At 68.3% G+C, this 55,113-nt stretch carries 60 protein-coding genes (2 of these 60 only partly in view); 42 read left to right on the top strand and 18 right to left on the bottom strand.

All coding sequences use genetic code 11. The features are described 5' to 3' along the window. From J0J01_RS19045 to J0J01_RS19035, 3 genes are all read right to left on the bottom strand, one after another. Positions 1-940, bottom strand: the 5' portion of a protein-coding gene (locus tag J0J01_RS19045) for an NADP-dependent isocitrate dehydrogenase (protein ID WP_296383423.1). The gene continues 278 nt to the left of window position 1, outside the view; only the first 940 of its 1,218 coding nucleotides appear in the window; the start codon lies at positions 938-940; its stop codon lies off the left edge, out of view. A 20-nt stretch (positions 941-960) separates the two neighbouring features. After that, a complete protein-coding gene (locus tag J0J01_RS19040) occupies positions 961-3,183 on the bottom strand; it encodes an NADP-dependent isocitrate dehydrogenase (RefSeq protein WP_296383421.1) in 2,223 nt (740 codons plus the stop codon). Positions 3,184-3,306: 123 nt separating this feature from the next. Continuing rightward, complete coding sequence (locus J0J01_RS19035) at positions 3,307-3,924, bottom strand: TIGR00730 family Rossman fold protein (RefSeq protein WP_296383419.1); 618 nt, start codon at positions 3,922-3,924, stop codon at positions 3,307-3,309. 132 nt (positions 3,925-4,056) lie between these two features. Between J0J01_RS19035 and J0J01_RS19030 the strand changes: the two genes are divergently transcribed. The 16 genes from J0J01_RS19030 (at position 4,057) to J0J01_RS18955 (ending at position 19,822) form a co-directional block, all read left to right on the top strand. Further along, entirely contained in the window at positions 4,057-5,088 is a 1,032-nt protein-coding gene (locus J0J01_RS19030) for a LysM peptidoglycan-binding domain-containing protein (protein WP_296383417.1), read from the top strand. 4 nt (positions 5,089-5,092) lie between these two features. Beyond that, a complete protein-coding gene (locus J0J01_RS19025) occupies positions 5,093-5,785 on the top strand; it encodes a phosphatidylserine decarboxylase (protein ID WP_296383415.1) in 693 nt (230 codons plus the stop codon). A gap of 7 nt (positions 5,786-5,792) precedes the next feature. Next, positions 5,793-6,626, top strand: coding sequence for a CDP-diacylglycerol--serine O-phosphatidyltransferase (gene pssA, locus J0J01_RS19020; RefSeq protein WP_296383414.1), 834 nt, complete (start codon positions 5,793-5,795; stop codon positions 6,624-6,626). A gap of 68 nt (positions 6,627-6,694) precedes the next feature. Beyond that, the gene (locus tag J0J01_RS19015) at positions 6,695-6,850 is read left to right on the top strand and encodes a Flp family type IVb pilin (protein WP_296383412.1); all 156 of its coding nucleotides are present in this window, start codon (positions 6,695-6,697) and stop codon (positions 6,848-6,850) included. Between the two features lie 284 nt (positions 6,851-7,134). Next, positions 7,135-7,644 (top strand): prepilin peptidase, encoded by a 510-nt coding sequence (locus J0J01_RS19010; RefSeq protein ID WP_296383409.1) that lies wholly within the window; start codon positions 7,135-7,137, stop codon positions 7,642-7,644. A 12-nt stretch (positions 7,645-7,656) separates the two neighbouring features. Then, positions 7,657-8,640, top strand: coding sequence for a Flp pilus assembly protein CpaB (cpaB, locus tag J0J01_RS19005; RefSeq protein WP_296383407.1), 984 nt, complete (start codon positions 7,657-7,659; stop codon positions 8,638-8,640). Further along, positions 8,637-10,595, top strand: a complete 1,959-nt coding sequence (locus J0J01_RS19000) for a pilus assembly protein N-terminal domain-containing protein (protein ID WP_296383405.1) — start codon at positions 8,637-8,639, stop codon at positions 10,593-10,595. Before cpaB ends, J0J01_RS19000 begins: the two co-directional genes overlap by 4 nt. A gap of 11 nt (positions 10,596-10,606) precedes the next feature. Continuing rightward, on the top strand, positions 10,607-11,320 hold the full coding sequence (locus J0J01_RS18995) for a CpaD family pilus assembly lipoprotein (protein WP_296383403.1): 714 nt from the start codon (positions 10,607-10,609) through the stop codon (positions 11,318-11,320). Positions 11,321-11,329: 9 nt separating this feature from the next. Further along, positions 11,330-12,598: a cellulose synthase operon protein YhjQ/BcsQ gene (locus J0J01_RS18990; protein ID WP_296383402.1), complete on the top strand. Its 1,269-nt coding sequence runs from the start codon at positions 11,330-11,332 to the stop codon at positions 12,596-12,598. Positions 12,599-12,604: 6 nt separating this feature from the next. Next, on the top strand, positions 12,605-14,401 hold the full coding sequence (locus J0J01_RS18985; RefSeq protein WP_296383400.1) for a CpaF family protein: 1,797 nt from the start codon (positions 12,605-12,607) through the stop codon (positions 14,399-14,401). Beyond that, positions 14,401-15,408, top strand: a complete 1,008-nt coding sequence (locus tag J0J01_RS18980) for a type II secretion system F family protein (RefSeq protein WP_296383398.1) — start codon at positions 14,401-14,403, stop codon at positions 15,406-15,408. Before J0J01_RS18985 ends, J0J01_RS18980 begins: the two co-directional genes overlap by 1 nt. Before the next feature lie 18 nt (positions 15,409-15,426). After that, positions 15,427-16,383 (top strand): type II secretion system F family protein, encoded by a 957-nt coding sequence (locus tag J0J01_RS18975; protein ID WP_296383395.1) that lies wholly within the window; start codon positions 15,427-15,429, stop codon positions 16,381-16,383. A 110-nt stretch (positions 16,384-16,493) separates the two neighbouring features. After that, complete coding sequence (locus tag J0J01_RS18970) at positions 16,494-17,957, top strand: pilus assembly protein TadG-related protein (RefSeq protein WP_296383393.1); 1,464 nt, start codon at positions 16,494-16,496, stop codon at positions 17,955-17,957. Positions 17,958-17,965: 8 nt separating this feature from the next. Beyond that, positions 17,966-18,460 carry a TadE/TadG family type IV pilus assembly protein gene (locus J0J01_RS18965; RefSeq protein WP_296383391.1) on the top strand — a complete coding sequence of 165 codons (495 nt, stop codon included), beginning with the start codon at positions 17,966-17,968 and terminating at the stop codon, positions 18,458-18,460. A 1-nt stretch (position 18,461) separates the two neighbouring features. Next, on the top strand, positions 18,462-18,869 hold the full coding sequence (locus J0J01_RS18960) for a TadE/TadG family type IV pilus assembly protein (protein WP_296383389.1): 408 nt from the start codon (positions 18,462-18,464) through the stop codon (positions 18,867-18,869). Between the two features lie 149 nt (positions 18,870-19,018). Beyond that, entirely contained in the window at positions 19,019-19,822 is an 804-nt protein-coding gene (locus tag J0J01_RS18955; protein WP_296383388.1) for a tetratricopeptide repeat protein, read from the top strand. Positions 19,823-19,826: 4 nt separating this feature from the next. Here J0J01_RS18955 and J0J01_RS18950 read toward each other — a convergent pair whose 3' ends face one another. Further along, entirely contained in the window at positions 19,827-20,588 is a 762-nt protein-coding gene (locus J0J01_RS18950) for a glucose 1-dehydrogenase (RefSeq protein WP_296383386.1), read from the bottom strand. 116 nt (positions 20,589-20,704) lie between these two features. On the opposite strand from J0J01_RS18950, the gene J0J01_RS18945 reads away from it, so the two are divergent. Next, positions 20,705-20,905 (top strand): hypothetical protein, encoded by a 201-nt coding sequence (locus tag J0J01_RS18945; RefSeq protein ID WP_296383384.1) that lies wholly within the window; start codon positions 20,705-20,707, stop codon positions 20,903-20,905. Between the two features lie 61 nt (positions 20,906-20,966). Here J0J01_RS18945 and J0J01_RS18940 read toward each other — a convergent pair whose 3' ends face one another. The 3 genes from J0J01_RS18940 to J0J01_RS18930 all read right to left on the bottom strand — a co-directional run bounded on the left by J0J01_RS18940 (position 20,967) and on the right by J0J01_RS18930 (position 22,513). After that, complete coding sequence (locus tag J0J01_RS18940) at positions 20,967-21,179, bottom strand: hypothetical protein (protein ID WP_296383383.1); 213 nt, start codon at positions 21,177-21,179, stop codon at positions 20,967-20,969. 117 nt (positions 21,180-21,296) lie between these two features. Then, positions 21,297-21,902 (bottom strand): sigma-70 family RNA polymerase sigma factor, encoded by a 606-nt coding sequence (locus tag J0J01_RS18935; protein WP_296383382.1) that lies wholly within the window; start codon positions 21,900-21,902, stop codon positions 21,297-21,299. 116 nt (positions 21,903-22,018) lie between these two features. Continuing rightward, positions 22,019-22,513 carry a sigma-70 family RNA polymerase sigma factor gene (locus J0J01_RS18930; RefSeq protein ID WP_296383381.1) on the bottom strand — a complete coding sequence of 165 codons (495 nt, stop codon included), beginning with the start codon at positions 22,511-22,513 and terminating at the stop codon, positions 22,019-22,021. Between the two features lie 140 nt (positions 22,514-22,653). On the opposite strand from J0J01_RS18930, the gene J0J01_RS18925 reads away from it, so the two are divergent. From J0J01_RS18925 to J0J01_RS18875, 11 genes are all read left to right on the top strand, one after another. Further along, positions 22,654-22,851: a CsbD family protein gene (locus tag J0J01_RS18925; protein WP_296383378.1), complete on the top strand. Its 198-nt coding sequence runs from the start codon at positions 22,654-22,656 to the stop codon at positions 22,849-22,851. Positions 22,852-23,023: 172 nt separating this feature from the next. Then, on the top strand, positions 23,024-23,266 hold the full coding sequence (locus J0J01_RS18920; protein WP_296383376.1) for a bacteriocin: 243 nt from the start codon (positions 23,024-23,026) through the stop codon (positions 23,264-23,266). Between the two features lie 147 nt (positions 23,267-23,413). Next, positions 23,414-24,211 carry a response regulator gene (locus J0J01_RS18915; protein WP_296383374.1) on the top strand — a complete coding sequence of 266 codons (798 nt, stop codon included), beginning with the start codon at positions 23,414-23,416 and terminating at the stop codon, positions 24,209-24,211. A gap of 18 nt (positions 24,212-24,229) precedes the next feature. Continuing rightward, positions 24,230-25,975, top strand: a complete 1,746-nt coding sequence (locus J0J01_RS18910; RefSeq protein WP_296383372.1) for a sensor histidine kinase — start codon at positions 24,230-24,232, stop codon at positions 25,973-25,975. After that, positions 25,968-28,529, top strand: a complete 2,562-nt coding sequence (locus J0J01_RS18905) for a response regulator (RefSeq protein WP_296383370.1) — start codon at positions 25,968-25,970, stop codon at positions 28,527-28,529. The genes J0J01_RS18910 and J0J01_RS18905 overlap by 8 nt, the downstream gene beginning before the upstream one ends. Positions 28,530-28,601: 72 nt before the next feature. Then, on the top strand, positions 28,602-28,778 hold the full coding sequence (locus tag J0J01_RS18900; protein ID WP_296383368.1) for a hypothetical protein: 177 nt from the start codon (positions 28,602-28,604) through the stop codon (positions 28,776-28,778). Between the two features lie 198 nt (positions 28,779-28,976). Continuing rightward, on the top strand, positions 28,977-29,180 hold the full coding sequence (locus J0J01_RS18895) for a CsbD family protein (protein ID WP_296383459.1): 204 nt from the start codon (positions 28,977-28,979) through the stop codon (positions 29,178-29,180). 14 nt (positions 29,181-29,194) lie between these two features. Continuing rightward, positions 29,195-29,764 (top strand): hypothetical protein, encoded by a 570-nt coding sequence (locus J0J01_RS18890; protein WP_296383367.1) that lies wholly within the window; start codon positions 29,195-29,197, stop codon positions 29,762-29,764. Between the two features lie 104 nt (positions 29,765-29,868). Beyond that, entirely contained in the window at positions 29,869-31,440 is a 1,572-nt protein-coding gene (locus J0J01_RS18885) for an ABC transporter substrate-binding protein (RefSeq protein WP_296383364.1), read from the top strand. 45 nt (positions 31,441-31,485) lie between these two features. Continuing rightward, positions 31,486-31,692 carry a hypothetical protein gene (locus tag J0J01_RS18880; RefSeq protein WP_296383362.1) on the top strand — a complete coding sequence of 69 codons (207 nt, stop codon included), beginning with the start codon at positions 31,486-31,488 and terminating at the stop codon, positions 31,690-31,692. Between the two features lie 13 nt (positions 31,693-31,705). Then, entirely contained in the window at positions 31,706-31,966 is a 261-nt protein-coding gene (locus tag J0J01_RS18875) for a GNAT family N-acetyltransferase (protein ID WP_296383361.1), read from the top strand. A gap of 15 nt (positions 31,967-31,981) precedes the next feature. Here the strand turns inward: J0J01_RS18875 and J0J01_RS18870 are convergent, their stop codons facing one another. Both J0J01_RS18870 and J0J01_RS18865 read right to left on the bottom strand, forming a co-directional pair. Continuing rightward, positions 31,982-32,230 (bottom strand): hypothetical protein, encoded by a 249-nt coding sequence (locus J0J01_RS18870; RefSeq protein WP_296383359.1) that lies wholly within the window; start codon positions 32,228-32,230, stop codon positions 31,982-31,984. 39 nt (positions 32,231-32,269) lie between these two features. Beyond that, on the bottom strand, positions 32,270-32,407 hold the full coding sequence (locus tag J0J01_RS18865; RefSeq protein WP_296383357.1) for a hypothetical protein: 138 nt from the start codon (positions 32,405-32,407) through the stop codon (positions 32,270-32,272). Between the two features lie 216 nt (positions 32,408-32,623). Between J0J01_RS18865 and J0J01_RS18860 the strand changes: the two genes are divergently transcribed. Further along, on the top strand, positions 32,624-32,791 hold the full coding sequence (locus J0J01_RS18860) for a DUF1328 domain-containing protein (RefSeq protein WP_296383355.1): 168 nt from the start codon (positions 32,624-32,626) through the stop codon (positions 32,789-32,791). 14 nt (positions 32,792-32,805) lie between these two features. Next, positions 32,806-33,126 (top strand): hypothetical protein, encoded by a 321-nt coding sequence (locus J0J01_RS18855; protein WP_296383353.1) that lies wholly within the window; start codon positions 32,806-32,808, stop codon positions 33,124-33,126. A 47-nt stretch (positions 33,127-33,173) separates the two neighbouring features. On the opposite strand, the gene J0J01_RS18850 is transcribed toward J0J01_RS18855, so the two are convergent. Further along, positions 33,174-34,052, bottom strand: coding sequence for a hypothetical protein (locus J0J01_RS18850; RefSeq protein WP_296383350.1), 879 nt, complete (start codon positions 34,050-34,052; stop codon positions 33,174-33,176). Positions 34,053-34,174: 122 nt separating this feature from the next. Between J0J01_RS18850 and egtB the strand changes: the two genes are divergently transcribed. Continuing rightward, entirely contained in the window at positions 34,175-35,419 is a 1,245-nt protein-coding gene (egtB, locus tag J0J01_RS18845; RefSeq protein WP_365737527.1) for an ergothioneine biosynthesis protein EgtB, read from the top strand. Further along, positions 35,416-36,375, top strand: a complete 960-nt coding sequence (egtD, locus tag J0J01_RS18840) for an L-histidine N(alpha)-methyltransferase (protein ID WP_296383348.1) — start codon at positions 35,416-35,418, stop codon at positions 36,373-36,375. Before egtB ends, egtD begins: the two co-directional genes overlap by 4 nt. Before the next feature lie 286 nt (positions 36,376-36,661). Here egtD and J0J01_RS18835 read toward each other — a convergent pair whose 3' ends face one another. From J0J01_RS18835 to J0J01_RS18820, 4 genes are all read right to left on the bottom strand, one after another. Continuing rightward, positions 36,662-37,795 carry an amidohydrolase/deacetylase family metallohydrolase gene (locus J0J01_RS18835; RefSeq protein ID WP_296383455.1) on the bottom strand — a complete coding sequence of 378 codons (1,134 nt, stop codon included), beginning with the start codon at positions 37,793-37,795 and terminating at the stop codon, positions 36,662-36,664. A gap of 30 nt (positions 37,796-37,825) precedes the next feature. Further along, positions 37,826-39,250, bottom strand: a complete 1,425-nt coding sequence (locus J0J01_RS18830) for a hypothetical protein (RefSeq protein WP_296383346.1) — start codon at positions 39,248-39,250, stop codon at positions 37,826-37,828. A gap of 76 nt (positions 39,251-39,326) precedes the next feature. Further along, on the bottom strand, positions 39,327-40,544 hold the full coding sequence (locus J0J01_RS18825; RefSeq protein ID WP_296383344.1) for a crosslink repair DNA glycosylase YcaQ family protein: 1,218 nt from the start codon (positions 40,542-40,544) through the stop codon (positions 39,327-39,329). Next, complete coding sequence (locus tag J0J01_RS18820; RefSeq protein ID WP_296383342.1) at positions 40,541-40,813, bottom strand: hypothetical protein; 273 nt, start codon at positions 40,811-40,813, stop codon at positions 40,541-40,543. The genes J0J01_RS18825 and J0J01_RS18820 overlap by 4 nt, the downstream gene beginning before the upstream one ends. A gap of 115 nt (positions 40,814-40,928) precedes the next feature. Between J0J01_RS18820 and J0J01_RS18815 the strand changes: the two genes are divergently transcribed. From J0J01_RS18815 to J0J01_RS18800, 4 genes are all read left to right on the top strand, one after another. Continuing rightward, positions 40,929-41,585 (top strand): DUF2161 family putative PD-(D/E)XK-type phosphodiesterase, encoded by a 657-nt coding sequence (locus J0J01_RS18815; protein ID WP_296383340.1) that lies wholly within the window; start codon positions 40,929-40,931, stop codon positions 41,583-41,585. Further along, positions 41,586-42,380: a phosphodiesterase gene (locus J0J01_RS18810; RefSeq protein ID WP_296383338.1), complete on the top strand. Its 795-nt coding sequence runs from the start codon at positions 41,586-41,588 to the stop codon at positions 42,378-42,380. 16 nt (positions 42,381-42,396) lie between these two features. Further along, a complete protein-coding gene (locus J0J01_RS18805) occupies positions 42,397-43,185 on the top strand; it encodes a hypothetical protein (protein WP_296383337.1) in 789 nt (262 codons plus the stop codon). Between the two features lie 121 nt (positions 43,186-43,306). Then, the gene (locus tag J0J01_RS18800) at positions 43,307-43,933 is read left to right on the top strand and encodes a DUF6338 family protein (protein WP_296383335.1); all 627 of its coding nucleotides are present in this window, start codon (positions 43,307-43,309) and stop codon (positions 43,931-43,933) included. Between the two features lie 245 nt (positions 43,934-44,178). On the opposite strand, the gene J0J01_RS18795 is transcribed toward J0J01_RS18800, so the two are convergent. The 4 genes from J0J01_RS18795 to J0J01_RS18780 all read right to left on the bottom strand — a co-directional run bounded on the left by J0J01_RS18795 (position 44,179) and on the right by J0J01_RS18780 (position 47,397). Next, the gene (locus tag J0J01_RS18795) at positions 44,179-45,687 is read right to left on the bottom strand and encodes a DUF3987 domain-containing protein (protein WP_296383333.1); all 1,509 of its coding nucleotides are present in this window, start codon (positions 45,685-45,687) and stop codon (positions 44,179-44,181) included. Next, on the bottom strand, positions 45,617-46,222 hold the full coding sequence (locus J0J01_RS18790; RefSeq protein WP_296383331.1) for a hypothetical protein: 606 nt from the start codon (positions 46,220-46,222) through the stop codon (positions 45,617-45,619). Before J0J01_RS18790 ends, J0J01_RS18795 begins: the two co-directional genes overlap by 71 nt. Before the next feature lie 594 nt (positions 46,223-46,816). Next, entirely contained in the window at positions 46,817-46,996 is a 180-nt protein-coding gene (locus J0J01_RS18785; RefSeq protein ID WP_296383330.1) for a hypothetical protein, read from the bottom strand. Between the two features lie 80 nt (positions 46,997-47,076). Continuing rightward, positions 47,077-47,397 (bottom strand): SMR family transporter, encoded by a 321-nt coding sequence (locus tag J0J01_RS18780; RefSeq protein ID WP_296383328.1) that lies wholly within the window; start codon positions 47,395-47,397, stop codon positions 47,077-47,079. A gap of 164 nt (positions 47,398-47,561) precedes the next feature. Here J0J01_RS18780 and J0J01_RS18775 point away from each other — a divergent pair, with 164 nt between their 5' ends. The 6 genes from J0J01_RS18775 to J0J01_RS18750 all read left to right on the top strand — a co-directional run. Further along, positions 47,562-48,509 (top strand): transglutaminase family protein, encoded by a 948-nt coding sequence (locus J0J01_RS18775; protein ID WP_296383326.1) that lies wholly within the window; start codon positions 47,562-47,564, stop codon positions 48,507-48,509. 55 nt (positions 48,510-48,564) lie between these two features. Next, positions 48,565-49,290, top strand: coding sequence for a hypothetical protein (locus J0J01_RS18770; RefSeq protein WP_296383324.1), 726 nt, complete (start codon positions 48,565-48,567; stop codon positions 49,288-49,290). Then, a complete protein-coding gene (locus tag J0J01_RS18765) occupies positions 49,287-50,825 on the top strand; it encodes an O-antigen ligase family protein (protein ID WP_296383323.1) in 1,539 nt (512 codons plus the stop codon). The genes J0J01_RS18770 and J0J01_RS18765 overlap by 4 nt, the downstream gene beginning before the upstream one ends. Positions 50,826-50,975: 150 nt before the next feature. Next, positions 50,976-52,301, top strand: a complete 1,326-nt coding sequence (locus J0J01_RS18760; protein WP_296383321.1) for a sugar transferase — start codon at positions 50,976-50,978, stop codon at positions 52,299-52,301. Between the two features lie 24 nt (positions 52,302-52,325). Further along, on the top strand, positions 52,326-54,158 hold the full coding sequence (gene asnB, locus J0J01_RS18755) for an asparagine synthase (glutamine-hydrolyzing) (RefSeq protein WP_296383319.1): 1,833 nt from the start codon (positions 52,326-52,328) through the stop codon (positions 54,156-54,158). Between the two features lie 19 nt (positions 54,159-54,177). Then, positions 54,178-55,113, top strand: the 5' portion of a protein-coding gene (locus tag J0J01_RS18750) for a glycosyltransferase family 4 protein (RefSeq protein ID WP_296383317.1). The gene runs 135 nt beyond the window's last position; only the first 936 of its 1,071 coding nucleotides appear in the window; it begins with the start codon at positions 54,178-54,180; its stop codon lies off the right edge, out of view.

Genomic DNA, 55,113 nt, shown 5'->3' with positions numbered 1-55,113 from the left:
AGTGGCGGGTCACCGTGCCGTGCGCCGCCTCGGCCTCGACGGTCTTGCCGTCCGGCGTCATCAGCACCGAGGTCATCAGGCCGAGCGAGCCGAAGCCCTGGGCGACGGTGTCGGACTGCACGTCGCCGTCGTAGTTCTTGCACGCCCAGATGAAGGCGCCTTCCCACTTCAGCGCCGAGGCGACCATGTCGTCGATCAGGCGGTGCTCGTAGGTGATGCCCTTGGCCTTGAACTTGCCGGCGAACTCCTCGTCGAACACCTTCTGGAACAGATCCATGAAGCGGCCGTCGTAGCGCTTCAGGATGGTGTTCTTGGTCGACAGGTACACCGGCCAGCCGCGGTTGAGGCCGTAGTTGAACGAGCTGCGGGCGAAGCCGATGATCGACTCGTCGTTGTTGTACATCGCGAGCGCGACGCCGCCGCCCGGGAAGTCATAGACGTTGTGCTCGATGGTCTTGCCGTCGGCGCCCTCGAACTTGATGGTCAGCTTGCCCTTGCCCGGCACGACGAAGTCGGTGGCGCGATACTGGTCGCCGAAGGCGTGACGGCCGATCACGATCGGCTTGGTCCAGCCCGGCACCAGCCGCGGCACGTTCTTGCAGACGATCGGCTCGCGGAAGATCGTGCCGCCGATGATGTTGCGGATGGTGCCGTTGGGCGAGCGCCACATCTCCTTGAGGTTGAACTCCTTAACGCGCGCCTCGTCCGGCGTGATCGTCGCGCACTTCACGGCGACGCCGTACTTCCTGGTGGCCTCCGCCGAGTCGACCGTGACCTGGTCGCTGGTCTTGTCGCGATGTTCGATGCCGAGGTCGTAATACTTCAGGTCGATGTCGAGGTAGGGAAGGATCAGCTTGTCCTTGATGAACTTCCAGATGATGCGGGTCATCTCGTCGCCGTCCATCTCGACGACCGGATTCTTCACCTTGATCTTCGGCATCGTACTTTCTTTCGAGCGTGTCAGAGAGCGGCGAGCGCCTCATTCAACGTCTTGCTCGGCCGCATTCCTGCCGATGTCTTGGACTGATCGGGCAGATAGTAGCCGCCCGTATCCACCGGCTTGCCCTGCGCGGCGATCAGCTCGGCATCGATCTTGGCCTCGTTTTCCTCCAGCGTCTTCGCCAGCGGCTTGAAGCGGGCCGACAGGGTCGTGCTGTTGTCGCGCCGGGCCAGCGCCTGCGCCCAGTACAGGGCCAGGTAGAAATGGCTGCCGCGATTATCCAGCTCGCCGACCTTGCGTGCAGGCGAACGGTTGTCCTCGAGGATCTTGCCGTTGGCCTCGTCGAGCGTCTCGGCCAGGACCTTCACGTCCTCGTTTCCGGTCGTCTGTGCCAGATGCTCCAGCGACGCGCCCAGCGCCAGGAATTCGCCCAGCGAATCCCAGCGCAGATAGCCTTCGTGCTGGAACTGCTCGACATGCTTGGGCGCCGAGCCGCCGGCGCCGGTCTCGAACAGACCGCCGCCCTGCAGCAACGGAACGATCGAGAGCATCTTGGCCGACGTGCCGAGCTCCATGATCGGGAAAAGATCGGTCAGGTAATCGCGCAGCACGTTGCCCGTGACGGAGATCGTGTCGAGCCCCTGGCGGATTCGTTCGAGCGAGAACTTGATCGCCTCGACCGGCGCCAGGATGCGGATGTCGAGCCCCTTCGTGTCCTCGTTCTTGAGGTACTTCTCGACCTTGGCGATCAGCTGCGCGTCGTGCGCGCGCTTGGCGTCGAGCCAGAACACCGCCGGGGTGTTGGTGAGGCGCGCGCGGCGCACGCCGAGCTTGACCCAGTCCTGGATCGGCTCGTCCTTGACCTGGCACATGCGGAAGACGTCGCCGGTCTCGACCTTCTGCGACATCAGCACCGCGCCGTCATCGGCGACCACGCGCACTGTTCCGTCCGCGGCGATCCTGAACGTCTTGTCGTGCGAGCCGTACTCCTCGGCCTGCTGCGCCATCAGGCCGACGTTCGGCACGGAGCCCATCGTCTTCGGGTCGAAGGCGCCATGCGCCTTGCAGTCCTCGATGACGGCCTGGAACAGCGTCGAGTAGCAACGATCGGGGATCGAGGCGATGACGTCGTGCAGCTTGCCGTCGGGGCCCCACATCTTGCCCGACTCGCGGATCATCGCCGGCATCGAGGCATCGATGATGACGTCGCTCGGCACGTGCAGGTTGGTGATGCCGCGGTCGGAATTGACCATGGCCAGGCCCGGCCGCTTGGCGTACTCGGCCTGGATATCGGCCTTGATGGCGGCCTTTTCGGCCTCGGGCAGCGTCTCGATCCGGGTCAGCATGTCGCCCAAACCGTTGTCGGGATCGACGCCGAGCTTCTTCAGCGTGGCGCCATGCTTCTCGAACACATCGGCGAAGAACACCGAAACGCAGTGGCCGAACAGGATGGGATCGGAGATCTTCATCATGGTCGTCTTGACGTGCAGCGAGAACAGGATGCCGTCCTGCTTCGCGGCGTCGATCTGCGCGGCGAAGAAGGCGCGCAATGCCTTGCGGTTCATCACCGAGCAGTCGATGATCTCGCCGGCCTTGAGCGGAATCTTCGGCTTCAGCACCGTCGTCGCGCCATCGCTGCCGACCAGCTCGATACGGGCATTGGTCGGCGCCGCAACCGTCGTCGCGACCTCCGAGCCGTAGAAATCGCTGCCCGACATGTGCGCCACGCGGGTTTTCGAATCCTTGGACCAGGCGCCCATCTTGTGCGGATGGCTGCGCGCGTACTGCTTCACGGCGCCGGCGGCGCGGCGGTCGGAATTGCCCTCGCGCAGCACCGGGTTGACGGCGCTGCCGAGCACCTTGCCGTAGCGGGCGCGGATTTCCTTGTCTGCCGGCGTCGCGTCGCTGTCCGGATAGTTCGGCACGTCGTAACCCTTGCCCTGCAACTCCTTGATCGCGGCCTTGAGCTGCGGGATCGAGGCGGAGATGTTGGGCAGCTTGATGATGTTAGCCTCGGGGCGCATCGCAAGCTTGCCGAGTTCGGCGAGCTCGTCGTTGATCTTCTGCTCGGGCTTCAGCTTGTCGGGGAAGTTGGCGATGATGCGGCCGGTCAGCGAAATGTCCTTCAGCTTCATCTTCACGCCGGCCGTCCCGACAAAGGCCTCGACGATCGGCAGCAGGGAAAACGTCGCAAGCCCGGGCGCTTCATCGACCTTCGTCCAGACGATTTCGAGATCTGACATACCTGCGCCTCCGTGCGCCGCTTTGGTTTCGGCCGAGTGGATCTATTGCTGATTATGGCCCGTCTTGTTGCACCGCTGTACGGTGACGATCAAGAGCCACCGATGCGCGCTTCGGCGCCCCAACTACAGCCGGTCGAGGGCCTTTTCAGCGGGTTTCGCCCGCGGCATGGCAGCCAGCGTCGGCAGGAGCTGGTCGAGATCGTCGATGAAGGCAACCAGGTCGAGGTGCGCGCGATCTGCGAAACCGCCCTCGACGCAGGAGCGCAGCAGCGCCGCCAGCGGCTTCCAGTAGCCGCCCTGGTCGACGATCACGATCGGCTTGATATGCAGACCGAGCGTGCGCCACGACAGGATCTCGAAGAATTCCTCGAGCGTGCCGATGCCGCCCGGCAGGACAATGATCGCCTCGGAGCGCTCGAACATCTCGAGCTTGCGCTCGTGCATGTTCTCGACCACCCGGGTCTCGGTCAGCGCCGGATGGCCGGCCTCGCGCTTCAGCAAAAAGCGCGGGATCACGCCGGTGACCTTGCCGCCGGCCGCCAGGGCGGCGTTGGCCATCACCCCCATCAGCCCAACCCCGCCGCCGCCATAGACCAGGGTGATGCCCTGGCGCGCCAGCAATTCCCCCAAATCGCCGGCCCATTGGCGATAGGCGGGGTCGGCGCCGAAGCGGGCGCCGCAGAAAACGCAGACGGACGAGGGCAGGGGGACGGTTTCGGGGAGAGGCAAGGCTTCGGACACGGGACACGCGACTTTGTTGCTTGGAGTTTGGTTGGTTCCGAGCCTTTCCGGACCGGGGCGTCATGGTATCATTTCACCGCGTCGGGGGGCGACGCCAATCGCGGTGGGTCGTCGCACCAATCTGGGAGTTTCATGTCACGAACGGTTCTTGCGCTGGTGGCAGTGGGCGCGGTGATCATCGCCGCAGCCCTGGGATATGCCTGGCGCGTGAAGATGGCCGACCAGGCGGCGATCCAGGCCGTCCAGCCGGGGGCGCCTGCCGCCGCGGCGGCGACCGCGCCGTCACCGCCATCCGCGGTCGCGCCGGCCGCCAGCACGGCGCCCGCGCCGCAGGCCTCGGTCATGGTGCCGAGCTTCGACGTCGCCCGCATCGACCGCGACGGCCGCGCCGTGATCGCCGGCCGTGCGGCACCTGGCGCCAAGATCGTGCTGCTTGACGGTGGCAAGGAGATCGCGCGCGGCGAGGCCGATGCGCGCGGCGAATGGGTGATCCTGGCGCAGGACACGCCGCTCGCGCCCGGTCCGCACGAATTGCGCGCCGTGCAGCACATCGAGGGCCGCGCGCCGGTGACCTCGGAGCAGGTGGTGGTGGCGGTGGTGCCGCAGCCGCCAGGCACCGACAAGACCGCTCAGCCGGAAGAGACGCTGGTCATGATCTCGCCGTCCTCGGGCGCGGCGACCCTGGTGCAGCCGCCATCGCCGGCCGGCGTGCCCAAGGTCGGCGACCTGCAGGTTTCGACCCTCGACTACGACGATCGCGGCCAGGCCACGATCACCGGCCAGGCGACGCCCGGCGCGACGGTGCGTGCCTATCTCGACGACAAGCCGGTGGCGGAAGGCAAGGCCGGCAGCGACGGTCGCTGGCGGCTCGCGCCGAGCGATCCGCTTCACGCCGGCGAGCATCGTCTGCGCGTCGATCGGCTGGCGCAGGACGGCATGCCGGTGGCGCGGCTGGAGATGAAGTTCCAGCGCCAGGAAGCCTTGCCGGCCGAGAACACCCGCCGCCTCCACATCGTGCGCGGCGACAACCTGTGGAACATCGCCCGCGCGCACTATGGCGAGGGCTTCCGCTACACCACGATCTTCGAGGCCAACAAGGATCTGATCCGCGACCCGAACCTGATCTATCCAGGCCAGATCTTCACCCTGCCCAAGGTCAACTGAAAGCATGCTGGCGAATTTCTTCGTGCCCATCCTGAAGGATGGCTGGCGGTTCATCGCCGTCTTCGCAGCCATCGCCTTCCTCGCCGCGCTGACCGGCGCGGCGTGGCTGTTCTGGCCGTTGTTCGGGCTGACCCTGTGGTCGATCTACTTCTTCCGCGATCCGCCGCGCGGCGTGCCGCAGGAAGACCGCCTGCTGATCGCGCCGGCCGACGGGCTGGTGCAGATGGTGGTCGACGCCGTGCCGCCGGCCGAGCTCGGGCTCGGCGAGCAGCCGCTCCCCCGCGTCTCGATCTTCCTCAGCGTGTTCGACGTCCACATCAACCGCTCGCCCTGCGCCGGCACCGTCGACATCGTGGCCTACCGGCCGGGCAAGTTCGTCAATGCCGCCGCCGACAAGGCGAGTGAGGACAACGAGCGCATGGCGATCGCGCTGCGCCGGCCCGACGGCGTCGTCATCGGCTTCGTGCAGATCGCCGGCTGGGTGGCGCGGCGCATCGTCTGCTACGTCAAGCCGGGACAGGCGCTTGTCGCGGGCGAGCGCTTCGGCCATATCCGCTTCGGCAGCCGCACCGACCTTTACCTACCGGCGGGCGCGCGGCTGCTGGTGGCGCCGGGCCAGCGCATGATCGGCGGCGAGACGGTGGTGGCCGAGTTGAATGCGGCCGACGCAACCCCACGTAAGGCGATCGAGTTCTAGGACGACGATGCAGAACGACTTCCGCATGCGCCGCGGCCTGCGCGGCTTCTCGATCAATCGCCTGATCCCCAACGTGATCACCCTGGCGGCGCTGAGCTCGGGCCTGACGGCGATCCGCTTCGGGCTGCAGGGCCAGTTCCGGCTGGCCGTGATCGCGGTGATCGTGGCGGCGATCTTCGACGCCCTGGACGGCCGGGTGGCGCGGCGGCTGGGCGTCACCAGCCGGTTCGGCGCCGAGCTCGATTCGCTGTCGGACTTCCTGTGCTTCGGCGTGACGCCGGCGCTGGTGCTCTATATGGCGGCGCTCAAGGATGGCGGCCCGCTGGGCTGGGTCGTGACCCTGATGTTCCCGATCTGCTCGGCGCTGCGGCTGGCGCGCTTCAACACCGCGCTATTGGCCGACACGCCGCCGCCGGCCTGGACCAGCCAGTATTTCACCGGCGTGCCGGCCCCGGCGGGCGCCTTGCTGGCGCTGGTGCCGCTGGTCGTCAGCTTCGAGGCCGAGGCGGCCTGGCCGCGCCATCCGATCGTGGTCGGCGTGGTGCTGGTGCTGGTCGGCGGCCTGATGGTGAGTCGCCTGCCGACCTTCTCCTTCAAGAAGGGCCGCATTCCGCGTCACCTCTACCTGCCGACGCTGCTGGTGGCCGCCCTCACCATGGGCGTGATCGCAAGCTCGCCGTGGATCGGATTGTCCCTGCTGGGGCTGATCTATCTCGGCCTGATCCCCTACAGTTGGCTGACCTACCGCCGCCAAGCCAGCCGCGACCGCGAGCAGGCGGCCGAGGTCGTGCCGCTGCGTTCGGTTCCGACTGACCCTCGCTCGTCACCGGGTACCCATTGACCTGAGAGTCGACATTAAGTACGTTTCTTAAGTATAAGATAAGAAACGACTTACTGGAGATACCCCTCATGCTTTCCCTGTTTCGCCGATTGGCGCGCTGCATCGAGGGCGCCTCGGCGGTCGAATACACTTTGATTGCGTCGCTGATCGCGGTGGCGGCGCTGGCCTCCATGCGTAGCGTCAGCGGCAAGGTCAGCAACGTGCTGAGCAGTGCCGGAACCTGACGCCGTAAAGTACGGCCGTGGGAGAATTTTGAGGGGCGGCCCAGAAATGGGCCGCCCTTTGTATTAGAACCCCTATTAGGAGTGTATCAGAGGTAAAATAGTCTTTAAAATTAATGAATTAGACGCTTGATTTGATGTTGTATCGAAGATAATGTCTGTAACGTTCATATCTGTTGTCATAAGCCATTTTGCTATTCGTTCATTTGTTAAGACTGTTCTTCAGCGAAATCACTTAACTTCCTGAATAGAAGCAAACTGGCGCATCAAGGGTCCTGGCGGTTCGGATGTCGCTGCTTGCGCTTCTTCACGTTGGCTGCCTCGCGCTTCTCGCCACCCTGTTGATCGGGGCCGGCATTCAGGACCTGCGCAGCATGACGATCTCCAACGGCATTTCGCTCGCTGTCGCCGGCCTGTTCGTCGTCTGGGCGGGCGGGGGGCTCGTGGCCGGGCAGCTCACACCCACCGATCTCGCTTACGCGGTCGGCTGTTCCGTCGTCGTGTTCGCGGTGGGCGCCACGGCCTTCGCCGCCGGCGGGCTGGGCGGCGGCGACGTCAAGCTGCTGGCCGCGGTCAGCCTGTTCGCCGGACCGGCCCGCATGGTCGATTTCCTCGCCGTCACCGCGATCGCGGGCGGCGTCATGGGCCTCGCCGTCCTGGCCGGCGCACCGATCGGAAAGCCGGCGCCCTTGCCAGCCAACGGGCCGCTGCGGGCGCGGCTGCGCCGCAACCTGCCGTACGGGCCCGCGATCGCCGCCGGTGGGCTGTGGATCGCGGCAGCCCAGGCCGTGAGCTGAAAAGGGGGCGTCATGAGCAGCAAGCGCATGGTTTTTCTCCTGCTCGCGGTGATCGTCGCGGGCGCCACCGCCTTCATGGCGCGGGCCTGGCTGCAGAGCGAGCGCGCAGCGCTGCTCGCCCAGGCCGGCGTGCAGCGCGAAGTGGCGCCGATCGTGGCGCCGACGCTGCAGGTGCTGGTGGCGCGCAACGCCGTCCACACCGGCCAGATCGTCAAGCCCGACGACCTGCGCTGGCAGTCGTGGCCGGAGGGCAGCATGGCGCCGACCTACATCATCGAAGGCAAGCGGCCGATGTCGGACTTCGTCGGCGCCGTGGCGCGCGGCTCGATCGCGCCGGGCGAGCCGATCACCGAGGGCAAGCTGGTGCTGGCCGGCACGCGCGGCTTCATGGCGGCGGTGCTGCAGCCCGGCACGCGCGCGGTGTCGGTGCCGATCACGGCGACCTCGGCGGTGTCGGGTTTCATCTATGCCGGCGACCGCGTCGACGTGCTGCTGACCCACGTGCTGCAGTCGGTGAAGGGCAACGAGCAGCACACCGCGACCGAGACCGTGCTGCGCAACGCCCGTGTGATCGCGATGGACCAGCGCCTCGACTTCTCGCCGGGTGACAAGCCCGACGTCGGCAAGACGGCGACGCTCGAGCTGACGCCCAAGCAGAGCGAGATCGTCACCCTGGCGGTCAAGATGGGCGACCTGTCGCTGGTCCTGCGCAGCCTGCAGGATCCCGATGAGAAGCCCGACGAGGCGGCGGAGAACGCGCCGGCCGAGCCGGGCGACAGCTTCACCCACGACTCCCAGGTGAGCCGCCTGATCAAGCCGCTGCCGACGGCCGTGCCGCCGGAAGAGCCGCGGGGAGTCTTCGTGCTGCGCGGCAGCACGCGCGTCAAACAGGACCTCGACGGTACGACCGCCAGCGAATCCGGACCCAAGGAAGAAAAGCCGGAACGCCCCAAAGGCACCCCCTTCACCCGAACGATCCCAGGCGAAAAACAATGAAATCGTTCCCCCTCTCGACCGTCCGACCGCCCGCGTGGCGTCGCCTCGGCGCCGCGCTGGCGCTCGCGGCGTCCATGGGCTTTGCAATGCAGACCACGCTGGTGATGGCGCAGGTCGGCAGCGAGCCCGACGTGCCTGCTGCCGCCCCGGCCAAACCCAAGGCCAAGCCGGCGGCGAAGAAGCACCAATCCCGGACGACGCCGACCGACAACGTCGCCGACGAGCTCAACCGTCGCGAGGCCGAGCGCATCGCGAAGATGACCGCGGGCACCGCCGCGGCGTCCACCGACGCCAAGTCCGCCGAGACCAAGCCGGCCGACGCCAAGGCTGCCGACGCCAAGCCCCAGGCGCAGCCCCAACCCCAGCCCCAGGCCCAACCGGCGCCGACCGCCTTGCCGGCGCGCGCGCCGGTCGTGACGGCAGCCTTCACGCCGACGGTTGCGGTGCCGTCGCCGGCGCAGTCGGCGTCCACGCCGCCGGCGCAGCTCGCGACGCCGACGCCCGAGACGGTCGTGCCGCCGGCGCAGATCCGCGAGGCGCAGGCCCGCCCGGTGCCGGTCCAGCCGACGCCGCCGGGCGCCGCGCCGGCGCCCTCGACGGTGACCGGCGCAGCCGGCCGGCCGTTCGCGCAGAGCCAGGTCGTGCCGCCGCAGCAGCCGACGCTGACGCTCGAGATGAACAAGGGCACCGCGATCAAGCTGCCGGGGGCGGCCTCGACGGTGTTCGTCGCCGCGCCCGACATCGCCGACGTGCAGGTGAAGTCGCCGAGCATGATCTACGTCTTCGCCAAGCGGCCGGGCGACACCGTGCTCTACGCGGTCGACGACCAGGACCGCGTGCTGCTCAACACCATCGTCAGCGTGACCTCGCCGTTCAGCCGCGTGAAGGCGACGCTCGACGCCATGCATCCCGGCAACGGCGTGCAGTTCGACAACCAGGGCGAGTCGATCATCCTGAGCGGCACCGTGCGCTCGACGGTGATCGCCGACGATGCGCGGCGGCTGGCGCTGCAGCACGTCAGCGGCAACCCGGCCAAGCTGATCAACAACATCCGGGTCGAGGCGCCGACCCAGGTGCAGCTGCGCGTCAAGGTCGCCGAGGTCCATCGCGAGGCGCTGAAGCGGCTTGGCGTCAACTGGCAGAGCATCGCCAACGGCACTGTCGGCGTGGCGCCCTTGTTCGGGGCGGTGAGCTCCGGCTTCGCCGTCGCCACGGCGCAGTCGACCGGCGGCCTGCCGTCGGCGCTGGCGCGGGTCTCGGGCGGCAACTTCGATGCCCTGATCGACTTCCTGGCGACCAACAACCAGGCGAATGTCCTGGCCGAGCCGAACCTGGTCGCGATGTCGGGCGAGACGGCGAGCTTTCTGGCCGGCGGCGAGATCCCGGTGATCGCGCCGCAGGGCGGCACGCTCAGCGGCACCTTTTCGGTGACCTACAAGAGCGTCGGCGTCAGCCTCGCCTTCACGCCGACCATCGTCGGCGAGCGCATCAACCTCAAGGTCGCCCCCGAGGTCAGCCAGGTCTCGTCGGTCGGCTCGGTGTCGGTGCCCCTGACCGCAACAGCGACGGTGACGGTGCCGGCGGTTCAGACGCGACGCGCTTCGACCACGGTCGAGCTGGGCAGCGGCCAGAGCTTCGCGATCGCCGGCCTGCTGATGCGGACCTCGCAGGACGACGTCAAGAAGATGCCGTGGCTGGGCGATGTGCCGGTGCTCGGCTCGCTGTTCAAGTCGGATGCCTATCAGCGCGCCGAGACCGAGCTGGTGATCATCTGCACGCCGTACTTCGTCGAGCCGACCAGCGACAAGCTGCGCACGCCGATGGATCGCCGCGTGCCGCCGACCGACGTCGATCGCCTTGCGATGCAGCGCTACAACCATCCGATGCCGCCGCAGCGGCTCTCGGTCGGCCGCGAGCAATATGCCGGTCCCTCTGCCGGCTTCAGGCTCGACTAGGAGCAACAACAATGAAATCCGCGCTTCTCCCTCTGCCTCTGATCGCTGCGCTGGCGCTTGCCGGCTGCAGCGATCCGGTCGCCGAAGCCTCGGCGGTCGATGCCCGGTACACGCCATCCCGCGCCGACACGCTGCATGCCGTCGCGTTCGCGCCTGGTAGCGTGCGGCTCGATCCCGGCCAGGACCAGGCGCTGCGCGCCATGGTCGCCCGCGACGGCCGTGCCGATCGCGACGAGTTCACGATCGTGACCGACGGCTCGGGCGGGCTGCAGCAGAGTCGCGCCGCGCAGGTCGCGAGCAGCCTCACCCAGGCCGGCGCGCGCTGGGTCAGCCGTTCGGCCGACCCGACGTTGGCGCGCGGGCCCGACCAGCTCGTGGTGGTGCGCTCGGCGTACCGCCTGGCCGCGCACAACTGCCCGACCTACACGCCGTCGACGATCTGGAATCCCAACGAGTCGGACATGCCGGGCCTCGGCTGCGCCGACGCCTACAACATGGGCCAGATGCTGGCCCGGCCGCGCGACGCCGCGATCGGCCGTTCGGCCGGTCCGGCCGACGGCCAGGTCAATGCCGATGCCGTGCAGCGCTACCGTGAGGGCCGCGTCCGCGCCGCTGGCGGCGGCGGCACGACCACCGGTGGTGGCGGCGGCGGCGGTGGTGTTGTTGGTGGTGGCGGTGGTGGCACCGGCGGGGGCGGCGGCGCCACGGGTGGATCCGGAATCTGAGGGAGAATCATGGCCGCAACAGCAGTCGCTCAACCCGCCGCGGAGGACGCCCGTTCCATCACTGCGATGGCCTTCGTCACCGACACGGTGGCGCAGGGAAGAATCTCGTCCGACCTGTTCAGCCTGACGCTGGGCAAGGCGAGCATCCGGGAAGGTTCGATCGACACGGCGCTGGCGCTGAGCGAATGGCCGCGTGACCTCGACCTGTTGATCGTCGACCTCGGCGGCTCGTCGGATCCCGTCGCCGACGCGGCTGCGCTCAAGACCGCGCTGCCCGGTAGCTGCCTGCTGATCGGCGTCGGCCGCATCAACGACGTGGCGCTCTACCGCGACCTGATCGCGACCGGCTTCAGCGACTACCTGGCGTTGCCGCTGGCCGAGGGCGCGATGAGCCGCACCGTCGACCGCGCGTTCGAGCAGCGCGAGCGCGGCGGCGGGCCGGCCGCCAACGGCAAGGCGGCCAACAAGCCGCGCACGCTGTCGGTCATCGGCGCCCGAGGCGGCGTCGGTGCGACGACGCTGGCGGTGACGCTGGCCAGCATGCTCGGCACGCGGCTGCAGGAAGAGGTGCTGCTGATCGACTTCGACCTGCACTACGGCTCGCTGATGCTGGCGCTCGACCTCGAGGCGATCGACGCGCTGCGCGAGGCGCTCGACCAGCCCGACCGCATCGACGCGCTGTTCATCCAGCAGGTGGCGCAGAAGAAGAGCGACTTCCTCTACGCCATCGGCGCCGAGGAGCCGCCGGGCGGCGGCTTCCAGGCGCGGCCGCACGCCGCCGCCGACTTCCTGCGCTCGGTGCACCGCCGCTTCCGCTGGATCGTCGCCGACGTGCCGCGCGGCGACCCGGTGATCCAGCGCCAGGTGATCGAGGCCTCGACCGACATCGTGCTGGTCACCGACCTGTCGCTGCCCGGCGTGCGCGATGCGATGCGGCTGCAGCAGCTCGCCCACGACGTCGCGCCGCAGGCCCAGTTCCACCTCGTCACCGGCGGCACGCTCGATCCGCGCCGCTCGGCGGTGAAGGTCGCCGACCTCGAGCGCACGCTGAAGCGCAAGGTCGACTGCCAGATCCCGGCCGACGTGCCGTCGGCGCTGTCGGCGGTCAATTTCGGCAAGCCGCTGGCCGAGGCCGCGCCCAACAGCCCGATCGTCAAGGCGCTGCGCCCGATGGTTGCCGCACTCGAGCGGTCGGACGACGCGCCGGCGGAGAAGGGCGCTTCTGCCACCCGCGCCTTCATGCGCTTCACCCAGAGCCTGAAGCTGAAGAGGAAGTAACCGGGCATGTTCGGTCGGCTCAACAAGAGCTCGGAATCCCAGCCCGCCGCCTCGGCTCTCGGGCCGCTCGACCGGCTGGGCCGCCGCGGCGGCGAGCAGCGTCCCGACGCCGCGACGCCGGCCGATCGCGAGACCCGCCTCGCCGCGGCCGCCGCCAGCCTGGCCGGCGCGGTCGGGCCGCGGCTGCGCGAGCTGATCGGCAGCGGCGTGCCGGCGGGCGAGGTGGCCCGCCAGGCCGGCCAGCAGGCGCAGATCCATTTCCGCCAGAACGGCGTGATGCTGTCGCCGCTCGAATTGCGCGGCTATGTCGGCGAGGTGCTGCGGCCGCTGCTGCCGGCGCAGAGCTTCACCACGCCGGAACCCGAGCCGGTCGAGCCGGCGCCGGCCGCCGAAGTCGATGCCGTGCCGCCGATCGTCGTCGAGATCCCGCAGGCCGAGGCCAAACCGGCCGAGCCCAAACTGATCGAGGCCAAGTCTGCGGTGGCATGGGACGCGCCGCAGCAGACGGTTCGTTCGGACGACAAGGTGAACAGCCGGCTGTCGCGCAGCAAGGTCGATCAGGCGCGCCGCACCATCCAGCCGCTGATCATGCGGCGCATCGACCTCGCCGCCGCGGTCAGCCTGCCGCGCACCGAGCTGCTGCGCCAGCTCGAGGGCCTGGTCTCCGAGCTACTGGGCGAGCAGCGCGTCCAGCTCAACCGGCCGGAGCAGGAAGACCTCGTCTACCAGATCGTCAACGACATGATGGGGCTGGGCCCGCTCGAGCCGCTGCTCGAGGACGAGGGCGTCACCGACATCATGATCAACGGGCCCAAGCAGATCTACATCGAGAAGCGCGGCAAGCTCGAGCTCACCTCGGTGATGTTCGAGGACAACGCCCATCTCCTCAACATCTGCAACCGCATCGTCAGCCGCGTCGGCCGCCGCGTCGACGAGATGAGCCCGATCTGCGACGCCCGCCTGCTCGACGGCAGTCGTGTCAACATCATCATTCCGCCGCTCGCCATCGACGGCGCCACGGTGTCGATCCGCAAGTTCGGCAAGCGCCAGATCGGCTTCGACCAGATGGCGCAGCAGGGCAACATCTCGCCGGCCATGGCGACGGTGCTGCGCATCGCCGCGCGCTGCCGGCTCAACGTCATCATCTCGGGCGGCACCGGCTCGGGTAAGACGACCATGCTGAACGCGCTCTCCGGTATGATCGAGAACGGCGAGCGCGTGGTCACCATCGAGGATGCCGCCGAGCTCCGCCTGCAGCAGCCGCACGTCGTCCGCCTCGAGACCCGGCCGGCCAACCTCGAAGGCAACGGCGAGGTCAACATGCGCGACCTCGTGAAGAACGCGCTGCGTATGCGCCCCGACCGCATCATCCTGGGCGAGGTGCGCGGGCCCGAAGCGATCGACCTGTTGCAGGCGATGAACACCGGCCATGACGGCTCGATGGGCACGCTGCACGCCAATCGGCCGCGCGAGGCGCTGACCCGTCTCGAGAACATGGTGACGATGGGCGTCGCCAGCCTGCCGCCCAAGGCGATCCGCACCCAGATCGCGGGCTCGCTGCAGCTCATCGTGCAGATCAGCCGCATGCGCGACGGCGTCCGCCGCGTCACCCACATCACCGAGGTGATGGGCATGGAGGGCGAGGTCGTCATCACCCAGGACCTCTTCACCTACGAGTTCAAGGGCGAGGCGGCCGACGGCAAGCTGGCCGGCGCCTTCAAGAGCTCCGGCCTGCGCCCGCATTTCCTGCCGCGCGCGGCCTACTACGGTCTCGACCGGGTGCTGATGGAGGCGATGGCCTGATGTTCGGGTTGGACAGCCATGCGCTGAGCCTCGACCAGGTGGCGATCGTGATCGCCTGCGGCGTCACCGCGACCTTCGTGACGCTCTATGTCGTGTTCAGCGGCTTCTTCGCCGAGCGCCGCCTCAACGACCGGCTCGAGGACCTCGAGGACCGCACGCGCTCGGGCAAGCGTACGCTGCAGATGGCGACGCTGCGCCGGGTCGAGCGGCAGGGCCGGCTGCCGACCCTCGACAAGCTCTTGTGGCAGTGGTTCCCCAACGCCAGCAAGGTCCGCCTCAAGCTGCAGAGCAGCGGCGTGAACCTGACGCTCGGCGACTTCGCCTTCGCCTCGATCGCCCTCGCGGTCGGCGTGGCATTCCTGCTCTACCTGTTCCTCGACCTGCCGCCCGGCATGGTGCTGGTCGGCGCGCTGCTGATCGGCATCGGCATCCCCAACCTGGTGATCGGCATCAAGGCCAAGAAGCGTGGCCGTGCCTTCAACCTGCTGTTTCCCGAGGCAATCGACCTGATGGTCCGCGCGCTGCGCGCCGGCCTGCCGGTGCAGGAGGCGATCGGCAACGTGTCGCGCGACATCAAGGATCCGGTCGGCGGCGTCTTCAAGCGCGCCCAGGACGAGATGCAACTCGGCGTGCCGATCGAGCGGGCGCTGTGGCAGGTTGCACGCACGATCCAGACCGACGAGTTCAACTTCCTGATCGTGGCGATGTCGATCCAGCGCGACACCGGCGGCAATCTCGCCGAGACGCTGGCCAACTTGAGCGCGCTCCTGCGCTCGCGCCAGCAGCTGCGCCTCAAGATCCGCGCCTTCACCTCCGAGGCGCGCGCAACCATGCTGATCATGGCCGGCCTGCCGTTCCTGGTCGGCGGCGCGCTGTTCCTGATCTCGCCGGGCTACATCGGCCCGCTGTTCACCACGCCGGGCGGCCAGATGGTCGCTGCGTGCGCGGCCGGCAGCATGGGGCTCGGCATCTTCATCATGAACAAGATCGCAACGATCAAGGTGTGACGGGCAAGGTGTAGCGCGATGGAATTCGACCTGCTCGCCTCGGAGAAGAACTTCACCGTGCTGGTCGCGGTCGGCGCCTTCGTGGTGTTCTGGGCGCTGTGGACGGCGCTGACCTGGTCGCCGCCGATCGAGGCGCGGCTGCGTGCGCTGCAGACCCGCCGCATGAAGACCCGCAGCGAGCAGACCGCCGCCGCCACTGGCAGGACGTCGACCAAGTCGACGTCGATCGGCGTCATGCGCACGATCGCCGACCGCCTCAACCTGCTGCGCGGCAACGCCGCCGACCAGACCACGCGCAAGCTCCGGTTGGCCGGCTTCCTGTCGCGCGACGCCACCGTTGTGTTTGTCTTCGTCAAGCTCGCCATGCCGCTGGTGCTGGGCTTCATCATGATCCTGATGACCATGGTGACCGGCATCGTCCAGGTGTCGGACGACATGACCCTGCCGGTCTGCATCGGCGCCGTCCTCGCGGGCTTCGTGCTGCCGGAGGCCTACGTCAAGAACGTCGCGCAGAAGCGGCGCGAGGCGCTGAACTACCTGCTGCCCGAGGGCCTTGACCTGCTGACGATCTGCGTCGAGGCCGGCCTCAGCATCGACGCCGCCTTCCGCCGCGTCAGCCGCGAGATGCAGACCTCGATGCCCGAGCTCGCCACCGAGTTCGAGATCACGGCGATCGAGCTCACCTACCTGCCGGACCGCCAGCAGGCGCTGGAGAACATGACCGAGCGTTCCGATTCGCCGGCCGTCGCCGCCCTGGTCAACGCGCTGCGCCAGACCGAGAAGTACGGCACGCCGCTGGCCGCGTCGCTGCGCATCCTGAGCCAGGAATTCCGCCAGACCCGGGCCTCCAAGGCAGAAGAGAAGGGCGCCCGCATGCCGGCGCTGATGACCGTGCCGCTGATGGTCTTCATCCTGCCGACGCTCATCACGGTGCTCATTGCCCCAGCCATCATGAACGCATTCTCCTTGACTTAAATTCAGGATATTTCCTAGAGTTAGGGCGCGTTCTTCTACTTTTGTATCAAGTGTATTTTCCGCCCGTTTCGGGCGACCATTGATGGAGAGGCGCGATGATGGAGATCGCATTGCGCGTAGCGCGTGGCACCCTGGGCCACTTGCAGCGGATCAAGCGTGACGACAAGGGATCGATGCTGGCCGTGCTGGCCGTGCTGCCGATCCTGGCCGGTGCCGTCGCGATCGGCATCGAGACCGGCCAGCTCTATCGCGTGAAGCGCCAGATGCAGAGCTCGGCGGATGCCGCGGCTCTGGCCGGCGCGATCGACCGGATGGCCGGCAAGAACAACGCGACCATCACCAGCACCGCCCAGTACGAGGCCGGGCGCAACGGCTTCAGCGACGGCGCCAGCGGCGTCACCGTTGCCGTGAATGCGCCACCGACCACCGGCCCGAACGTCGCGACGACCGGCGCCGTCGAGGTGATCATCACCAAATCGACCGGCTTCAGCCTGGGCGCGGTGCTGATGAGCTGGATGGGCGGCGGCGCGGCCGCCAGCTTCGACATGAAGGCCCGCTCGGTCGCCGCGCAGGGCACCGTCACCTCGACGACGACCAGCTACGAAGGTTGCCTGGTGGCGCTCACCACCGCCGCCGAGCAGGGCGTGAGCTTCACCAACTTCTCGAGCTTCACGTCGGACTGCACCATCGTATCCAACGGCTCGGCGACCGGTTCGGGCAGCGGCGCATCGGTCAACATCAGCAGCTTCAGCAGCGCCTCGCTGAAGCAGGTGTGGACGCGCGGCACGCTGACCGTCCAGAACTACAGCAGCATCAGCTACAGCGCGTCGTCGGGCGGCGGTACCGCGCCGCTGGTGCGCCAGAGCGGCTACGCCACCGATCCCTACGCCAGCATCGGGGCGCTGAGCCTGCCGTCGGGCGCCGGCAACTGCGACTACAACAACTTCAGCGCCGGCAGCGCCAGCACGATCAACGTCACCGGCAACAAGATCTATTGCAACGGCCTGTCGGTCAGCAATGCCTCGACCGTCAACTTCTCGCCGGGCATCTACTACATCGCGGGCGGCGACCTCTACATCAGCAGCGTCAGCACGGTGAGTTGCCCGACCTGCACCTCGACCAACGGCGTCGCCTTCGTGCTGACCCAGCTCGGCAACGGCACGGCCGACGCCGGCATCGGTGGCGTCAGCATCACCTCCGACAGCACCATCAACCTCAACGCCGGCTCCAACAACACCGCGTTCCAAGGCAACACTTTCAACGGCATCCTGTTCTACCAGGACCCGCGGGCCACGGTCGGCACCATGAGCTCGGCGTCGAAGATCTTCACCGTCAGCTCGCTCAGCAATGCCACATTGACCGGCGCGATCTACTTCCCGAACAATCGCATCGACATCTCGAATATCAGCACCTTCGGCGGCAACGCGACGACCGGCTGCACCATCTGGCTTGGCCGCTACCTGAAGTTCTCCAGCTTCAGCAGCACCTACAAGGGCGGCTGCGCCAATTACGGCACGACGCCCGCTGGCATCGTCACCACGACGACGATCACCAAGGGCAAGGTCTTCGAGTAGGGCCCGGCATGCGCGTACCTCGTTCCCTCCTGCGGCGGCTGGCGGCTGACTGCCGCGGCAACCTGATCATCGAGTTCGCGCTGGCGCTGCCGATCCTGATGCTGATGCTGGTAGGGCTGCTCGACCTCGGCCGCTTCAGCCTGCAGAAGTCGGCGATGCTGCAGGGCGCCCGCGAAGGCGCGCAGTACGGTATCACGGCCCCCACCGAGACGGCCAACATCAACACGACGGCGCAGAACGCGAGCGGCCTCACCGGCGTCACCGCCACCAACACCGTGTTCTGCGAGTGCTCGTCGGCGCCGGGCACGACGGTGCAGTGCACCGCCACCTGCAGCGGCAGCGCGGTCCTCAAGAAGTACATCACCGTGACCACGACGGGCAGCTTCAGCTCGGTCTGGGGCTCGGCCACGGTGAGCTTCGGCTTGAACGGTCCCAACGGCTGGACCGGCGCCTGGACGCCGCCGACCTCGATGACCTCCTCGGTCACGCTGATCGTGCCCTGACATGCGGCGTCTGCTGGCTGTCCTGGGTGCTGACGAGCGGGGCGGCGCAATCCTGGAATTCGCCATCCTGGCGCCGGTCCTGCTCGTGATCCTGTTCGGCATCGTCGAGATGGGCCGCATGTTCTACATCCGGCAGGCGCTGGAGTACGCGACCGAGGAGGCGGCGCGCTACTACATGCTCAATCCGACCACCGCCAGCGGCAACGTCGACACCGCGCTGCGCAATGCCATGGCCGGCGGCATGGGGTCCGACGTTACGATCGCCTATGCCGACACCGCGAGCTGCAATGGCAACAGCGCGGTGACCTGTACCATGATCACCGCGACCTACAATTTCACCCCGGCCGTAGGCTTCGTCGGGATCAGCGCCCAGACCCTGACGGCCAAGGCGCAAGCCGTCCGGTACTAGTCCGCGGTCTGCCGAAAGGGCGTTGCCCACAAGGACTTACCATCAATACCTAGCAGTCTGGTTGCGGTGGCCCCCAAGATTTTGATATCATTAGCAGAATGGCCAACGCTGCCGCGCCCGGACGCGGAGACAAGAATCTCGGGGTAGGAATGAAGCTGGCGCGTTTGCTCGGCGCGGGCCTGGCGCTCCTTTTGGTGGGAGCCTGCGATCCGCCGGACATCAGCAGGGGCGATGACTACGACGCGACCGTGCGCCGGGCCGACGAGGCGCGCCAGGCCGGCAATCCCGACACCGCCATCCCGCTCTACGAGCGGGCCCTGCAGGCCAATCCGAACGGTGTCGAGGCCAAGCTCGGCCTCGGCCAGTCCTTCCTGAGCGTTGGTGCGGGCGACGAGGCGGCGGCGCAATTCCGCGACGTGCTCGCCCGGCGCAGCGGCGACAATGCCGCCCGCCGCGGCCTCGCCGGCGCCCTGATCGCGATGGGCCAGCCGGCGCTCGCCGAGCAGCAGATCGACGCCGCCCTGCGCGCCGACGCGGCCGACTATCGCGCGCTCAACCTGCTCGGCGTCGCGCTCGATCTGCAGGGCCGCCACGCCGAGGCGCAGGCCAACTACCGTCGCGGCATCGAGCTGGCGCCGGACTATGTCCCGCTGCGCAGCAACTTCGGCCTGTCGCTCGCGCTCACCGGGCCGGTGCCGGAGGCGATCGCCCAGCTCACGCCGATCGCGGGCTCGGCACGCGCCGATGCGCGCACCCGCCTGAACCTCGCCTTCGCCTACGCCATGGCGGGCGATCTCGAGAATTCCCTGCAGCTCTGCCGGCGCGTGCTCGACGAGCGCTATGCGCAGCGCCAGTTCGCCTACTTCATGCAGTTGCGCGCGCTGCCGCCGGAGACGCGCAGCGCCGAGTTCCGGCGCAATCCCGGGCTGGTCGCCGCGGGCGGCAGCCTGTGAGGCGTCAGGCCAGCGAGGAGTAGCCGCCGTCGACGGCGATGGTGGCGCCGGTGACGAAATCGGAAGCGGGGGCGGCGAGGAACACCGCGATGCCGGCGAAGTCGTCGGGCACGCCCCAGCGCGCGGCCGGCGTGCGCTTCAGCACCGAGTCGTGCAGGCCCTGGACCTGCTCGCGCGCCCGCTTGGTCAGCGCGGTGTCGATCCAACCGGGCAGGATGGCGTTGACCTGGATGTTGTCCTTGGCCCACGCCGTCGCCAGCGACTTGGTCATCTGCACCATGCCGCCCTTGCTCGCGGCATAGGCGGTCGCGAACGGCGCGCCGAAGATCGACATCATCGAGCCGATGTTGATGATCTTGCCGCCGCGCTGCTTCATCGCCGGGTAGGCGGCCTGGCTGCACAGGAAGGCGCTGGTCAGGTTGCTGTCGAGCACGGTGTGCCATTCGGCCCGCGTATACTGCTCGGGCTGCTTGCGGATGCTCATGCCGGCATTGTTGACCAGGATGTCGAGCCGGCCGTGCGCCTTCATCGTCTGGTCGATCAGGGCGCGGCAGGAGTCCTCCTCGAGGACATCGACCGGGATGGCGCCGGCCTTGCCGCCCGCCGCCACGAGCTCTTTCACCGCCGCGCTGTTCTTGGCCGCGTCGCGGCCCGCGACGACGATGGTGGCGCCTGCAGCGGCCATCCCCTTCGCCATGCCGAGACCGATGCCCCCGTTGCCGCCGGTGACGACGGCGACCCGTCCGGATAGATCGAAAAGCTGCATCCGGCCTGTATAGCGAAGGGAACGGGAACCTCAAGCCGATTGCGCCGTTGTTTCCGCGCGAAGAATCGGGAGGAAAGATGGCGAGGCCGGCGTTTGCCCCCCTAGCTCCATTGGCCGTGCTGCTGATCTGCGCAGCGTGCACCACCGAGCGACACACCACCGTGGTCGCCGAGCCGACGCGCGCCGTGATGGTCCCGAGCGACGCCCAACTCCTCGCCGACTCCCGCGCGGCCTGCACCGGCTACGGCCTGCAGGCCGGGACATCCACCTTCGATCGCTGCGTCTCGACCGAGTTCGCTGCACGCCGGCCGGGCTGACTGGCAAGCGGCGAAAAACGGGATGGCGGCGGCCGCGAGGCTGCCGCCATTCTTCTTGGCGCTACTTCTTCTTCGGCTTGTCTTTCTTCTCGGCGTCGCGCTCGATCAGGCTGATGAGATCGTTGGGCAGCGGCTCGGCGGCGATCTCGTCGTACATCGCATGCAGCTGCTTCTGCAGCCACATGTCGAATGGCCGCTCGGCGGGCGCCTTCACTTTCTTGTCTCGGGCCGGATCGCCGGCCCGATCCCTTTGCGGCTTGTTGTCATTCGCCATGGCACACTTCGCGTGGAACGAGGAGCATTCCACGGATTCCCGTCCGAGGCATGGATCTCTTCTCCGGAGAATGCCCATGTTTCGCTCACACGTCCACGCAGGATTGAGGGGACGGCTTTAGCGATCGTGCAGGCGCCGCTCGTCGGAGTCGCTTTCGTCGCGAACCGCGGTGCGATTGGCCTGCTCGCTGCGCTCCTTGGCATCGCCTTCGAGCAGCAGGCGCTCGAGCGTGTCGCGCGCGCGGCTGATGCGGCTCTTGACGGTGCCGACCGAAACGCCGGTATGGGCGGCGATGACCTCGTAGGACTGGCCCTCGAGCACCGCCAGCAGCAGCGCCTCGCGCTGCGTCGGCGCGAGCTTGCCGAAGGCCGACATGAACTCGCGCATCACCAGACGGCTCTCCTGGTGCGGCTGATGCGACAGCGTCTCGGCGATCGCCGAATCGACCGGCACCGTCGGACGCAGACGGCGCAGGCCGGAGATGAATTCGTTGCGCTGGATGCGGAACACCCAGGCGGAGAGGTTGGTGCCCGGCTCGAAGCTCTCGCGGCCCGTCAAAGCCTTGATGACGGTGTCGTGCACCAGATCGTCGGCAGCGTCGCGGTCGCGCGTCAGGGACAGCGCGTAGACGCGCAGGCGGGGCAGGATGGCCTTGAGCTGCTCATGGAAATCATGGACGTCGTGAGCCGTCGTCTTGCTCTTCTTCGTGGTGGCGCTAGCCATGATCGTCTCCAGGGGGATATTCGTGCTGGAGGAAATGCCGGAAAGCGCGAAAGGTTACAGGAGCAGAACAATCGACGCGCGAGTGCCCTCTGTAACGTATTGATATGCCGTGGTTTTTACTTCATCTGCTCGGACAGCAACTTGCGCGCCCGCGACACGCGGGCCTTGAGCGTGCCGACCGAGCAGTCGCACAAACGCGCCGCTTCCTCGTAGGAAAATCCGCCGGCGCCGACCAGGATCAGCGCCTCGCGCGCCTGCGGGCTGAGCTTCCACAAGGCCGACGAGAGCTCCTTCAATTGCAGCGTCGCCTCGGGATTGTCGACCGCGGCCACCGGCGTCATCGAGACGTCCTCGATCGCGGTCGGGCGCCGGCGCTGCGCGCGCAGATCCGAATAGAAGCGGTTGCGCATGATGGTGAACAGCCAACCCTTGAGGTTGGTGCCGGGCTCGAACTGCGCCTGCTTGTCGAGCGCAGCAAGGATGGTGTTCTGCACCAGATCGTCGGCGGCCTCGCGCTCGCGGCACATGAATCGCGCAAAGGCGCGCAGGTCCGGCAGCAACGCGACGATATCGTCCTTCAGCAAATCGGGGAGCTCCGGCCACGCGACCACGCCGTGCTGGCGCTGCTCCTATGTGGGGCCTTCCGGCGCGGTCGCAAAGGAAAATCGACACCCGGCAACCGGCCTGCCGGCCTCGCGTTGACCCAAATGATCGCGGCAGACGCCGTGAAAGGTATCGAAAGGAGTACGCGATGAATTGGGATCGGGTCGAGGGCAACTGGAAGCAGTTTTCCGGCAATGTGAAAGAGAAGTGGGGCAAGCTCACCGACGACGACCTTGCTGTGATCGGCGGCAAGCAGGACCAGCTGGTCGGTCGCATCCAGGAGCGTTATGGCATCGCCAAGGACGAGGCGGAAAAGCAGGTCAAGACCTGGGCCGGCGGTCTTTAGTTCTCCCGCTGCCCGCCGCGGCAAGGCCGGCCCGGCCCTGCTGTGGACAGAGGCCAATGAACCCACAGGGAACCGCATGGATACATAAGCGTTAGCTCCCACACTTGAGAAATGCTTCAGGATCGGACGAGCCGTGGTCTGGCTCTCCGGGCCTTGCACGAGGAGACTAACAATGTCGATCAGTAGGATTGCGCCGTTCGCGGCGCTGATTGGTCTGGGATTGCTCACCGCGGCGTGCGGCAATAACCCGACGGACCGCGCGCTGACCGGCGGCGCGATCGGTGCGGGTACCGGCGCGGTGGTGGGCTCGACGGTCGGTGCGCCGATCGCTGGTGCGGTGGTCGGCGGCGCGGCGGGTGCCGTGGTCGGCGCGGCCACGACGCCGGAGCAGCCGCGGTACTATCGCTATTACTAGGCGCTCGCACTGAGCGCGACGAAAAGTCGATGAGGCTTCGGCTCCCGGCCCCGCATTGGGCCGGGAGTTCGATTCGTGGGTTGTCAGGTCGGGATCAGGGCGTACTCTACGCGCCCGCGTATCCTGAGAGTCAAAAAGGGGGTCGCTGTGCCAAACGGACCGGCAAACAAGAAACTATCCGAAGCAATCACCAAGACGCTGCCGTTCCTGCGTCGTTACGCGCGCGCCGTCACCGGCTCGCAGCAGCGCGGCGACGAATGGGTGCGCCTGTGCGCCGAAGTCGCGGTGCGCCAGCCCGAGCTGATCCAGGGTGCCGAGGACACCAAGCTCGGCGTGTTCGCGCTGTTCCATCGCCTGCAGCAGCCGTTCGGCAGCCTCGAGCAGGGCAGCGACGCCGCCAGCGTCAGCGGCCGGCTGAAGGAATCGCTGACCGAGATGGCGCCCCTGCAGCGCCAGGTGCTGCTGCTCACCGTGCTCGAGGGCTTCACCGTCGCCGACGCCGCGCACATCCTCGGCATCGACGTCGACAAGGCCGAGCACAGCCTGCAGGAGGCGCGCCGAGAGTTGCAGCGCGTCGCCTCGGTGCGCGTGCTGGTGATCGAGGACGAGGCGGTGATCGCGCTCGATGTCGCCGACATCGTGCGCAACGCCGGCCACGAGGTGGTCGGCATTGCCGCCACCGAGAAGGCCGCGGTCGAGCTCGCCAAGAAGCATTCGCCGCACCTCGTGCTGGCCGACATCCAGCTGCGCGGCTCCGACAGCGGCATCTCCGCGGTGAAGGAGATCCTGCAGTCGGCGACCGTCCCGGTGATCTTCGTCACCGGCTATCCCGAGCGCCTGCTGACCGGCACGCGGCTCGAGCCCGCCTTCGTTATATCCAAGCCGTTCGACCCCGACCTGCTCCGCGCAGCGATCGCCCAGGCGCTGGATACCGTCTCGATCTAGCGGCCGAGGCGCTCGACCATGCCTCACTGGTCGCTGCGCACGAAGCTGGTGATGGTGGCGGTGCTGGCGCTTTTGCCGGTGTTGTTCCTTTCCGGCTGGCGCGCCTGGCACGATTCGCGGCAGACCCAGGTTCGCCGCGCCGACGCCGCGTCCGCGGTCGCCGAGGGCGCCGCGAGTCGCCATCGCGAGCTGGTCGAGGGCTCGCGCCGCCTGCTGATCGCCGCCTGCACCGATGACGCCGTGCGCGCCGCCCTCGAATCCGCGGCGACGGCAGCGGATGTCGAGCGCTGCGAGGGCTATCTGGCGCAACTGCTGCAGCGCTTCCCGTCCGACTACTCGGCGCTGGTGGGGATCGACGACAAGGGCGTGGCGCGCTGCGCCAGCTCGCCGTCGGCGCGCGGCATGAACTTCTCCGATCGCGAGGTGTTCAAGACCGCCCGCCAGTCGCACAACTTCACCATCGGCTCCTATATCGCCAGCCGCATCACGCCGCGCACCGTCGTGCCGATGGCGCTGCCGATCATGCTCGACGGCCAGTTCCACGGCATGTGCGCGCTCGGCCTGTCGCTGCGCAGCATGGCCGAGCAGCTCGCCTCGCCGCAGTCGGCGGGGTCGGCCGGCGTGGCGTTGGTCGATCGCGACGGCGCGCCGCTCGGCGGCGATCCACGGGCGACGGCGGCGCTGCCGGTGCCGTCGCGTCTCAGCGCCGCGATCGCCGCGCGCCAGTTCACCTTCGCCGACTACGGCCAGAACGGCGCCACCTATGACTTCGCCGTCCGGCCGCTCGCCGGCGGCACGCTGTTCGTGATCGGCGCCATCCCGGCCGATCGCAGCCTCGGGATGCTGCTGGCCGATTGGTGGGAGTTCGCGCTGATCGCGGTGGCGAGCGCGGTGCTGCTCGCTGCGCTCTGGCTCGGCGCCGATCGCTGGTGCGTGCAGCCGTTGCGCCGCATCCAGGAGTTCGCGGGCCGGGTCGCTCGCGGCGAGGCCGGCGCGCTCGAGGCGCCGCCCGGCTGGGCGCCGGAAATGACATCGGTCGGCGCGCGGGTGAGCGAGATGGCCGCCGCGATCGCCAGCCGCGAGCAGGAGCTGAAGGCGGGACTGGAGCAGCGCGACCACATGCTGCGCGAGATCCATCACCGGGTGAAGAACAACCTGCAGATGATCTCGAGCCTGTTGAACCTGCAGGCTGGCGAGATTCGCTCGCCGCGTATCCGGCGCTTCTTCGGCGACGCCCAGAACCGCGTGCTGACGCTGTCGATCCTGCACCGCCACCTCTACGAGCGCTCGAGCTGGTCGCTGGTCGACTTCCAGCAGTTCATCAGCGACCTGGTGCGCCAGATCTCGGTGGCGCGGCCGGGTATCGAGCGGCCGCAGCCGCGCTACACCATCCGTGCGCCGATCATGGCGGTCGGCCCCGATCTCGCGATCCCGGTCGGCCTGATCGTCACTGAGGCGGTGGGGCGCGCGCTCAACCACGATTTCACCGGGGTCGCGGTGCCCGAGATTCGCATCGAGGCGCACGAGAAGGGCGAGGAAGTCGAGCTGGTGATCGAGGACAATGGTTTCGAGCCGCCAGGTCCGGCCCCGGTCGGAGCCGGACCGGGCGGAACGCGCGGCAGCTTCGGGCTGACGCTGATCCGCGGGCTCGCCATGCAGCTCGGCGGCGAGGTCGCGATCGGCGAGCGGCCGGCCGGCGGAACGCGAGTGGTCGTCACCTTCCCGATGCCGCGCGACGAGACCGAAGGCGGGGCGGATGGCTGACGTCCGCAACACCTCGCGGATGATCGGCTTGGTGGTCGGGCTCACGATCGCCGTGCTGGTGGCGACCGGCGCGCTGCTGACCTATGCCCGCTACCGCTCGGCCAACGAGCAGCAGCGTCTGGTGGTCAACAACTACGAGACCATCTCGCTGATGCGCCAGGCGCTGATCGTGCTGCAGGACACCGAGATCGGGCAGCGCGCCTATCTGCTGACCGGCGACATCGTCAATCTCGAGCCGTACGAGCGGGCGCGCCTGCGGCTCGACCCGGTGGTGCGCCAGCTCGAGGCGGCGATCGGCGATGACGGCGAGGCGCTGCGCCAGGTCGCCGAGTTCCGGACGGCGGCGGCGGAGAAGCTGAGCGAGCTCAACGCCACCATCGTCGCCTTCCAGCTCTACGGCCGCGACGCGATAATGCCGCGCAACGCCGGCCGCGCCACCACCGATCGCATCCGCCAGATCGCCGACGCCTTCGTCGAGGGCCAGCGCCTGATGCTGTCGAGCCGGCTCGCCATGCTGCGCTCCGAGCAGGACCAGGCCGACCTCGCGGGCGTGCTGGTGCTGAGCGGCGCCTTCGCCTGCCTGATCGTCGGCATGTACCTGATCGTGCGTGGCGGCTCGCGGCTCGAGGAGGCGCAGCAACAGCTCTCGGGGCGCAGCCAGCTGCTGCAGACCACGCTAGAGACGCTGCAGGACCCGATCTTCGTGCTCGATGCCGACGGCCATGTGGTGGCCTGGAACGGCGCCTTCATCCGGCTGGCCGGCTGGGATCCGGCGCGCGATCCGGTGCTCGGCCGCGAGCAGCTCTTGTCCGAGCGCTTCCCGGCGACGCGCGCGCTGCTGCGGCCGCTCAGGATCGGCGACCCCGGACGCGAGCCGCAGCTCACGGCGCGTGTCTCCTACGAGGGCCGCGATTACGAGGCGTCGCGCGGCGAGATGGCGGGCGGCGGCGCGGTGGTGCGCTGCGTCGACGTCACCGAGAAGCTGCGCGACGAGATGGCGCTGCGCCAGGGCCAGAAGATGGAGGCGGTCGGCCAGCTCACCGGCGGCATGGCGCACGACTTCAACAACATCCTGCAGGTGATCCAGGCCAACCTCGACCTGATGAAGGCCAACGTCGAGGGCAGCTCCGAGGCGATGGACCGGCTGATGAGCGCCACGGCCGCCGCCGACCGCGGCGCGCGGCTGACCCAGCAGCTGCTCGCCTTCGCGCGCCGCCAGCCGCTGGCGCCGCAGCCGACCAGCGTCGCCCGCATGGTCGCCGACATGGGCGACCTGCTGCGCAACGCGATCGGCGAGCGCGTCCAGATCGAGTTCGCCATCGACGATGCCGCCTGGAACGCCCGCATCGATCCCGGCCAGCTCGAGAACGCCATCCTCAACCTGGCGCTCAACGCGCGCGATGCCATGCCCGACGGCGGCACGGTGCGCATGGAGGTGTCGAACGCCACGCTCGACCGCCGCTACGCCGCGCTGCACGCCGACGTGACGCCCGGGCCTTACGTGCTGATCGCGGTGAGCGACACCGGCACCGGCATGCCGGCCGACGTGATCGCCCAGGCGTTCGACCCGTTCTTCACCACCAAGAACGAGGGCCGCGGCACCGGCCTCGGCCTCAGCATGGTCTACGGCTTCGTGCGCCAGTCCAGCGGCCACATCCGCATCGACAGCGCGATCGGGCAGGGCACCAGCGTCAAGCTCTACCTGCCGCGCACCCTCGATCCGGTGGCCGAGCCGGAAGGCCGCACGCCGATGCCGGCTTCCGGCAGCGAGCGCATCCTGGTGGTCGAGGACAACGAGGAGGTCCGCCGCGCCGTCGTCGACATGCTGAAGGGCTGGGGCTACCACTTGGTCGCCGTCGAGAGTCCGGATGCCGCCGCGCAGCTGCTCGAGAGCGATTCGGCGTTCGACCTCCTGTTCACCGACGTCGTCATGCCGGGCGTGCTGTCGGCGATCGAGCTGGTGCGGCTCGCCCAGCATCGGCGGCCCGGCATCGGCGTCCTGCTGACCTCGGGCTACACCCGCGACCTCATCGCGGCGCACGAGGAGGGGGCCGACCTGCCGCTGATCGCCAAGCCCTATCGCAGCGACGAGCTGGCCGCCCGGGTGCGCACGGTGTTGGCCGCCCGCCAGCAGCCGGCGCCGCCGGTCCCGCCCGTCGCCGGCGCCGCTCTCGCGGCCCGTTCCGACCATCCGCGCCGGGTGCTGTTCGTCGAGGACGAGGTGGTGCTGCGCATGTCGACGGTCGACATGCTGGAGCGGCTGGGCTGCCTGGTCGCCGCGGTCGGCAGCGCCGAGCAGGCGCTCGACCTGCTCGACCGGGGCAACACCTTCGAGGTGCTGCTGACCGATCTCGGCCTGCCCGGGATGACCGGCGAGGAGCTGGCCTCCGAGGTGCGGCGGCGCTTCCCCGGCCTGCCGGTGATCATCGCCAGCGGCTACGGCAAGAGCGATGCGCCCTCGGAAAGCGACCTGCGGTTCATCGGCAAGCCCTATTCCTCGATCGACCTGCAGCAGGCACTGGACGAGGTCGCGCGACGGGCAGACACAGCTTAGTCGCGCAGCCGCTGCAACCGGCGCTTCCGGGTGTGCGTTTATTACGCACGATACCGAACGTAGGGGCGTCAAATGTTTACACTGCACAGCGGAGGATCGCGTACCCGCGGCAGCAATCTTGCCGATGTCCAGGCGCATGAAGTGCATCGTGAGCCGCCCGGACCGCTCGATGGCGAGCTGCTCGATCTCTTTGGCGCGGTCCTGATCATCGTGCCGCTGGCGATCCTGATGAAGGCGTTCCTGTTCTAGCCTCGCCTCCCGGCAACCTTCGTTTTGGCGCGCCGTTACTCGACCACTCAACGCGCGCCGAATGACAGGAGGTTGCCCGTGCGTCCTATCTCCCTTCTTTCCGCTATCGCCGCCGTCTCGCTGATCGCCGCTCCGGTCGCCTACGCCCAGACCAGCAGCACGACCACGACGACGACCACCCGGTCGGACACCGACACGATCTGGCAGAAGATCAAGGGCAGCTGGAACCAGACCAAGGGTGCCATCAAGGAGCAGTGGGGCAAGCTCACTGACGATGACTTGATGGAGATCCAGGGCCGCCGCGACCAGCTGGTCGGCAAGATCCAGACCCGCTACGGCATCAGCCAGCAGGAGGCCGAGGCCCAAGTGAGCGGCTGGGAGCACAAGCAGAAGAGCATGTGAGCGGAGCGCGGGCGATGAAGGCACTTCGCATCGTGGCAATCGTCGCCGGCCTGGCGGCGATCGGCGCGGCCGGAACGTCGCTGGCCCAGAACGTGGCCGCGAGCCCCGGTTATCCTGGGAAGATCACCGACACCCGCACCGGCAAGGTCTGGACGCCGAGCCTCGACTCGCTCGACGCCTATCAGCCGACCGACCCCAACCACCCGGTCAACCGCGAGTTCGACCCGCGCTCCCAGCAGGGCGGCGTGCCGGGCATGGTCACCCAGCGGCCGCGCGCCGAGCTGATGGGCACCGTGCCGATCACGGCCGGCCCCTCGGTGCCGATCATGACCCTCGACGCGCCGTCGCTGCAGGCGGTGCCGGGGCAGCGCTGGATCTCGGTCCTGTACGTCACCAACAACAGCGGCGCCACGATCGACCCGATCGTGGATTGCCACTTCACCAACCACGGCCAGAAGGTCGAATCGGTCCGCCTCTACGTGCCGACCGCCGGTCCCGGCGAGCGGCTCGGCGTGGCGGTGCGCGGACCGCGCGTCGACATGTTCGTCGACAAGGTGGTGTGCGTGCCGATGGCACCGACCTGAGCCTCTCGTGAATTTCGCGTGAAGGGCCGGCGCACAGCCGGCCATTTTCGTTTGCCGCCGGAGAACGGTAGGCTCCCGCCTCCAGACGATGGGGGTAAGGGCGTATGAGTGGTTTCAAGCGGCGAGCGGTCCTGGCGGGCAGTGCGGCGGTGGCGGCGGCGTCGCTGATCCGGCCGCGCGAGGCGCGGGCGGCCAAGGGCATGACGGTGGTCTGGGAGTCCGAGGTCACCATCCTCGATCCGCATTTCACCACGGCCGCCATCACCCGCACCTTCGGCCTGCACGTCTTCGACATGCTGTTCGCCATGAACGAGAAGAGCGAGATGCGGCCGCAGATGGTCGATAGCTGGCAGGTGAGCGCCGACAAGCTCACCTGGACCTTCGCGCTGCGCGACGGCCTCAAGTTCCATGACGGCGCGCCGGTCACCGCGGCCGACGTCATCGCCTCGCTCAAGCGCTGGTCGGTGCGCGACCCGCTGGGCAAGATGCTGATGGCCGACACCGCGACGCTCGAGGCCAAGGACCCGCGCACCTTCGAGTTCGTGCTGAAGCAGCCGTTCCCGCTGATGCTGGAGGTGCTGGGCAAGCCCAACGCGCCCCTGCCGGTGATCATGCCGGCGCGCATCGCCGCGACGCCGCCCGACCAGCGCATCCCCGAGCCGATCGGCTCGGGCCCGTTCCGCTTCGTGAAGGACCAGTGGCGGCCCGGCAACACCATGCTGCTGGAGCGCAACCCCGACTACGTGCCGCGCCGCGAGGCGCCGGATTTCCTGGCCGGCGGCAAGCGCGTGAAGATCGACCAGCTCACGCTGCGCGTGATGGTCGACCAGTCGACCGGCGCCAACGCGCTGATGGCGGGCGAGATCGATTACATGCAGTACCTGCCGTTCGACATGCTGCCGATCCTGGAGAAGGAGAGGAGCGTCAAGCTGCTCGGCCTGGGCGGCATCCACCAGTTCCAGGGCAACTTCCGGCTCAATCACGCCGCGCCGCCGTTCGACAATCCGGCGGTGCGCAAGGTGATGTGGAAGCTGGTCGACCAGGATGCGATCCTGACCGCGATCGGCGTGCCCGACCGCTACCGCTCGCAATCCTGCCCGTCATTCTTCATGTGCGGCACGCCGCTCACCACCGATGCCGGCGCCGCCGGCAACAGGTTCGACATGGCGGCGGCCAAGGCCGAGCTCCAGGCCTCGGGCTACAAGGGCGAGCCGGTGGTCATCCTCGAAGTGTCGGGCTCGATCAGCCAGACCGCGTCGCGGGTGCTGGTGCAGAACATGAAGGACATAGGCTTCACCGTCGATCAGCAGCCGCGCGACTGGCCGACCGTGCTGGCCCGCCGTTCCAAGAAGGAGGGCTGGTCGATGTTCCCGGTCTACTCCAACGGCACCGACATGTTCTCGCCGTTGTCGCACTTCTACATCGCATCGACCTGCAGCGCCGACTACCCGGGCTGGTCCTGCGACAACCAGATCCCGGCGCTGCTCAAGTCCTTCACCCAGGCGGCGACGCCGGAGGAGCGGCGCAAGATCGCGGCGGACATCCAGACCGCGGCCTATGCGCTGACGCCGTCGGTGATGTGGGGCCAGTTCACCATTCCGGCCGGCTATCGCAGCGACCTGAAAGGCCTGATCCAGTCGTCCTATCCGATGTTCTGGGAGGTGGATCGCGCATGATGCCGCACCTTGGTAACCGGGCCGCGGAGCCGGCGTTGGACTGGCATGATCCGGCAGCATGTCGTTGCAGCTATGGCGGTGATCGGGGTCGCCTCCTGCACCAGCGAGACCCGCTCGTACGTCGTGGCGGACGACGCCTGCGTGTCCTACGAGCTGCATGTCGGGACGCCGCAATACCGCCTGTGCACCGAGCGCGAGGCGAAGATCGCCGGTTCGGGCCGCTACGTGGAGAACATCCCTCCCGTGCGCTGACGGGAGGCGTGCGGTGACGGTCGCGCACAATACGGCGCTCAGCCGTTACGAAATGAAGACGGGGCATGGCCTGGCCATTGCCGTCTATCACCAGCACGGCGACCGTCGGGTCTTCACCCACACTGAAGTGCCGCCCGAAGACGAGGGCAAAGGCTACGCCTCGCAGCTCGTCAAAGAGGCGCTCGACGACACGCGCCGGGCCGGCCTCAAGATCCAGCCGGCCTGCAGCTTCGTGGTGGCGTATGTGCGCCGCCACCTTGAATACCGCGATTGAGCCGAGGCCGACGCCCTAGTGCGGGCGGTCGTGCTCGTTCGTGCCCTTCCAGCTCACGCGCTTGCCGCCCGAGAGCGAGACATGGCCGCGGCGCAGCAGGGACATCAGCGCGCGCCGCGTCTGGATGTCGCTGAAGCCGCGATCCTCGAGCCGCAGCTCGAGGTCCTTGATCGGCACTTCGGGACCTGCGCTACGGGCGAGGATCAAGATCTCGTCGAGCAGGGCGCCTTCTGCATCGGTTAGCTTGTGACCGGGCGGGCTCATCCAACGCTACTCACAGAGGGGAGGTGAGAGGATAGCGGCTCAGTGCGGCCGGACGAACAAGGCCCAGGCGAGCCCCAAAGCGATCACAGCGCCGACGACGGAAGAGATCAGGACGAGCATAACTCGACCGCTGATGACGCCGCCGCGCGATTCAACAGGGGTCACTTCGCGTTGCATAGAGGAGCCTCCGTTGGTCGTTCAAGGGGGGCCTCAGCAGTGATGAACGCCAAGGCGCCCCCGCGGTTGCCCGGGCGTTCCGTCGTTTTTTGCCGCGGCCACGAAACACAGCGCACCCCTAACGAATGCCCGTCATGGGTCGTTGCCCGGAACCGCGCGGCTACAGGCCGCGTTACGGAGCCACTACAGCCTGCCGCCTCACTCCAGGAGAGACCCATGCTGTATTGGGCATCGATGTTCCTGGTCGTGGCCCTCGTCGCCGCCCTGTTCGGCTTCGGCGGCATCGCCTCGACCGCCACCGGCATCGCGCAGATCCTGTTCGTCATCGCGCTGGTGATGTTCCTCGTCACCCTCGTGGCGAACTTCATGCGCCGCAATTCGTGAGGCGAGGAGCAGCCATGCGTCTTGCGCCCATCGCGATAGCCATCCTTGCCGGCGCTCTCGCCGCAGCATGCACCGTCCACGAAACTCGCACCGTGGTGGCGCCGGCCGACGATTCCTGTGCCGCCTACGGCTACGTGCGCGGCACCGAGGGCTATCGCATCTGCGCCGAGCGCGAGGCCGCTGCACGTTCCCGCGGGCGCATGGCCGCCGGCTACGCCGAGGCCCGCGTCGCCGCCGACGCGCAGGAGGCGTGCCTGTCCTACGGCCTGGCGCGCGGCACCGATCGCTACGATCGCTGCGTCAACCGCGAGATCAACTACCGCCGGCCGGGCTGATCCGAAAAAACTATGACGCGCCACTGGATTGGCGCGTCTCCGGCGGTCTAGCCTTGCCCGAAATGGGCGCGCAGCCGGTCGCGGGCCGCGTCGCCCGCCGTTCGATCCCAGCAATTGATGATGGCCACCCGGAAGCCGCCGGGCGGCATGGCGTGGCGCTCCGGCGCCCAGTCCTCGTGGAAGGTGATCTGCAGGCTGGAGACGCCCGGCATCGCCACGATCTCCTGCTGCAACGCTTCGGGCGGATGGCGATAGCGCCGGCCGTGCGGCGAGAACAGCACGACGCTGTAGCCGGTGCGCCGCGCGCCGTCGTCGAATTGCCAGTCGTGTTTCGTGTAGAGCCGCACCAGCGCCTCGACCCAGCGGTCGCCGCCATAGAGGTCGGGCCACTGGTCGGCGAATCGCAGATGGACCTCGATGATGCGCGCGCCGATCGTCTCGAGGTTGATGATGCCGCTGTAGCCCCTCAGGTGCTTGCGGCTCCATCCGCCGATCCAGTCGTCGAGGGCGGGGCTGACGGCGGTGCCGACCTCCCAGTAGTCGAAGGTGCCCTGCCGACCGGTGATGCCGCGCGCGTGACGCCACCATTTCGGCTCGCCGTCAATTACCACCACGTCACTGCTGACATGGTCGCCTTCCAGCAGGGTCGCCCAGAAATGTCCCGGCTGATATGCGGCGATGTAGTCCGATTCGGATTGAAGGGGGCGGCTGCCCACGCCCATGCCTTTCAGGTTGTAGATCGGCTTGGAAAAGACCGGATAGTGCGGAGGGCTAACGCCGTGCGGTGCCGCCTCGAGCCCTTGACTCAGGGCGACCGCGAGCTTGTCGTAGACCCAACGATGGGCGGGATTCCAGGACCATGCGTCGCTGTCCTCAGTCGGAATGAAGACGTCGTCGGGGCAGGGCACACCTGCGAAGTATTGCATGCGCCAGGGATCGATTTCGCAAACTGGCACTTTTTCTTCCCCCTGGGGTACGAAGTGGACGCTAACATAACTCGGGCAACCGGGTATTCTCGGCCCGCGTTAGGACCCGATGCGGAGATGTCGTGTCGAAACTGATAACGCGTAGCGTGCAGACGCACGCCCTCCCGCTCCTCGATCGGTTCCTCGCGGTGCGCCGGCAGACCGAAGCGCTGGCCGAACCGCTCTCCCTCGAAGACCAGACCGTGCAGTCGATGCCGGATGCCAGCCCGACAAAATGGCATCTCGCGCACACCACGTGGTTCTTCGAGACCTTCCTGCTGAAGCCGCAGCTCTCGGACTATCGCCCGTTCGATCCGTCCTACGAGTACCTGTTCAACTCCTACTACGAGGCGGTTGGCCCGCGTCATCCGCGGCCCCAGCGCGGCATCATCACCCGGCCGGGCGTCGACGAGGTCCTCGCCTATCGCCGGCACGTGACCGAGGCGATGGTGCCGCTGATCGCGCAGAGCAACGCGACCGATCTCATCGAGCTCGGCCTGCATCACGAGCAGCAGCATCAGGAGCTCATCCTGATGGACATCAAGCACGCGCTGTCGCTGAACCCGCTGCTTTCGGCCTATGCGCCGGAGCCTATGCCGGCGACGACCGGTGCGCCGATCAGCTGGCTCGACTTCGAAGGCGGTCTGGTCGAGATGGGACATGCAGGCGAGAGCTTCGCCTTCGACAACGAAGGTCCGCGTCATCGCATCTGGGTCGATCCCTTTGCGCTGGCGAGTCGCCTCGTCACCTGCGGCGAGTACGAGGCCTTCATCGCCGACGGTGGTTACCGCCGGCCGGGGTTCTGGCTGTCGGCCGGCTGGGACTGCGTGCAGCAGCGCGACTGGGACGCGCCGCTCTACTGGCACGAGGACGGCATCTTCACCCTTGGTGGCCTGCGGCCGCGGCGGGCGGAGGAGCCGGTCTGCCATGTCAGCTTCTACGAGGCGGCCGCCTACGCGAAGTGGGCGGGCAAGCGCCTGCCGCGCGAGGCGGAGTGGGAGATCGCCGCGGCCGACGTGGCCCTCGACGGCAACCTGCTCGAGGACGGCTTGCGGCATCCGGCGCCAGCCGACGGTGAGGGGCTCGCGCAGATGATCGGCGATGTCTGGGAATGGACGGCCAGCCCCTACGTCGCCTATCCGGGCTTTCGCGAACCGGCCGGCGCGATCGGCGAGTACAATGGCAAGTTCATGGCCAACCAGATGGTCCTGCGCGGCGGTTGTGCGGCGACGCCGCGTGACCATATCCGGACGACCTATCGCAATTTCTTTCCGCCGGATGCACGCTGGATGTTCGGAGGAATTCGCCTGGCGGAGGATCTCCGATGAACGGTCCCGTGCTCAACCTGCGGGTCGCAGAGACGGACCGCGAGGAATTCCGCCAGGCCGTGCTCGACGGGCTGTCGGTGACGCCGCGCGCCATCCCGGCGAAGTTCCTGTACGACGAGCGCGGCTCGGCGCTGTTCGACGAGATCTGCGAGCTGCCCGAGTATTATCTCACGCGCACCGAGACCGCGATCCTGAAGCGGCACGCCGCCGACATCGGCCGCCGCGCCGGCCCGGGCTGCGCGCTGATCGAGTTCGGCAGCGGCTCGAGCGTGAAGTCGCGGCTCTTGATCGAGGCATTGCCCGAGCTCGCGCTCTATGCGCCGATCGACATCTCGCGCGAGCATCTCGATACGACGGCGGCGCGGCTGCGGCGCGACTATCCGCGGCTGAACGTGCTGCCGGTCTGCGCCGACTTCATGAAGCCGGTGCTGCCGATCGAGAGCGGCGGGCGGCGGCTGGGATTCTTTCCCGGCTCGACCGTCGGTAATCTGACGCCGTCGGAAGCGACGGTGTTCCTGCGCCACACGCGCGAGCTCCTGGGTGACGACGGCGCGCTGGTGCTGGGCGTCGATCTCAAGAAGGACCCGCAGCGCCTGCACGACGCCTACAACGATGCGGCCGGCGTGACCGCGGCCTTCACCCTCAACCTGCTGCGGCGCCTGAACCGCGAGCTGCACGCGACGTTCGACCTTGCAGCTTTCGCGCACGAGGCGTTTTACGACGAGGCCGAGGGCCGCATCGAGATCTACTTCCGGAGCCTGAAGAAGCAGTCTGTCATGGTCGCTGGCCAGCGCTTCGACTTCGCTGCCGGCGAACGCGTCCACACCGAGTATTCGTACAAGTACGACACCGCCGACCTGTCGGCGCTGGCGGCCAGCGGCGGCTTTCGCGTCGCGGAGACCTGGACCGATCCCGAGCGCCTGTTCGCCGTCGTCTATCTCGAAAGCATCGCGTGAAGCGAAAGCGTCCCCAGAAGTAGTCAGCCCGCCCTAGAGGGACTCTAGGGCGGGCATGTGAGACCAGGCGGGGAGGGTGGCATCGCAGAGCGGGGGGCAGGGGCGACGCCAAGTGACCCGGTCACATCGACACAACGACACGTCCTTCGAATTGGTTGCGCAGCTTCCTGTGAAAGTTCAAAGAATCTGACTAATCTCCCTGGGCCACCAGGGGACAACGTCGTTCCGACAAGGATTCCAACGGCTTGGCCGCGACTGTCGGATGCCGCACAGAGTGTCGCAGCGCTCAGGCCGGATGCCACCAGCGGCCGGCCAGAACCACGCCGGCGGACAGCAGGCGCTTATCCCCAACCAGTCGCTCGCCGATGCAATCGGTGTAGTCGAATTGCCCGTTCGCCTGGTCGAGCACGGTCGCTTCGCCGACGCTGCCGACCTTGAGCGTGCCGAGGTCCGGCCGCTTGATCGCCGCCGCCGGATTGACCGTCGCGAGCTTGATCACCGTGGCGAGATCGACGCCGAGGCACAGGAACTTCGACATCGTCGTCAGCAGGTCGAAGGCCGGGCCTTCGATCGAGATCGTGTGCACGTCGGAGGAAATGACGTCGGGCAGGAAGCCCGCCGCCAGCATCGCGCGCGTCGTGCCGAAGCCGAACGAGCCGCCGCCGTGGCCGATGTCGAAGATCACGCCGCGCTGGCGCGCCGCCAGGATCTCGTCGCGCACCCGGCCGTCGGCGCGCACCGGCGCGTTGGGGAACGGCCGGAAGCAGTGGGTGAGGATGTCGCCGGACCGGAGCTGGCTCACCACCTCGTGGCGGGCCGGCGGCGGGTTGTCGAGATGGGCCATCACCGGCAGGCCGGTCTCCTCGGCGACGTCGAGCGCCATGTAGAGCGGCTGCGCGCCGGAGTTTCCGCTGGCCGATTTGCCCACCCGGACCTTGATGCCGAGGATCAGGTCCTTGTGCTCGAGCGCCACCCGCACCGCTTCGCGCGGATCGATCAGGCGCATGTCGGCGCTCTCGCCCACCATCACCGTCTTGGAGAAGGCGAAGATGCCGGGGAACGAGACGTTGAGGTACGGCAGGATGCGCACCGGCGAGGGCTCGATCACGTGCCGGCGGAAGCCGTGGAAGTTGCCGGGCCCGGCGCTGCCGGCATCGATGAAGGTGGTGACGCCGCCGGTGCGCGCCAGCAGCTCGGCCTCGACGCCGAGCGAGGTGCCGCCCCAGTAGACGTGGGTATGCAGGTCGATCAGGCCGGGCGTGACGAGCTTGCCGCCGACGTCGCGCGTATCCTTGCCCGATAGATTGTCGCCGATCGCGGAAACCTTGCCGTCCGAGAAGGCGATGTCCGCGACGCGGTCGATCGCCTGCGACGGATCGATCAGCCGTCCGCCCTTCAACACCAGATCGTTCATCGGGATCACCTTAATGGACCAAGCAGCGTACGCAACTCACCTGCTCCGCCATTTCAGCACGCCGGCGAAGATGGCGAGGTAGATCAGCGGCTCGATCGAGTAGCGGATGCGCTGGGTCTCGACTCCGTTGATCAGGTTCGGGACGGACACGAACAGCGCGAGCACCAGCATCGGGAAGGCCCAGTCGGCCGTCGGGCGGGTTCCGCGCCAATAGCCGATGGCGTCGCCGATGCCCGCGAGCACGATGAAGGCCGAGCCGGCGACGATGAGGAAGAGCAGCGGCAGCGAGCTGGCGGCGAGCCGGTTCATCGTCGACTCCCACCACCCGGTCGCGACGCGGCCGGTGCCGCGGAAGGTATGCACCGATTCGTACAGCAGCAGCCTGTTCCAGGCAGAGGTGTAGGCCGCGAGCTTGAACGGTATGTGCCGATAGTCCCAGGACGGCGTTCCGAGAAAGGTGAGCAGGCTCGACCCGGCATGGTCGAGATAGACGCGGGGATGGAGCCGCAGGACACGCCAGGCGTCCCGGGCAAGATCGCGCGAGTAGCCGACGATCGCGATGTGATTGAAGTTCGGCTCGCCGTGCGAGTCCACGATCGCGCACAGGACCTCACGCCGTTCGCGGCCCGCGTTGCAATCCTTCGCGGATCCGAGCCAGCCCCACCAGACGTCGCCGTGCTCCAGGGCTTCGGCGGTGGCGGGCGAGAGCTCGCCCCGCTCGGCGCGCCCGCGAATGTCGTCGAGCGCCGGCGCGAACTTCACCTCGTCTCCGCCGCGCATCGGCATGGCCATGCTCATCAGGCTGATCCCGTCCCAGGAGCTCGCGGAGAAGATCCCGAATTCCTTGAGATTCTTCACGTACACCGAGGCCACGACGAAGATCGAGGCGGCGGCGACCGCGATGGCGCGGCGGTCCCAGTCGCGATGACGGCTCGCCAGCACGCAGGCGCCGATCAGTACCGTCACCACCCAACCCAGGTGGAAGAGCGAGCGCAGCATCCCCAAGACGACCAGGCAGGCCGCGAACCCGACGAAAGGAGCCAGCCGCCGGCGCTCGAAGTAGGAAGCGGCGAAGGCGGCTGCGGCGAGGACGAGAACGGCTTCCAACTGCGCGTAGAAGAAGAGGTTCTCGTACAGCACAACCTGCGGCAGCACGCCGAACAGTGCCGCCCCGGCACCGGCCGTCCAGGGAGATGCGCCGAAGCGGCGGATGAAGGCGTAGAGCATCGCGACGACGGCCAGCGACGCGCCGGCGAACAGCAGATGCAGGAGGGTGAAGCCCAGCGTGCCCGGCAAGGCGACCGCCGCTGCGTAGAGCATGTTGAGCAGCGGCGGCTGCATGTGCATGAGGTAGATCGATTGAAGGGGCGCGGTGCGGATCAGCTCGGGGTCGAGCATCTGCCACCAGCCGGCGTCGAGGTCGTAGCTCAGGTCGTAGAGGTGGTGAAAGGCCAGGCGCACGCCGACGGAGAAGGCGATCGCCAGGCCGAGCGGCGGTTCGCGGGCGATGTCCCACGGCGTCGATCGCCCCATGCCGCTAGCCCGCGCGCGCTCGTACCGCGCGCCCTCGTATCACGCGTTCGAGGCCCAGCCAGTCGGCCATCAGGCGCAGCTCATCGCTGAGCGGACCTTCGATCTTCCGCCGGTCGATCCCCTTCTCGACATGCACGGCATGGGCCAGCAGCGCGCCGTTGGCGCGGTCGGCCTTGAGGTCGACGCGGCCGACGATGCGGTCGCCGAGCAGGAAGGGCAAAACGTAATAGCCGTAAATGCGCTTATTCAGCGGGGTGTAGATCTCGATGCGATAGAAGAAGTCGAAGATGCGTTCGGTGCGGTCGCGCTCCCAGACCAGCGGATCGAACGGCGCCAGCAGGGCGCGGGCGTCGATCCGGCGCGGGATCTTCGCGGCGGGATCGAGATAGGCCGGCCGGTCCCAGCCCTCGACCGCGACCGGCAGCAGCTCGCCCGCCTCGACCAGCTCGGCGAGCCGCGCCTTGGTGTCGGCGACGCCGAGGCGATAGTAGTCGCGCAGGTCGAACTCGGTCGCCACGCCCAGCGCGCGGGCGGAGAGCCGCAACAGCTCGCGCTGCGCCTCTTCCTCCGAGGGCGTCGGCAGAGCCTGGACCGTCGCCGGCAGCACGCGCTCGGTGAGGTCGTAGACGCGCTCGAAGGTGCCGCGCCGCGTCGCGGTGGTGACCATGCCGGCATAGAACAGCCATTCGACCGCGAGCTTGCCGTCGCTCCAGCCCCACCAGGCGCCGCGGCCGGCGCCGCCGTTCTCGAGCTCCGAGGCGGCGAGCGGCCCCTTGTCGGTGATCTCGCGCAGCACCTCGTCGATGAACGGCTGGCGCTCGCGGCGGAACGTCCGCAGCTTGCCATTGCCTTCGGTCTCCGTGACCGCGCGCTGCATGCGCCAGCGCAGCAGCGGCTGGCTCACCAGCGGCAGCAGCGAGGCCTCGTGCGCCCAGAACTCGAACAGCCGGCGCTGGCTCTTGCGGCCCCAGGCGACGCGGTCGAGCAGCGCCCGGTCGTAGGCGCCGAGCCGCGAGAACAGCGGCATGTAGTGCGCGCGCACCAGCACGTTCACCGAATCGATCTGCAGCAGGCCGAGCCGGTCGATGCAGCGCTGCATCTGGCCGGCATGCACCGCCTCGGGTCGTCCGCTGCCGAAGCCCGAGGCCGCGAGCGCGATGCGCCGGGCGGCGTCGGCCGAGAGCGTTGTCCTGGGCCGAGAGATCCTGACCTTTTCGCTCATTGCGCCTTCTTCCTCTCCAGCCGCTCGAGCGCCGTCTCGACGGCCTCGACCTGGCGTGCCGAGAGATGGCGGTTGGCGCGGTATTCCTTGCAGGCCTTGGCGAGAAAGGCGCTCCCGTCGGCGTGTGCTTGGGCCCGCTTCATCAGGAGATCGTGCGGGCCGGTCCGTTCGCTCCTGGCGGCGCGGCGGGCGCGATAGAGCTGGATGCCGACCGCGACCACGACCGCCATCACGAAGAAAATGACGATGTCCAGGGACGGAGCGGTCATCGGCCCGGCATCGCTTCCGCGATTGCCGCGGCGATGGCAGCGGCCCCTTGGTCGGACAGTTCCGTCATGATTTTCCCCCGCTCCGAAGCTTCGCGGCATGTTAGCGTGGGAACGCATGTCGTTGGAAAGCGACCTTTACGCGCCGGTGAAGGCGCTGCTCGAAGGGCAGGGATACAGCGTCAAGGGCGAGGTGAAGGGCTGCGACGTGGTCGCCGTGCGCGGCAACGAGCCGCCAGTGATCGTCGAGCTCAAGCGGGCGTTCGGCATGGGGCTGGTGCTGCAGGGCGTCAACCGCCTGGCGTTGTCGGACGCGGTCTACCTCGCGGTCGGCGCCTTCCCCAACAACATCCGTAGCGTCCGCAAGCTCTGCCGCCGGCTGGGGCTCGGCCTGATCGTGGTGGTGAAGGGCCGGGCCGACGTCCTGCTCGATCCTGCGCCGCCGCCCGTGAGGCCGCGCAAGGACAAGCGCCGGCTCGGCCGGATGCTCGGCGAGCACGCGCGACGGGTCGGTGATCCCACTCTTGGCGGCTCCTCGACCAAGGTGCCGATGATGACGGCCTACCGGCAGGAGGCGCTGCGCTGCGCGGGCTTCCTCGCCAAGAACGGGCCGATGAAGGTCGCCGCCGTACGGCTCGCGGCCGATGCCCCCAAGGCGGCCGCGATCCTGTCCGCCGATTACTACGGCTGGTTCGAGCGGATCGAGCGCGGTGTCTACGGCCTGACGCCGAAGGGGCGGACGGGTCTCGAGCAACACGGCTGGAAGGACTCCTGAGTGCTGATTGCCCAGCTTTCGGACCCGCATGTCCGGCCCGACGGCGTGCTCTACCAGGGCGTCGTCGATTCGAATGCGCAGCTCGCGGCGGCGATCGCCCAGGTGAACGCGCTCGATCCGCCGCCCGACATCGTCCTGCTGAGCGGCGACCTGGTGGAGACGGGGACGCCGGCGGAATACGCCAAGCTGCGCGGGTTGATCGACGGCCTCGCGATACCGTCGCTGGTCATTCCGGGCAATCACGACGACCGCGAGGCCTTTCGCAGGGCCTTCGGGGACCACGACTACCTGCCCGCCGCGGGGCCGATGCACTACGTCGCGGCCAGCAACGCGGTGCGCATCGTGGCGCTCGATGTCACGCTGCCCGGCCTGCACCACGGCGCGGTCGACGAGGCCGCGGCGCGCTGGCTCGACGAGACGCTGGCGGCAGAGCCTGCGCGGCCGACCGTGATCATGATGCACCAGCCGCCGTTCGATACGGGCGTGCCCTATCTCGACCTCTATTCCTGCCGCGACGGCGCGCGGCTGGCCGAGGTGGTGTCGCGCCATCGCCAGGTCGAGCGCATCGTCTGCGGCCATGTCCATCGCTTCATGCTGCTGCGCTTCGGCGGCACGGTGCTGTGCACCGCGCCCAGCACGACGACGGCGATCGCCTTGCGTCTGCGGCCCGAGGCCGAGCCCGCCTCGCATGTCGAGCCGCCGGCGTTCCTGCTGCATCACTGGCGCCCCGAGGTCGGCATGGTCACGCACCTGTTGCCGATCGGCGACTTTCCGGGCCCTTATCCGTTCGCGTGAGTTCGAAGGAGACGACGTGGCTGCACAGGACAACTGGGGTTGGCGGGCGCGCATCGGCCTGTTCATCGTCGGCAACGAAGCGGTGCCGGAGGCCGAATGGTGGGCGATGGCGCCGCCGGGCGTCTCGGTGCATGCCGCGCGCGTGACGGCGCGGGCGCCGTGGGCGCAGTGGAACGCGGACAGGACCGCGGTCGAGCCCGCCGCCGACCTGCTGCGCGGCGCGCGCCAGTTCGCGGCGATGCGCCTGCACGCCGTCACCCTGGCGCACAGCTCGAGCAGCCTGGTCGGCGGCAAGGGCTGGGACGCCGCGACCGTCGCCAGCCTGGCGCCGGTGCTCGGCAATACGCCGTTCGTCACCACCAACGGCCTCGACATCGATGCGGCGCTGCGGGCGATGCAGGTGCGGCGGCCGTTCCTGGTGCTGCCGCCGTGGTTCAACGACGACACGGTGGCGGCGGGCGTGCGCTATTACGCCGACCATGGCTTCGCGACGGCGGGCCACCTGCGCTACGACCCCGGCCGCAAGTGGCGCGACCTGCCGCCGGGCGACTTGGTCGGGCAGGGCGCCGGCTTCGAGCAGGAAGTCGAGCCGCTCTACGCGCAGATCAGGGCGGCGTGCCCGCCCGTGGCCGACGGCGTGCTGATCGCCGGCACCGGTTTCCGCTGTGTCGCGATCCTCGAGGCGCTGGAGCAGGACCTGCAGCGCCCGGTGATCTCGGCCAACCAGGCGAGCCTGTGGCACTGCCTGTGCGTCTCGGGCGTGCGGTCGGCGGTGGAGGGATATGGGGCGCTGCTGCGGACGTGAGGGGGCTAATCCAGTAGCCATAAATGCCGGAAATCGCACAGGAGTGTTTGGCGACCGTTTTCACCGTTTGCGCCGTTTTTGCCATCTGGCTCAAAAACGGAATGTGTACTATTTTAGAGTGATGAAGTTCGACCTCTTTATCGTCCAGATTGCAATCCTCTTTTTGCCGGGTCTGATTTGGGCAGGCCTTGATTCCAGGTACGCGCTGAAGTCCAAGCCGTCCGAGGTTCAATTCGTCCTGCGAGCGTTCCAGTTCGGGCTGGCATCTTACGCGGCGACGTTCGGTGTCTACGCGCTTTTGGGATGGCCGTTCGCCCTTGCCGACTTGGCGGATGCATCAGCCAAAGGAATTCTCACGCCTTCGATCTTTAAAGAGGTGGCGTCAGCCATTGGGGTCGGATTGATCCTCGCCATCCTTTGGCTGTTCGGATCGAATCACAAGTGGGACACACGTTTTCTGCAATGGATCGGAGCCACCAAGACTTATGGGGACGAAGATGTCTGGGACTTCACCTTCAATTCGCCGGTGGCTGCCGTCGAGTACGTCCACTATCGGGACTTCGCCAACCAGATCGTCTATGCAGGTTGGGTGAAGGAATTCTCCGAGAGCGAGAAGTTGCGGGAGCTCGTGCTGAGGGACGCGGAGATATTCGACTTCGACGGCAACAAGCTATTCGAAACGCCACTCGTCTACCTTGCTCGAAGCCCCGATAATATCCATGTAGAATTTCCGTATCGCCCAGGGTGACGCTATGACCGAGAAGAAGGACCGCCGTATCGCTTCTCGCGGCTACACTAAGACCCAGACCCTAACCGAAGGCTACCTTCGGAAAGGAGGGAGCAACACGGCCGTCTCCCAAGTTCAGACCCGGCCTCCCGCTCCGGCGCCAATGAGGACAACTTCCTCATCAGGTTCCGGGTCTGCGGGGTCCTCGGGCGATGGGAACACGAAGAAGGGATAGCGGGAAATGCCGGAAATCCATTTCCGGCGTCTTACGTGTCACCTCTTAGCCTCGGATTCACCAGCCACCGCTTCGCCGGCCGGCCGCGGCCCTGCTGCTCCGGCACGTCGAGCCGCAGTACGCCGGCATCCTCCAGCCGCAGCGCCACGCGGTCGGTCTCCTGGCCGTCGATCGCCTGGGCCAGCGCGTCGCGGCGCAGCTCCTGGCGCGTCACCGCCGCCGCCTTGGTCTGGCGCAGCCAGCGGATGATGCGGCGGGCGTGGCGGTCGCGCTCGGTGCGGCCGGCGCGGTTGAACACCGTGCGGGCGTGCGGCCAGAGATAGCTCTGCCAGAGTTCTATCGCGGCAATCAGAATGTCCCGGCTCACCGTCGGCGGCGGACTCCCGGGCTCCTGCTCCGACCAGCCGAGCAGCGCCAGCATCGCCGCCAGCCGCACCACCGTGCCGCGGCCCTTGCCGAGCCAGCCGGCTTCCAGCCCTTCGGCCTCCGGCAGCCGGCCATGCAGCTCGGCGAGGAAGCCGTCGAGGAGCACGAAGGCCTCGTCGTCGAAGCCGATGCGGCGCGGCTGGTCGACGCTGCCCGCGAAGGCCGCGATCTGCTGCAGGCGCGCCATCGCTGCGTCGTCGTCGGCGAGGCTGAGCTGGCCGAGCGGCCGGTAGGGCGCCGGGTCGGGCCAGGTGTAGAGGAAGCGCGCCGCCATGCCGTCGTCGCCGCCCTGCAGTGCCTCGGCGATGCGGTCGGGCTGGATCGAGCCGATCACGCTCACCGGGAACTTGCGCAGATGCAGCGGCTTGCCACGCGAGCGGCGGTTGATCGTGATGCCCGCCGCCGCCCACGCCTCCAGCCAGTGCGCGCGGTCCGAGCCGCCGTTGGCGTAGCGGCCGAGATTGGCGAGCCAGGCCGCGAGCTCGTCGCGCCACAGGACGACGCCGCGCGGATTGCCCGAGACGACGTCGGCCATCGCCTCGAGCGTGGCGTCGCCGACCAGGATCTGCGCCGGCACGAAGCTCTCCTCGTAGCTCGCCTCCATCGGCCGCTCGGGCAGCGTGCTGCCCTCCTTGATCGCGATGGCGCAGCGCTCGCGCCACTGGTCGGCGGTCAGGCGCGCGGCGTCGACGCGCGCCTGATGCCGGTTGAGGCGCACAGCGTCGTCGGCGCGCAGGCCGTCCTCGATGTCGTCGAGCCGGCAGCGCACGGCGGCCAGCGCCGGCGACTTGCCGCTCGACGGCCAGCCGACCAGCGCCTGCCACAGCACCAGCGGCTCGGCCCAGAAGGTCGAGACCTGCGCCAGCACGCCGGCGCCGCAGAGCGCCGCGACGGCGGCGAGCACGCCCTGCGCCACGTAGTCGATCGGCGTGCCTGCGGCCGTCGCCGTGTCCTCGACCCAGCGCGCCCACTCGGTCGGCAGCACGTCGAGCGGGAAGGCGGGGACGGCGCCGCGGCCATCCTCCATCAGGGTCGCATCGACCTCAGGCCAGCCGGCCCAGGCCTCGTTGAACTGCACGGTGCCGGGCGGCGGCTGGATGGATGGGTCGTACATCGGCTTGCTCCTGTGCTTGGCGAGAGGTGATGAAGATCGGCGGCGCCTTGCCGGCGAAGCCGGTGAGGGCGCGGTGAAGCCTGAGCGCCATCGCCTCGTCGGCGCAGGCGAGCGCGGGCACGTCGCCGAGCTCGAATCCGACATCGCGCCAGTCGAGCACGACGCCGCCGCGCCGCTCGGCGGCGAGCCAGGCGAGGGGATCGGGAAAGACGGTGAGCGGCCGGCTGGAGCGATGCGCTGCTTCGAGCCGGTCGTGACCCAGCAGGAGCGCCAGGCTGAGCCGGCGCCGCATCGCGCGGGTCTCCAGCGACACCGCGACCAGGTCGAGCAGGGTCGTCTCCTGCCAGACGCCGAAGATCGCCGCGACCCGGCCGCCCTCGGCCACCGGCCGATAGAGGGCCCCGTCGGGCTCGACCCAGTCGACGCCCCACGTGGGTCGCGGCTCGGGAAGGCCGGCGCGATCGAGCACGGCTTGCATCGCCGGGCTGCGGGCGAGGCGCCAGGCGTGGAGGAGTTCGCGGGAGATCGGCTTCATGGTTAACCGATCTTGCCGTAAGTTGATTAACTGATCAATTCACGGAGAACGATGAGGCCAGAGCGGAAGCCGCGTTTTCCGCAGCATCGAGGGGCCGACCGAAATTTCTTGTTCCGGAAAAAGCAAATCGGCATCCGGTCGACACCGAGGTCCGAAATCCCTCAGCCGCAAATGCCCGAAATCGATTTTCGGCATTTATGGCTATGCGCTGAGGCCTCCAATCAGGTTGCGCAACGACCGCGACCGACAGCGAAAGCTTGCCTGGTCAGTCCACAGGGCGCGGCGCTACGACGGTCCGCAATGGATCGATGAAGCAACCGCGTAGGAGAGACGCTGACGAAGGAGCGCTCTCTTGGTCGGGCTGTCCCCCCAATCCCTATGCAAGCTTCGTCGCTCTCAAGCACACCTATGACGAACTGTGGCGGCGTCGGTCGGTTGGTGAGCGACGATCCCGGCAAGGACGGCTACACGCTCGATCCCCGCGAGGAGCCCGAGCATCATCCTGTCCCCTACACGCGGGCCTTAATCGATAGCCATAAATGCCTGAAGTCATTTCCGGCATTTATGGCTATACGCTTTGGCTCGCCGCCGAGCCTAGTTGGCGATGAGTTCCTTCAGGTCGTCGAGGTGCAGCTCGATCGACCATCGGATTTCCGCCCGTTCCACGGGAGAAATGGTCTTGGAGATCTCGACCCAAGACAGGCGTATCGCGTCGAGCTTGCCTTCGATGTCGCGCTTCAGCTTTTCCGCCTCAGTCGTTGCCTCATTGGTCATTGCCCTGCCCACACGCTGGAACGCCCCCGCCGGCATTCTAGCACAGTTCGGGCCGATCCTGCGTGCGCAGCGCAGCCTCCTCAGTCCGAACTGGAAAATTTCATCAGCACGAGGCCGCCGAGGATGAGCGCCGCGGCAACGATCCGCAGCGTGCCGGCGGCCTCGCCGAGGATCGCGATGCCGGCCACGAAGGCGCCGAGCGCGCCGATGCCCGTCCATACCGCGTAGGCGGTGCCGAGCGGCAGCGAGCGCATCGACCAGGCGAGCAGGCCGACGCTCAACGCCATGGCGATGAAGGTGACGACCGATGGCAAGACGCGGGTGAAGCCTTCGGACTGCTTCATCGAGAAGGCCCAAACGACCTCGAGCAAACCGGCGCCGATGAGAACGAACCAAGCCACGGCAACTCCTCCAACCTGAGTCGCCGGGCCGTCCCGGACTTGAACCCATCGGAGGTGGGGGAGGACGTGGCCTCGCACCCCAGAGATAGGGCAGGGGTGTCGTCCGTCAACCTTGCGGCCGAAAATCCTGCAACCTTGCCCGGAACCCGGCATTATCGCCGGACATGCGCACCCTCGAGATCGTCCACCGCACCCGCTACGAGTACGCCGAGCCGGTGACGCTCAACGACTACCGCCTGATGTTCCGGCCGCGCGACAGCCATGACCTGCGCCTGCTGCACACCAGCCTGGTGATCGATCCCGCAGCCAGCGTGCGCTGGATCCACGATCCGTTCGGCAACTCGATCGCCCTCGCCGCTTTCGCGCCGGAGCCGGTGCAGGCGCTGGAGCTCACCAGCACCATCCAGGTCGAGCATTACGGCGTGCCGCCCGAGCTGCCGCCGATCGAGGACTATGCGCGCGTGATGCCGTTCAGCTATCTCGCCGAGGAGGCGCCCGACCTGGCGCGCTACGTCGAGCGCCACTATCCCGATCCCAATGCCATGCTGAGCAACTGGGCGCGCCAGTTCCTCGAGGTCGGCGAGGAGGGCGCCAACGACACCTTCGCCGTGCTGGTCCGCATGTGCCAGGGCATCCAGGCCCAGCTCAGCTACGCCATGCGCTTCGAGATCGGCACCCAGCCGCCCGCGGTGACGCTGGAGACCGGCGGCGGCACCTGCCGCGACTACGCGCTGCTGATGATGGAGGGCGCCCGGTCGCTCGGCCTCGCCGCCCGCTTCATCACGGGCTACCTCTACGATCCGGCGCTTGACCAGGCGGCGGGACAGGCCGTCTCGACCGCCTTTCCGCATGCCTGGATGGAGGTCTACCTGCCCGGCGCTGGCTGGGTGGAGTTCGACCCGACCAACGGCATCGTCGGCTCCGACCGCCTGATCCGCGTCGCCGTCGCGCGCGATCCCGAGCAGGCCATGCCGATCAAGGGCAGCTTCACCGGCCCGCCCGGCGTCGGCATCGAGTCGATCGTCGACGTCCAGGTGCGCACCCTCTTGCCGGTCGCCGCGCCGGCGCCGCGCTCCGAGGCTCCCGCTAAAGTGATCAAGCCCGCGGCGTGACGCCATTTTGACTTAAGACTGCAAAGAGGTAGGACTGGCGGGATAATAGCCGGCCGTGCTTGGGGGAAACTTCCTGTCGCTCTTCCTGAATTGGCTCACCCGGGGCCTGACGGTCATGGGCGGCCTCGTCGCCATCGTCCTGGGCTGGCCGATCGCGCAGGCGGCCTGGCAGGCCCAGCAGGCCGACAGCGTCCTTTATGCCCTGCGCACCGAGAAGCGGATCGACCGCAAGGAAGCCGCCGCCGGGGTGGAGGCGCTGAGCCGGGCGATCGCTCTCGATCCGATGGCGTCGCGCATCCTCGAGCGCTCGGAGCTGCTGGCCTCGACGGCCCAGACGCCGTCGGCCGGGCTCGAGGCTGGCGAGCGCACCGACTGGCTGCGCCGCTCCCGCACCGATCTGATCGCCGGCCTCGCCAACGCACCGGCCCATGGCATCGACTGGCTGCGGCTCGCCGCCGTGCAGCTGCAGCTCGCGGGCCCGTCGCGCCAGGTCGTGGCCCTGATGTTCACCTCGCAGCAGATGGCGGGCGGCATCCCGCAGGCCTGGCCGACGCGGCTGCGGCTGATCCTCGACTGCTGGCCCCTGCTGACCGGCCCGGAGAAGGAGCGGCTGAAGCGCCACGTCGAGACGATGTGGCGGCAGTCGAGCACCGATCGCCGGCTGTTCGGCTACGCCACGCGCTCGGCCGCCGACCACGCGATCCTCACCTGGTTCCTGCGCGACATCCCCGGCGCGCCGCAGGAGCTGGCCAAGATCATCGAACAGGTGAACAAGCGATGAGCGACGACGATCGGCCCCGCCGTCGCCATCATCGTCGCCGCCGTCGCCGCCGCCATCACGACGAGGAGCCGGTCGAGGAGCTCGGCCGCATCGACTGGCCGCGCTTTGCGGTGATGATCGCGGGCTGGCTGACGATCGCTTCGTTCCTGCTGCTGCTGGCGCTGGCGCCATTGCCGCTCGGCGCCAACCGCGATTGGGCCTGGGCGCCGCTGCTGATGATGCTGGGCACGATCGGCATCCTGTGCGCGCTGGGGCTGGGCGATCCGCGCGGCTTCGCGGTCGAGCCGAAGGAGCGCTGGCCGCTGCTGGCGCTGCTCGTCTGCTTCCTGGCGTTCACCTTCGTCGGCCTGCTGCAACTCTCGACGCTCGCGCCGGCGACCGGCAGCGCGCCGTTCTATGCCCGCGCCCAGTTGCTGCTCGGCCAGGTCCACGCCGCGGTACCGACGCTCGCCGTCGACCAGACGCGCGATACGCTGCTGCGCTGCCTCGCCTCGGTGCTGGTGTTCGTGATCGCCCGCGCGCTGTTCCGCGAGCCGAAGCGGGCGCGTCTGCTGCTCTATGCGCTGCTGGCGAGCGCGGGGTTCGTCGTGGTCTACGGCCTGCTGCAGCAGGTGGCGACCGGCGGCTGCTATGTCGGGGCGCTGCTCAAGAAGCAGGGCGACTACACCGGCGACCGCTGCCTGATGTCCGGCACCTTCGCCAACAGCAATTCCTTCGGCTGCTTTGTCGGCATGGCGTTCGCTGCGGCGGTCGCCATGGTGCTGCAGGAGCGCCGCCGCCAGCGCGCCTTCGAGGGCGACGACGAGGACGGCGGCACGCGGCTGCTGCGCCGGCTGAGCGGGGCCACGCCGGTGCTTGTGGCGCTGGCGTTGCTGTTCCTGGGCGCGCAGCTCTTCTCGTCGTCGCGCGCCGCCTTCGCGGTGACCGCAGTGGTGACGGTCGGGCTGCTCTATCTCTCGATGCGCGGGCGCTGGCGGTCGGCCGCCCATGTCCGCCGAACCATGATCGCGGGGGTAGTGATCGGCGTGGTCATGCTGGGCGTCGCGGGCGGCACGATGCTGCGCAAGGTGTCGCTGCTGGGCGACACCGCGCAGTTCAACCGCACCGCCATCTGGCAGACCTCGCTGCAGGCCGCCCAGGCCTCGCCCTGGCTGGGCTGGGGGCTCGGCACCTATCCCGAGATCTTTGCCGCCTACCAGCCCGACCGCATCCGCCTGACCAACGACAAGGCGCACTCCACGCCGATCGAGCTCCTGGTCGAGACCGGCGTGCTCGGAACGGTGCCCGGCCTGCTGACGGTGCTGATCCCCTGGGGCGTCTGCCTGGTCGGCGCCTGGCGGCGGCGACGGCACCGCTACCTGATGGTCGCGGCGGTCGCGGTGCCCGGGATCGCGATCCTGCATTCCGTAGTCGATTTCAGCCTGCAGATCCCGGCCATCGCCTTCGTTTCCGCAGCGTTCCTGGGCATGGGCTGGGCCCAGACATTTTACCGCACGCCCGTGCAAGAACCGTCCTTTACGGAGGCCGAGGAATAAAGTAATCTCATTATGGGTGCAGGCAGTGTGCTGGGGCACGCGGCTAGGGTATTTTGGGTGTGATTTTCCAGCGACAGGAACCGCGGGGGTGGGCCTCGCGTGACCTTGCGCGCGTAGCGGCGCGCCCCTGTGTTTGAAGGAGCGGTCATCTTGCGGAGAGCGATGCCGGCGGAGGCTGGAGGGCCTTCATCGGACGGCACGAAGCCGTCCCGCGCCGCGCCGGCGATCCGGTCGGCGCCGGAACGATTCTTCGAGACCTGGCTCGATGCGCTGGGCGGCTTCGTCTTTTGCGTCGTCCTGCCGATCCCGATCTATGCCACCGGCGAGCCCTTCGCCCAAGGCATCGGCGCCACCGAGCAGACCATTCTCGCGACCGCCGCGGCCTACGTGATCGTGTGGTACTGCGGCCGGCGGCTCGATGCGTTCCCACGGCCGACCCTGCAGGGCAACCTGGGCTACGTGGCGCCGGTCGCCGTGCTCGCCTATTCGGCGATCGCCGTCATCCTGGTGCTGATGCGCTCTGACTATTCGCGCGTGCAGCTGTTCGGCTCGGGCGTGCTCGCCATCCTGTGGATGGCCTTCGTGGCGCAGCTGCGCGGCCGCTACCTGGTGCGCAACTACGCCGTCGTGCCGGCGACGCTGATCGCCGAGATGCCGGAGGCCAAGGCCTGCCGATGGGTCACCTACGACGAGGTTCAGAAGATGGGCATCCGGGTCGATGCCATGGTGGCCGACCTCGGCCCCGACCTCACCGAGAGCCAGGCGTCGGCATTGGCAGGTGCTGCGATCGCCGGCGTGCCGGTGCTCGACCGGCGCTACATCGTCGAGGGCCTGACCGGCCGCACGCCGCTCGGCGGGCTGACGCCCAACGAATTCGGCGCGCTGCTGCCGTCGCGCCAGTACCTGGTGATCCGCCGCGGGCTGGAGATCCTGCTGACTGTGCTGATGCTGCCGATCCTGGTGCCGATCCTGGTGGTGCTGGCGCTGATCGTGCGCTTCGACAGCCCGGGGCCGATCTTCTTCCTGCAGGAGCGGGTGGGGCGGCGCGGCCGCGTCTTCCGCATGATCAAGTTCCGTACCATGCGGCACGGCGCCGGCGGACCGAGCTTCACCCAGGCCGTCGACGACCGCATCACCCGCGTCGGCCACATCCTGCGCCGCTTCCGGCTCGACGAGCTGCCGCAGCTCGTGAACGTGCTGCGCGGCGACATGAGCTGGGTCGGCCCCAGGCCCGAGGCGCTGACGCTCGATGTTCAGTATGTCCAGGATATTCCGCATTTTGCGCTAAGGGGAATCGTCCGTCCCGGCGTCACCGGCTGGGCGCAGATCAACCAGGGCTACGCGCACGAAGCCGAGGAAATGCGCCACAAGCTGGAGTACGATCTCTACTACCTGAAACACTGCTCGCTCTGGCTCGATGTGATGATCGTGCTGCGGACCTTCGCCGTCCTGCTCGGCGGCGCCGGCGCCCGCTAACACCTAGGTCGAACGCTCCCCAACATGTGCGGAATAGCCGGCCTCCACGCCTATCTCGACGTCGCCCCGCCGGTCGACCGCGCCGAGCTCGCCCGCATGAACGCCCGCATGGCGGCGCGCGGGCCCGACGGCAGCGGCGACTGGTTCTCCGACGACGGCCGCGTCGGCTTCACCCATCGGCGGCTGGCGATCATCGACCTGTCGGAGCGCGGCGCGCAGCCGATGCACAGCGCCGACGGGGCGCTCACCATCACCTTCAACGGCGAGATCTATAACTACAAGGAGCTGAAGGCCGAGCTCGCGGCCAAGGGCTATCGCTTCCGCTCCGACTCCGACACCGAGGTGCTGCTGCAGCTCTATGCCGATCGTGGGCCCTCGATGGTCGCGGCGCTGCGCGGCATGTTCGCCTTCGGCCTGTGGGATAGAGCGAAGCGGCAGCTCCTGCTGGCGCGCGATCCGCTCGGCATCAAGCCGCTGTACTACGCCGACGACGGCTGGACCGTGCGCTTCGCCTCGCAGGCCAAGGCGCTGCTGGCGGGAGGCGCGGTCAGCCGCGATCCCGATCCGGCGGGCATCGTCGGCTTCCATCTGCTGGGCAGCGTGCCCGAGCCGTTCACCGTATGGCGCGACATCCGGTCGGTGCCGGCCGGCGCCACCGTGCTGGTCGACGCCACCGGCCCGCACGCGCCGCACGTCTACTACAGCGTCGCGCAGTCGCTCGGTCGCCGTACGGGTATCGTCGGTGCCGACGAAGCGCGCCGCCAGCTCAGTGCCGCGGTGCACGATTCGGTTCGCCATCACCTCGTCGCCGACGTGCCGGTGGCGGTGTTCCTGTCGGCCGGCCTCGATTCCGGCGCGCTGCTCGGCACCATGGCCGAATTGGGCGTGCGCGATCCGCTCGCCGTCACGCTCTCCTTCGCCGAGTACATGGGCTTAGGCAACGACGAGGCGCCGCTCGCCGCCGAGATCGCCCGGCGCTACGGCGCGCGCCACGTCGTGCGCACCGTCGACCGCGCCGAGTTCGAGCGCGATCTGCCGGCGATCCTCGACGCGATGGACCTGCCGACCATCGACGGCATCAACACCTGGTTCGTCGCCAAGGCCGCGCGCGAGGCCGGCATCAAGGTGGCGCTGAGCGGGCTAGGCGCCGACGAGTGCCTCGGCGGCTATCCCTCGTTCCGCGAGGTGCCGCGCAGCGTCCACTGGCTGCGGCCGTTCCGCTTCGTGCCGGGCCTCGGCGCGCTGGTGCGCCGCCTGATGTCGTCCTCCATCGCCTCCGGCGCGCACCTGCATCCCAAGGCGGCGGGCGTGGTGCAGTACGGCGGCGACTGGGCGGGCGCCTATCTGCTGCGGCGCGGCGTCTACATGCCGTGGGAGCTCGACGGCCTGCTCGACCCGAAGCTGGTCGAGGAGGGGCTGCGTCGCCTGGCGCCGCTCAGCCACATCGCCGCCGAGCTGCAGGCGGGGCGGGGCCTCAGCGACTTCGACCGCGTCGCAGCGCTCGAGACGTCGCTCTATATGCGCAACCAGTTGCTGCGCGACGCCGACTGGGCCGGCATGGCGCAGTCGATCGAGATCCGCGTGCCTTACGTCGATCCGTTCTTCCTTGCCGCCTTGCCGCCGGGCGACGTGCTGGCCGCGATCAAGGCCAAGGAGGCGGTGGCCGACGTGCCGCAGCCGCCCTTGCCCGACGCGAGCCGCGCGCGGCCCAAGACCGGCTTCACCACGCCGGTCGGCCGCTGGATGCACGACGCTTCCAGCGCCTCGGGCGGCGCCAGCGATATCGGCTTCTCCAGCGCCTCGCGCGTCTGGGCCCGGCGCGTCTGGCAGGCCGGCTGGACCGGCTCCGCGGCCTGACCCGCCCATGACCGCACGCATGCTCGCTCTCGTCAGCGATTGTTACGGCATGGGCGGCGGCATCGCCCGCTACAACCAGGACCTGTTCGAGGCCCTGGCCGAAGGCGGCGCGCGCATCCTGGTGCTGCCCCGCAAAGGCGACGCCAAGGGCATCGCGTTGCCGGCCGGCATCGAGCAGCAGCCGCCGATTTTCGGCAGTTTGCGCTATTCGCTCAATGCGCTGTGGACGGCATGGCGGCGCGGGCCGTTCGATACGGTGTTCTGCGGCCATGCCTTCATGGCGCCGGTCGCCTGGCTCGCCGCTCGCCTGATCGGCGCGCGCTACTGGCTGCAGGTGCATGGCACCGAGATCTGGACCTCGCAGCCCGCGTTGCGCCGCCGCGCCATCGAGGCCGCCGACCTGGTGACGGCGGTGAGCCGCGGCACGCGCGCGATCCTGCTGCGCTGGGTCGACTTGCCGCCGCACAAGGTGCGGGTGCTGCCCGACACGGTGCAGGACAAGTACCAGCCGGGTCCCGCCTCCGACGCGCTGCGCGAGAAGCTGGCGCTGGGGCCGGGCCCGATCCTGCTGACCGTCGGCCGCATGTCGGCCGGCGAGCGCTACAAGGGACATCAAGAGGTGTTCGGCGCCCTGCCGGCGGTGCGCGCCAAGTATCCGACGGCGGTGCATGCCGTGGCGGGCGGCGGCGACGATCGCGCCTGGCTCGAGCAGCGCGCGCTCGCGCTGGCTGGGCCGGATGCCGTGCGCTTCCTGGGCTTCGTGCCGGAGGAGGAGCTGCTCGATCTCTATCGCCTCGCCGATCTCTACGTCATGCCGAGCACACAGGAAGGCTTCGGCATCGCCTATCTCGAGGCGGCAGGCTGCGGCGTGCGCGTCGTCGGCGGCGTGGGCGGCGGCAGCGCCGACGCGGTGCCCGAGCGGATCGGCGCACTGGTCGATCCGTCCGACCGCGAG

It is taken from the genome of Reyranella sp., assembly GCF_017305915.1.
Taxonomy (GTDB): domain Bacteria; phylum Pseudomonadota; class Alphaproteobacteria; order Reyranellales; family Reyranellaceae; genus Reyranella.
This window is presented reverse-complemented; position numbering and strand designations above follow the sequence as displayed.

Bases quoted from the DNA above. Each gene is read 5' to 3' on its own strand.
- J0J01_RS18855 (WP_296383353.1), top strand. From the start codon at position 32,806: ATGCGTCTTGCGCCCATCGCGATAGCCATCCTTGCCGGCGCTCTCGCC.
- J0J01_RS18905 (WP_296383370.1), top strand. From the start codon at position 25,968: ATGGCTGACGTCCGCAACACCTCGCGGATGATCGGCTTGGTGGTCGGG.
- J0J01_RS18775 (WP_296383326.1), top strand. From the start codon at position 47,562: ATGCGCACCCTCGAGATCGTCCACCGCACCCGCTACGAGTACGCCGAG.
- J0J01_RS18850 (WP_296383350.1), bottom strand. From the start codon at position 34,052: ATGCAATACTTCGCAGGTGTGCCCTGCCCCGACGACGTCTTCATTCCG.
- J0J01_RS18880 (WP_296383362.1), top strand. From the start codon at position 31,486: ATGATCCGGCAGCATGTCGTTGCAGCTATGGCGGTGATCGGGGTCGCC.
- J0J01_RS18955 (WP_296383388.1), top strand. From the start codon at position 19,019: ATGAAGCTGGCGCGTTTGCTCGGCGCGGGCCTGGCGCTCCTTTTGGTG.
- pssA (WP_296383414.1), top strand. From the start codon at position 5,793: ATGCAGAACGACTTCCGCATGCGCCGCGGCCTGCGCGGCTTCTCGATC.
- J0J01_RS18860 (WP_296383355.1), top strand. From the start codon at position 32,624: ATGCTGTATTGGGCATCGATGTTCCTGGTCGTGGCCCTCGTCGCCGCC.
- egtD (WP_296383348.1), top strand. From the start codon at position 35,416: ATGAACGGTCCCGTGCTCAACCTGCGGGTCGCAGAGACGGACCGCGAG.
- J0J01_RS19030 (WP_296383417.1), top strand. From the start codon at position 4,057: ATGTCACGAACGGTTCTTGCGCTGGTGGCAGTGGGCGCGGTGATCATC.
- J0J01_RS19025 (WP_296383415.1), top strand. From the start codon at position 5,093: ATGCTGGCGAATTTCTTCGTGCCCATCCTGAAGGATGGCTGGCGGTTC.
- J0J01_RS18985 (WP_296383400.1), top strand. From the start codon at position 12,605: ATGTTCGGTCGGCTCAACAAGAGCTCGGAATCCCAGCCCGCCGCCTCG.
- J0J01_RS18800 (WP_296383335.1), top strand. From the start codon at position 43,307: ATGAAGTTCGACCTCTTTATCGTCCAGATTGCAATCCTCTTTTTGCCG.
- J0J01_RS18765 (WP_296383323.1), top strand. From the start codon at position 49,287: ATGAGCGACGACGATCGGCCCCGCCGTCGCCATCATCGTCGCCGCCGT.
- J0J01_RS18995 (WP_296383403.1), top strand. From the start codon at position 10,607: ATGAAATCCGCGCTTCTCCCTCTGCCTCTGATCGCTGCGCTGGCGCTT.
- J0J01_RS18825 (WP_296383344.1), bottom strand. From the start codon at position 40,544: ATGAGCGAAAAGGTCAGGATCTCTCGGCCCAGGACAACGCTCTCGGCC.
- J0J01_RS18950 (WP_296383386.1), bottom strand. From the start codon at position 20,588: ATGCAGCTTTTCGATCTATCCGGACGGGTCGCCGTCGTCACCGGCGGC.
- J0J01_RS19015 (WP_296383412.1), top strand. From the start codon at position 6,695: ATGCTTTCCCTGTTTCGCCGATTGGCGCGCTGCATCGAGGGCGCCTCG.
- J0J01_RS18870 (WP_296383359.1), bottom strand. From the start codon at position 32,230: ATGAGCCCGCCCGGTCACAAGCTAACCGATGCAGAAGGCGCCCTGCTC.
- J0J01_RS18980 (WP_296383398.1), top strand. From the start codon at position 14,401: ATGTTCGGGTTGGACAGCCATGCGCTGAGCCTCGACCAGGTGGCGATC.
- J0J01_RS19040 (WP_296383421.1), bottom strand. From the start codon at position 3,183: ATGTCAGATCTCGAAATCGTCTGGACGAAGGTCGATGAAGCGCCCGGG.
- J0J01_RS18865 (WP_296383357.1), bottom strand. From the start codon at position 32,407: ATGCAACGCGAAGTGACCCCTGTTGAATCGCGCGGCGGCGTCATCAGC.
- J0J01_RS18960 (WP_296383389.1), top strand. From the start codon at position 18,462: ATGCGGCGTCTGCTGGCTGTCCTGGGTGCTGACGAGCGGGGCGGCGCA.
- J0J01_RS18815 (WP_296383340.1), top strand. From the start codon at position 40,929: ATGTCGTTGGAAAGCGACCTTTACGCGCCGGTGAAGGCGCTGCTCGAA.
- J0J01_RS18900 (WP_296383368.1), top strand. From the start codon at position 28,602: ATGTTTACACTGCACAGCGGAGGATCGCGTACCCGCGGCAGCAATCTT.
- J0J01_RS18790 (WP_296383331.1), bottom strand. From the start codon at position 46,222: ATGAAGCCGATCTCCCGCGAACTCCTCCACGCCTGGCGCCTCGCCCGC.
- J0J01_RS18820 (WP_296383342.1), bottom strand. From the start codon at position 40,813: ATGACCGCTCCGTCCCTGGACATCGTCATTTTCTTCGTGATGGCGGTC.
- J0J01_RS18975 (WP_296383395.1), top strand. From the start codon at position 15,427: ATGGAATTCGACCTGCTCGCCTCGGAGAAGAACTTCACCGTGCTGGTC.
- J0J01_RS18965 (WP_296383391.1), top strand. From the start codon at position 17,966: ATGCGCGTACCTCGTTCCCTCCTGCGGCGGCTGGCGGCTGACTGCCGC.
- J0J01_RS18785 (WP_296383330.1), bottom strand. From the start codon at position 46,996: ATGACCAATGAGGCAACGACTGAGGCGGAAAAGCTGAAGCGCGACATC.
- J0J01_RS18890 (WP_296383367.1), top strand. From the start codon at position 29,195: ATGAAGGCACTTCGCATCGTGGCAATCGTCGCCGGCCTGGCGGCGATC.
- J0J01_RS18935 (WP_296383382.1), bottom strand. From the start codon at position 21,902: ATGGCTAGCGCCACCACGAAGAAGAGCAAGACGACGGCTCACGACGTC.
- J0J01_RS18920 (WP_296383376.1), top strand. From the start codon at position 23,024: ATGTCGATCAGTAGGATTGCGCCGTTCGCGGCGCTGATTGGTCTGGGA.
- J0J01_RS18910 (WP_296383372.1), top strand. From the start codon at position 24,230: ATGCCTCACTGGTCGCTGCGCACGAAGCTGGTGATGGTGGCGGTGCTG.
- cpaB (WP_296383407.1), top strand. From the start codon at position 7,657: ATGAGCAGCAAGCGCATGGTTTTTCTCCTGCTCGCGGTGATCGTCGCG.
- J0J01_RS19000 (WP_296383405.1), top strand. From the start codon at position 8,637: ATGAAATCGTTCCCCCTCTCGACCGTCCGACCGCCCGCGTGGCGTCGC.
- J0J01_RS18885 (WP_296383364.1), top strand. From the start codon at position 29,869: ATGAGTGGTTTCAAGCGGCGAGCGGTCCTGGCGGGCAGTGCGGCGGTG.
- J0J01_RS18940 (WP_296383383.1), bottom strand. From the start codon at position 21,179: ATGGCGAATGACAACAAGCCGCAAAGGGATCGGGCCGGCGATCCGGCC.
- J0J01_RS18990 (WP_296383402.1), top strand. From the start codon at position 11,330: ATGGCCGCAACAGCAGTCGCTCAACCCGCCGCGGAGGACGCCCGTTCC.
- J0J01_RS18795 (WP_296383333.1), bottom strand. From the start codon at position 45,687: ATGTACGACCCATCCATCCAGCCGCCGCCCGGCACCGTGCAGTTCAAC.
- J0J01_RS19010 (WP_296383409.1), top strand. From the start codon at position 7,135: ATGTCGCTGCTTGCGCTTCTTCACGTTGGCTGCCTCGCGCTTCTCGCC.
- J0J01_RS18925 (WP_296383378.1), top strand. From the start codon at position 22,654: ATGAATTGGGATCGGGTCGAGGGCAACTGGAAGCAGTTTTCCGGCAAT.
- asnB (WP_296383319.1), top strand. From the start codon at position 52,326: ATGTGCGGAATAGCCGGCCTCCACGCCTATCTCGACGTCGCCCCGCCG.